This window comes from Mycobacterium sp. MUNTM1 (genome assembly GCF_054660795.1).
In genome coordinates, this window is the sequence record NZ_BAAGDE010000054.1 from 1 (window position 1) to 43,779 (window position 43,779).

Genomic DNA, 43,779 nt, shown 5'->3' on the forward strand with positions numbered 1-43,779 from the left:
TCGGGGTGTGTGTGGTAACCACACCGATACCGGAGGTCCTCACCTACTTCCGCTCACCACGCCGTTCACAACCTGTCGAAGAGTTACATCTAGTCCCGCCGTCGCCGCGAGGGCTCAGACCGGGCCGGCCTGCAACTCCATGGCCACGGCGCCCAGCGCCAGCGCCACCTGGGCGACGCAACCGATGAGCGGGACGAAGAACGCCCGCCGCTGCCGCACCAGGAAATACACGGCGACGACGATGTCGACGACCAGGAGGGCGGCGCCGCCCCAGGTGCCCAGGTTCATGGCCCGGTCGATCCAGGCGGGATCGCCGCATTTTCGCGACCCGCACGGATCGGTGGTCATCACCAGCAGGCCCAGTAGCGCAAAGCTCGCCGCGTAGAGGCCGCCGTGGATGACCAGCAGGATGGACGTCGCCACGATGTCGGCGGCGCTGCCGCGCGGGCTTGCGGTGGTCTTGGTGGTCGCGACGCCGGGCGCCGCGGATTCATCGATCGGCACTACACGAGTATGTCCCGGTCAGGCCGGGGCAAAACCGTAAACCTGGCCGTCGCTGGTGGCGGCCACCACCCGGCGATCGGTGCCGACCGACACCCCGACCGGATAGCCGGTGGCCGCCGGCATCGGGTAGCTGCCCAGCGTGCGGCCGCTGCCCGGATCGAAGATCAGCAGCGACATGCCGGGGGCGCCGTTCGCCGGCGGCCCGCTGGCCACCGTGTAGCCGACCCCGGCGCCGGCCAGGCTCGACGTCGACAGGGGCAGCACGTCGTCGCGACGCCACACCTGATCGGCGTGATCGCCGGCGTCCTTGAACGCCGCCAGCTTCGTGTCGGGCCCGCCGCCGGCCACGATCAGCCCCTGCGGGGTGACCGCGGGCGGTGTCTGCGCCAAGAAACCCAGCGGCGCCGACCATTTCACCTTCGCGTCGGCGGTGCGCAGCGCCCACAGCCGTTGGTCGCGGCCGTTGACGTAGACGGTCGACCCGTCGGCCGACAGGACCGGGCTGGCGATCACGCCGGCGCCCACCGCGTCGCTGGTCCACTCGCGGGTCAGCAGTGGCGTCTGCCCGGGGTGGTACTTGAGCCCCACCAGGCCCGCGGCCGGAGCGCCGGGCTGCCAGACGCCGAGCACCACCATCCCGTTGGCCGCCGAGAAGGCGGGCGCGGCCGCGACGGGACAGCCCTGCCGGGCCGGCGCGCAGTCGGCGAGCCCCCGCACGGCGTCGGTGGGGTCGACGCCGTCGACCAGGTCGACCGGGCTCCCCGACACCTGGCCACGATGGGAGTCGAAGACCAGCACCTGTCCCAGATGCGTGGCCACCAGCAGCGCGCCCTGCCCGACGAATCGCGGCGTGGTGGGCATGCCGATCACCGGCTGGCGCCACCGCGTCCACTGGGTCACCGGGAAAGACAGAAGCGCGCCGGGCTGGCCGACGTAGACGTTGTCGAATCCGTCGAGCAGCGGGCCGCCGAAGCCGCCGCCCTGAACCAGACGCACACACCAACGCTGCCGCCCGTTGTTGTTGTTCTCCCATTCCATCAGCGAGCATCCCGCCGAGGTTTGGGCGTTGAGGGCCAGATAACCGCGCGCGCTGAGCGCCGGTCCGGCCGCCAGGCTGCCCTTGACCGACCGGGTCCACTGCAGCGAGAGCTTGGCGGCCCCGTCGGTGCCGGTGTAGCTGCTGTTGGCGGCGTCGGCGTACTGCGCCGGCCAGCCCTGCGCCGCCGAGGCGTCGACCCACGAGTCGGTGGTGCCGCAGGCGCCGGCCCCGATGGTGATCACCGCCGCCAACACGACGGATGACGAACGCCGGAGCCCACTGACGAGTTGTCGGGCAAGCACCTTCGGTTTTCCCAATCCTTTTCGCGTGGCGGGCCGCGCGCGGGCGGACCCGGCCGTAGGCGGCAATCGAGTACAGGTGAGGGTAACCCGTGGCGGTTCGCGGGCTTACGATTGATCGAGTTAGGCTGTCCGGCCATGACGAGCATGTGGGGCGCACCGGTCCATCGCCGTTGGCGTGGATCGAACCTGCGGGACCCGCGCCAGGCCAAGTTCCTCACGCTGGCCTCGCTGAAATGGGTGCTGCGCAACCGCGCGTACACCCCGTGGTATCTGGTGCGCTATTGGCGCCTGCTGAAGTTCAAGCTGGCCAACCCGCACATCATCACCCGAGGCATGGTGTTCCTGGGCAAGGGCGTGGAGATCCACGCGACGCCCGAGCTGGCGCAGCTCGAGATCGGCCGGTGGGTACACATCGGCGACAAGAACACCATCCGCGCCCATGAAGGCTCGCTGCGGTTCGGCGACAAGGTGGTGTTGGGTCGCGACAACGTCATCAACGCCTACCTCGACATCGAGCTCGGCGATTCGGTGTTGATGGCCGACTGGTGTTACGTCTGCGATTTCGACCACCGCATGGACAACATCGACATGCCGATCAAGGACCAGGGCATCGTCAAGTCCCCGGTGCGGATCGGGCCGGACACCTGGGTGGGCGTGAAGGTGTCGGTGCTGCGCGGCACGTCCGTCGGACGCGGTTGCGTGCTGGGATCTCACGCGGTGGTCCGCGGGGTGATCCCGGACTACTCGATCGCGGTCGGCGCACCGGCCAAGGTGGTCAAGAACCGCCAGCTCGCCTGGGAGAGCTCGGCGGCGCAGCGCGCCGAACTAGCGGCCGCGCTGGCCGACATCGAACGCAAGAAGGCCGCGCGCTAGCCGCCCGCGCCGCGGTGGCGAATCGCTATCCGATGCTCTGATAGCGCCGCAGCGCCTCGGTGCGCTCGGCGGCGTGGTCGACGATCGGCGCCGGGTAGCCGTCCGGCCGCTCACCCTTGCGCAGGTGCACGTCGTCGGCCGAGCGCAGCTCGGGTACCCAGCGCCGGATGTAATCGCCGGACGGGTCGAACTTCTCGCCCTGGGTGATCGGGTTGAACACCCGGAAGTAGGGCGCGGCATCGGTGCCGCTGCCCGCACACCACTGCCAGCCGTGCTGGTTGTTCGCCATGTCGCCGTCCACCAGCTGGTCCAGGAACCACTCGGCGCCCCACTGCCACGGCAGGTGCAGGTCCTTGACCAGAAACGACGCCACGATCATCCGCACCCGGTTGTGCATGAAGCCGGTGTCGCGCAGCTGACGCATGCCGGCGTCGACGAAGGGAAAGCCGGTCTCGCCGGCTTTCCACGCCTTGAAGCGGCGTTTGGCCTCGGCGCCGGTGTCGGTCTGGATGCCGTCGAAATCGCTGTTCCAGTTGCGCCAGGCGCTGGCCGGCCAGTGGTGCAGCACGTCGGCGTAGAAGTCACGAAAGGCCAACTCCCGCATAAAGGCTTGCGCCCCGCCGCTGTGCAGGCCGAGGTCGGCGACCAGGGTGCGGGGATGGATGGCGCCGAACTTCAGGTGCGCCGACATGCGGCTGGTCGCCGTCAGGTCCGGCCTGTTGCGGTCCTCGGCGTAGCCCTGTAATCCGTTGTCCACGAACGACTTCCATTGCTTGCGCGCCGCCGCCTCACCGGCTGCCACCTCGAGGGCCTGCCCGGGGTCCGGGATCTCGGATTGCTCGATCCGCAGCTGCGCAGGATCCAGCCAGCGTGCGGACTGCGCGCTCGACTTCGCCGGTTCGCGCCAGCCGGTCGTGCGCCACTGACGCAGAAACGGGGTGAACACTTTGTAGGGCGAGCCGTCCGGCTTGGTGACCCGACCGGGCGAGACCAGATATGGCGAGCCCGTCGCCACCAGCGGCACCGAATCCAGTGCTGCGCGCACCCGCTCGTCACGCCGCTTGCCGAACGGCGCGAAGTCCTCGGAGACGTGCACCGACGACGCATCGATTTCCCTGGCGATGCGCGGGATCTGCGCGTGGGGCTGCCCGCGGGTGACGAGCAGTCGGCCGTCGAGATCGTCGCGAAGCCGCCGCAGCGAGTCGCCCAGGTACTGCAGCCGGCGTTGTCCCGACGACTTTTCCAGGCGTGGATCGAGCACGAAGCAGGCGAGCACCTCGTCGTTTTCGGCCGCGGCGATCAGCGCCGGATGGTCGCGCAACCGCAGATCGCGGCGAAACCACAACAGTGCCGGCATGATCTAGCGGTTCAGTCGCCAGATGTGGGTGGACAGGATGGTCGCGAAGCCGCACCACAGCGGGTAGGGCAGCAACGCCAGCCCGCCGCGCGGCGTGGCTTGGGCGGTGCGCCGGACCAGATCGGCGCTGCTGGCCGTCAGCGCCGCGGCACCGACCGCGCTCGCACCCAGTTTGTGGAACCCGAAGAACAGCCAGCTCCATCCGGCATTGAGCAGCAGGTTGGCCGCCACCGCCACGGCATAATTGAGCGCCTTGTCGTGTTGCCCGGTGGCGCGAAACCGGTCGATCGCCACCGCCGACGTGCCCGCGATGTCGGCGTAGAGCGCCGTCCAGACGGTGGGAAAGGCGGCGCGGGGCGGCTGGTAGGACGGCTTGCGTAGCCGCGAGTACCACCGGGGAATGGCGTTGCCGCTGGCGATGCTTCCGGCGCCGGCGGCTGCGCCGACGGCCAGGCTCGTCGCGGCCAGTATCGACCTGTTCACGGTGTGCTCCGTTCTGGTTGTTTCCGGTCCGCTTGTTGCTCAACGGCTTTGGCGTGGGCGGGGCTGCTGGGCCACCAGATCCGGTCGCCGATGAGAGCGAACAGGGCCGGGATGACCAGCATGCGCACCACGAAGGTGTCGAGCAGAATGCCCAGGCCGACGATGATGCCCAGCTGGGTCAGGACGATCAACGGCAGCACCCCGAGCACACAGAACACGGCGGCCAAAACGATTCCCGCGCTGGTGATCACGCCCCCGGTGGCCGACACCGCCCGCACCATCCCGCCGCGGGCGCCGTGCCGCGCCGCTTCCTCGCGGGCCCGGGTGACCAAGAAGATCGTGTAGTCCACGCCGAGGGCCGCCAGGAACAGAAAGGCGAACAGCGGGGTGGTGTTGTCCAGGGCCGGGAAGCCGAAGACGTGCAGGCTCGCCCAGCCGCCCATGCCCAGCGCGGCCAGGGCGCCCAGGATCGTCGCGGCCAGCAGCGTCGGCGGAGCGAGGGCCGACCGCAGCAGCGCGTAGAGGACGATCAGGATGACGGCCAGGATCGCCGGAATCAGCAGCACCCGGTCGCGCGTGGCCGCGTCGCGAGTGTCCAGGGCCTGTGCGTCGGCGCCGCCCACCAGCGTGTGCGGGTCGGCGGCCCGCGTCGAATCCCGCAGCGCAGCAACGATGCCGAATGCCCGCTGTGACGACGGCGGTGCGTCGATCACCACCGACCACTTCGTCAGCCCCGAGCCCGACCGGCCGGACTCGGTCGCCGAGACGACGCCGGGGGTGGACGTGATCGCCCGCTGCACGGGTGCCGCGCGATCGGTGGGGCCGACGACCAGGGTCGGATTGGCCAGCCCGGCCGGAAAGTGTTCGGCCACAACGGTGTAACCGGTGACCGAGTCCGCGCGGACCCGGAACTGCTCGGTCTGCGTCAAACCGATTCGCGTTCCGAACAGGCCGGCGCCAAGTGCCGCCAGTACGGCGATGGCGACCGCGGCGACCAGCGCGGGGCGTCCGCCCACCCATTCGGCCACGCGATGCCAACCGCCGGAGTCCAGGGTTTCGTCGTCCCCGCTGTGCGGGATGAACGGCCAGAACAATCTGCGGCCGCAGACGGCGAGCAGCGGGGGCAGGATCACCAGCACCGAAATCGCGGCAACCACAAGGCCGCACGCCGCCAGGGCACCCAGGCTGCGGGTGCTCGGAGTGGACGCGAACAGCAGGGTGAGCAGCGCCAGCACCACGGTGGCGTTGCTGGCGACGATGGCCGGCCCCGCCTTGCGCACGGCATGGCGCAGCGCGCCGCGGTGCGCGGACCGGCGCCGCAGCTCCTGGCGATAGCGGGAGATCAGCAACAGCGCGTAGTTGGTGCCGGCGCCGAAGACCAGCACGCTGGTGATCCCGGAGGTGGCACCGTCGAAGCTCAGCCCGGTCAGCGAGGCCACCGCCGTGCCGACCGCGGCGGCCAGCCGATCGGCGAATCCGACCACCAGCAGCGGGACCAGCCACAGCACCGGGGAGCGGTAGGTGGCGATCAGCAACATCGCCACCACCGCCGTCGTCACCGCGAGCAGGGTGATGTTGGCGTTTGTGAAGGCGCTGGCGATGTCGGCACCGAATGCCGGGCCGCCCGTCACGTGCGCCTGCAGGTCCGAGGGCAGGCCGCTGGCCGCGGCCGTGCGCAGCGAGCCGACGGCGTCGCCCAGGGCGAGCCCGGACAGGTCGGCGCTGATCGGCACGACACCGAGGGCCGCCCTGGAATCCTGCGAGGACATTCGCGGTGCCGCCGGATTCGCGCCGGGCTGCGCCGCCGCCTGCACCCGATCGAGTGCGGCCTGGGCGGCGGCGAGATCGGACGGGCTCAGGACCCCACCATCGGCGCGGTTGACCACCACGATCAGCGGGGCTTTGTCGCCGCCGGGAAATTGCTTTGCCAGCGCGTCGACCTGCGCGGATGGGGCGGCTACCGGAACCGACCGTGGGGACTGGCCCGCGGCGGCGTTCCCGCCGACCACCACCATGACCGCGACCCCTAGCAGGGTCGTGACCAGCGCGAGCAGCCATGAACGCCGGCCCGTCACGGCGGCGGCCAAGCCATCCCACACCATGGATTCAACCCTTTCAGTTTGTTAAACATTAATCAACTGAAATGACGGACTGCCACGCCGCAGCGCCGGCGGTACGCAAGAGGGGGCACTATGGACATTATGAACGCGGGTTGTGGGCAGTGTCGGACGCGAGGGGGCGCCCGCGATGACCGCTGATCGGGGAGAGATGACCACCCGCAAGCGGCGCCATATCGACGTCTGCCTGAACGAGCCGGTCGGCTACCACGGCGTCAGCACCGGGCTGGACCGTTACGCATTGCCGTACAACGCGCTGACCCAGACGAACCTGGGCGACATCGACTTGTCCACCGGCTTTTTCGGCGCCACCCTGCGGTCGCCGATCCTGATCGGCGCGATGACCGGGGGCGCCGAGCTGTCCGGCACGATCAACCGCAATCTGGCGGCGGCCGCCCAACAGCTGGGCCTGGGCATGATGCTGGGCTCGCAGCGGATCATGCTGGACAGTGCCCTGGGGGAGCGCGCCGCGGACAGCTTCACGGTGCGCGACGTCGCCCCGGATGTGTTGCTGTTCGGCAACATCGGCCTGGCCCAACTGACGAAGACCGCGGTGCCGGACCTGGCTAAGGCTCTCGACCGGGTGGGCGCCGATGCGCTTGCCGTGCATACGAATCCGCTGCAGGAAGCCATGCAGCACAACGGCGACACCGACTTCTCCGGCTCGCTGAGCAGGCTGCGCGAGGCGGCCGACAGCCTCGACTACCCGGTGCTGCTCAAGGAGGTCGGTCACGGGATCGGTCGGGCGGCGGCCGCGGAACTTGTTGGGGGAGAAGGAGAAGTGCCGGTCTCCGGAATCGACGTCGCGGGCGCCGGTGGCACGTCGTGGTCGCGGGTCGAGCAGTTCGTGCGGTACGGCGAACTGCGCTATCCGCACCTGGCCGATTGGGGCGTGCCCACCGCCCGCGCGATCGTGGAGGTGCGCGAGGTGCTGCCGACGATCCCGTTGGTGGCATCCGGCGGCATCCGTACCGGCATGGACGCGGCCAAGGCGATCGCGCTGGGCGCCGACGTGGTGGCGGTGGCGCGGCCGCTGCTGCCCGCCGCGATCGAATCGGCTGCGGCCGTGGTCGATTGGTTGCAGCCGGTCATCGACGAGCTCAGGGTCTGCCTGCACGGCTGTGGCGCCGCGAAGCTGGCGGATCTGCGCGATGTCGACCTCATCGGCGTGGCCTAGGCCCGCGCGACGTGGCCGTCATCTTGGCGTACGGTTCGCCGGCCCTGGGGCATCTGCTGCCGACGGGTGCACTGCTGGCCGAGCTGGTGCAGCGCGGCCATGACGTCCATCTGCGCACCATGTCGGCCGGCGTCGCGGCGATGCGATCGGCCGGCGTGCAGGCCGAGCCGGTCGCCCCGGATATCGAGGCGATCTCCGGCAACGACTGGCAGGCGCGAAACGCTCTGGGAGTGCTGAGGTTATCGATCGACGTGCTGTGCCGGCGGGCGGCGCTGGAGGTCGGCGACTTTCGGCGGGCGGTGGATGCGATCCGACCCGATGCGGTCATCGTGGATGCGAACTGCTGGGGCGCCTTGTCGGCCGCCGACGCCGGCGACATCCCGTGGCTGCTCTTCTCGCCGTTCACCCCGTACCTGCGCTCCCGTGGCGTGCCGCCGTTCGGTCCCGGACTGCGTCCGCTGCCGGGCGTCGCCGGTGACATCCGGGACGCCGGGGTGCGGGCCATCGTCAGGCGCGTGTTCGACCGGCCAATGTTGCCGCGCATCAACGCGATTCGTGCCGAGCTGGGCGTGCCTGCGGCGGCGTCGGTCGACGGCTTCATGCGGCGCGCGCCCCTGGTGCTGGCCGTGGGTGGTGAGCCGTTCGAGTATCCGCATCCCGGATGGGCCGGCCTGGTGCACCATATCGGCGCGTGCGTGTTCGAGCCCACAGCGACGGCGACGCCGGCGTGGATCGACGCCATCGATCGTCCGGTGGTGCTGGTCAACACCTCCTCGTTGCGGCAGGCGGACGAGGCCCTGGGGCGGATCGCCTTGCGCGCGCTGGCCGACGATGACGTTCATGTGGTGGCGACCTTCCCGGCCGGTATACCCGCCGATCTGCCGCGGCCGGCGAACGCGACCGTCTGCCGGTTCGTGCCGCACGCGGCCATCCTCGACAAGGCCGGCTGCGCCATCACGCACGGCGGGATGGGCACGACGCTGAAGGCCCTCGATCGCGGCGTGCCGGTCTGCGTCGTGCCGTTCGCCCGCGACCAGGCCGAGGTCGCGCGGCGGGTCGAGGTTGCCCGTTGCGGCACCCGCCTGGCCGCGAGGAAACTCACCGCGGCGCGGCTGCGGGCCAAGGTGTGCGAGGCGATGACGATGGCCGGCGGTGCGCAGCGGGTGGCGGCGGGACTAGCGGCTACGGGGGGCGCGGCCCGCGGTGCCGACCTGATCGAACAGCGGCTGCTGGGTTGTGCGGCCGAAAGGCCGGTCCACTAGACGCCGCGTTTCACCGGGCTGCGACGGCCTTTGGCCGCCGAGCGCTTCGGTTCGGTCGCGGACGCCTTGGGACTCGGTGCTAGGAGTCGGGATTCGAAGTTGGCCATCGCCTCGATCATCGACGTGAACACCCGATGTGCCGCCGCCAGGTCGCGATCGGGTAGGTCGGCCAGCGCGGTATGTAGTTCGGCGCCAAGGGGAGTGAAAAACGACCGGGCCAGGGCCATCCCCGGTTTCTCGTAGCGGAGCAGGGTCTTGCGCCGGTCCTGGGGATCGGGTTCGCGCCGGACGTGGCCGGCGTCGATCATGCGATCGACGAGATAGGTGATCGCGGCCGGTGACACGTCCATGCGCCGCCGCAGCTGTGCCGCGGTCAACGGTTCTCCGGCGGTTTCGGCGACCATGATGTGCAGCAAGGCGTGGAAGTCGGTGCCGCTGACGTCGTTCTGGCGGGCGAAGTGCCGGCCGATGCGGTCTGACTGCGCGGTGATCGCGCGCATGTCGGCCGACATCAATTTCTCGAGTTCGGCCCGGTCCAATCGCCGGTCAGCGGCGGCACGCTTGGTCACTTACCCGCATCCTTCTTGCAAGATACGCCGGCCGGCGTATCGGCGACCGCTGATCGCGGCCGGCGAGACACTCGGGCGTTTCTCCTTTGTAGCCCATTGCGGGCCGACAGCGAGAGCAAACACGCCCCGCAGCGTTCCCGATGCGATCGGTGGCCATCAGCCTACGGCACCCGCGGCGGCGGGCCGGGCGGCGGGCGCTATCGGGACTTCGCGGGGTCGTGGCCCCAGTTCATCAACGAGTATCGCCAAGGGCTCTCGTCGATGTTGCCGTCCGGACGTTGCGCCAGGTGACGTTTGGCGTAGCCGACGACTTTTCGCATGTGCGCGTAGTCGGCGTCGGTGAGGTCGGCACGTTTGGCCTTGAGGATCTCGACGATGTGCCGGCCGCTGGCGTGGCCGGTGGATTCGTCACCATCCTGCTTTTGGCCGACGCTCTTGGATTCCTCGGTGTCGAGCCACTTTTCCAGCTCGCGTGCGGTCATGTTGACGGTGTCCTGGAAGCGATCCCAGGTGGCTTGTTGGTCGTCGGTCATGGTCGGTCCTCGTGGATCGGCGTTCGCGCGCATCACTTGGCGCGACGCAGCGCGCCCGGCTTGTGCACCGCGTCGGCGCCCGTCTTGTCGCTGCGCACCTTGTACTGCGGCTCGTCCTCGGACGCCCGCACCGTGCGTCCGGCGGCTTCGGTATCGGAGGTGATTTTGCCTTCGACCGTGCCCCGGACCGTGGCGCCGTGGCTTTGCCACTCCACCTTGTCGCCCTTGCTGAATTCGTTGTCGCTCACCGGGATTCACCTTTCGCCGAATCATCACTGGGGGACGCGGAGTGGGCCGGGTGTCCGGCGGTGCGGCGGCGCTGTTTCAACGCCATCTCGTGGAGGTGGCGGTGACCGTCGGTGAGTCGGGTCCGCACCAGCTGTTCGGTCTCTTTGAAACAGCGGTAGTAGCCGTCGTCGTACTCCTCGACGACCTGAAAGCTCCACCGGCCCGGCAGCACATTGCGTCCGATCAGCTCGCTGCTGATATGCCGCGCCAGATCGGCCTGGCCGATGTCGTTCAGCCGCGCCACGGCCTCGTCGAGTTGCAGGTCGGCGCGACCGGTGAGCTGATGGAAGGAATACAAATGCCCGCGAGCGCGCTCAATGGTTTCCAGCGCCTCGGTTACTCGCCCGACCGCCTGCGCAACGTCGTCGGCATCGGTGCTCGCCCCGTCGCTCATCGCATTCCTCCCCCGCGTTGGTCTATGGCATTCCCGCCGCGTGGGTGGCCGAACCGTCGTATTCAACCTTTTATGAAATGAAAGGCTTTGGCGCGAATGGTGTGCCGCGCCGCGAGGCGGTTTGAACGAGTGCGCCCCGGGTATCTGGTGTGACGATGACTGTGATCGAGACTTCCCGGCGCCTCGGGCGCGCGGAGCGCAAAGTGCTACGCCTGCAACGACGTTTGTGGTTAGCGCAGTTGGCCGTGTGGCCCACCGTGATCGCCCTGGCGGTGCTGCTGGTGGGTGGTGTGCTGTGGGTGGTGCGGCAGAGGTCAACCGGTGGTCGGCATGCGGCGGATCCCGCGGCCACTGCCCCGGCGCGCGAACACACCCCATGAGATGGCGGCGGCGGTGAACCCGAGCGCCTGTGCAGCGCCGACGCGGCCGGGCGGCACGAAATATCCCGTCACGTAACGGTCGATGAAGCCGGACGTGGGTAGCGGATCCATACCTGCACGCCGGCGCGCCCACGATTCCACCGATGTCAGCGGGCAGCGCAGCCTGAGCGCCACGACCGCGACGCCCCAGGCCACCGCCGGCACGTGCAGCAGGATGGTCCGCGGCCAGCGCAACGCGAGGAAGCCTCCGCTCGGCACGTAGAGCAGGTACGCCAGGTGAGCGCCGACGGTCACTGCGACGGCAGCGACGTAAGGCTTGCGCACGGGTCAATCCTTCCACGCGCGGCGCCCGACGTCGGGTTACTAGCCGAGTCCGGCGCGCACCTGGTAGCGGCGTTCGGCGTAGGCGAGGTCGTCGCGCCATAGTTTGGTGGCCGCATAGCGCATGAGGGGTGCGATCAGCGGCGCGGCCCGGGAGGCGCGCGCGAAGCCGGGCCGGTCCGAATGCGCGACGGTGGCTTCCAGGACCGCGGTGCGCGGTCGGCCGTCGGGACCCGAACCCATTGGCGTCGCGTGGGTTTCGACGACGCTGCCGGTCCCCTCGCCGTCCACGATGCGCATGACGATGGTGCGTGCCTCGGGGCAACTGAATTCCGCGACGACGGGCACCCCCAGGCGTCCCATCCGGAATGTCACCGCCACCAGGAATCGGTCGGCCTGTTCGGTGGGCGTCGTGAGCACGTCGAGCCGGGTGAACGAGTAGGGGTGAAACCATGCGCCGTGCCAGGGATCGAGCCGGTTGGCGATGATGTCACACGGCTCGCACACGCCTTCCATGCGGGCGACCGCGCTCAGGGTGCTACCGGTCGGCCGTTGCGCAAGCACCGGCCGGTCCAGCGGCTCCTCCTTGCCCACCGCGTCGAGCCGCACCCACGTCAGCACGCCGTCGTCGTGACTGGGCAGCGGGCTCCAGCCGAACTCGCGGGCGTGTCCGTCCAGCGTCAGCCCGTGCCAGCGGCAGATCAGCGTGCCCCGGTGCACCGTGCCGGTCGCGAGGTCGGCGCCCAAATGGGGACAACTGCGCGGCCCCACGCACAGCCGGCCCTGTTCGTCACGCCAGGCGACGATGTCGACACCGGCGACGCGCGTGCCGACGGGTCGCCCGGCGGGAACCCGGTCGCTGGCCGCGAACGCGTACCAGTTGCCGGTGGGTTTGCGCTGCGAGCGTTGCAGCGCGCCCTCGATGATGGCGGGCTGTGCGTCGCGATACGTCGGACGCTGATCGGCCCATGACGCGCGCGGGATCACCTGCAGTGGCCAGTCTTTGGCCCGGGCGGCCGACAGGCGTTGCTGAAGCTGTGCGCGAATCCTCATGATCGGGTGGCTCTTTCGCAGGCGGCAAGCCATCGCAGCAGTGGTGACCGGCCTTGGGTGGGTACCGTGGCCAACGGGTGTCCGGCTAGTCCCCATCGTTGCAGGAGTTGGTTGGCGGCGCACCAGCCGGTGGTGGCGGCCCGCTCCATCAGTGCCACCGGCAGGTCGATGCGGATGGCGTCGCCGGCCAGCAGCAATCCCGGCGTGGGCGTGACGATCGGGGGACGGAGGGGATAGGAGCCGGGTGAAAACAGCGGGCAGTCGCTGCGATGCAGCAGCCTCTCGTGGACGATCTGCGCCGCGGCGGTTTCGGGATACACCCTGTGCAGTTGCCGCAGCATGGCGGCCCGCGACGGCGCAGAATCCAATGCGTACGAGTGCAATTCGACGACAGAGCCGCGGTGCGCGGCGGCCCAGTCCCGCGCCTGGCGTTCGTAGCGCTCCAGCACGCTGATGTTATCGAGCGGTTCGTGTCCGGCGGTGCCCAGGAACGCCGGCCGGTGCGCCGCCACCGGGCGGTCGAGCCACAGCCGGTGCACGGCGAACGGCGGCGCGGTGCGCAGCCGGGCTATCCGGGCGCGCCACTCGTCGGTGCCCAGGTCGCGCGACGCCGCAACGATGCGCTGCAAACCCGCGATGTCGGTGGCCAATACGACGGCGTCGACGTCGCAGTGGTCATCGGAATCGGTATGCAGCCTGAAGGTGTCGGCCGGCTCCGTGTCGATGCGCAGGACGTTGGTGGCGAGCCGGAACCGTACGCCCCGCCCCTCGAGGTAGCCGCGTAACGGCTGCCACAGCGCGCTGTCGTAGTTCGCGCACGGCACGTCGAAGATCAGCCCTTCCGACGACCCCAGGAAGTAGATGTGAAACATGGTCGCCAACTCGGCCGCGGAAAGGTTGGCGGGGTCGGCGAAGAAGCTGCGGGAGAACACCTCGAACGCCAGATGCCTTGCCGCCTCCGGGAATCGGATGTCCTCGAGAAACGTCGCGGCGTCGGTGCCGTCCAGGCGCTGGTAGGTGCCGGGCACCGAAACGGCCGCCAGCGGTGCGGCCGCGCGGGCGTCGATGCGGGTGAAGTCACGAAGCCGGAACGTGGGACTGCGTGCCGCGAAGACCACGGCGTTCCATGGCGGGGTGCGCGGTAGTCCGCGGAAGCTGTCGCGCCGGCCGTCCCCGTCGATCAGCGGGTAATCCTCGACGGGGGTGAGCATGCGCAATTGCGGGTCGATCCGGCGCAGCAGCGCGCGCAGGTTGTAGTACTGCCGGAAGAACGCGTGGAAGCCACGGTTCATCGCGAGCTCGACGCCGCCGTCGCGCTCGGTCCAGCCCCCCACCCGGCCGCCGAGATAATCGTCGCGTTCGATTACCTCGACGGCGACGCCGCGTTCGGCGAGCCCGGTGGCGGCGCTCAGCCCGGCGATCCCGCCGCCGACGACGGCCACCCGCGGGCGCGACTCCAGCGCGTCCGCATCCGGCAAACCTGTTGGTGCGGCGAATGTTCGGCGATGCCGGTCGAGGCTCATCGCGGCGCATCCGCCAGAAAGGTGTGCACGATGTTGGCTTCCCAGCCGGGCATCGTCTCGCTGTGCACCGCGGTGAAGCCGGCGTCGGCGAGCCGAGTCCGAAATCGCGCGGCGCCGTCGAACGCCAGCACGCTGCGCCACAGGTAGCGGTACAGCCCGGTGTCGCGGGTGCGCCACCACCCGGCGGGGATGATGACGCCCCAGCACACGGCGTGCCAGATGCGGGTGGCCGCGGGGGAGTCACGCACCGAATATTCATGCACCGCAAGGGTTCCACCCGGCCGCAACAGCTCGCGGAACCTGCGCAGCTGTGCGTCGCGGTCGGCGACGTTGCGGATCAGGTAGGCGGCCAGGATGCCGTCGAACGGTCCGGTGATCCCGTGCTCGGCCAGCTGCTCGACCGGGGTGTGGACGAAGCGCACCGAGGCGGGCCAGTCCTTGGCGCGCGCCGCATCCAGCATGCCCCGCGACGCGTCGACGGCGACGATGTCGGCGTCGGGCGCGACGGCGAGCAGCGCGGCCGTCGAGGCGCCCGTGCCGCATCCGGCGTCGAGTAACCGTAACCCCCTGCCGCGGTTCGGAATCCGCATCCGCTGGGCCGACAGGGACAGCTGCGCGTGGTAGCCGGGGCTGGCCCCGACCAGTCGGTCGTAGGCCGGCGCACCCGCGTCGAACGCGGCCGTCAACTCGCCGGGAACCGCATCACCGACGCGCACGTTGCCGCTCCCACAGCAGCAGCACCGCGGTGACCAACGCGAAGCCGAACAGGAAATCCTCGACCGGGATGTCGAACGGGAAACGCACGCCGCTCAGTTGTCGGTCGTCATAGATGACGATGGGGGAGCTGAGCTTGGTCAGCCACCCGTCCACCGGGATCTGGAACCCCAACACGATCAGCATCGACAGCCAGTACGCCGGCCGCCGGAAGAGCCCGGTCCGCAGCACCGCCAATTCCAGTGCGCAGACCAGCAATACCGCCAGCGCGGCCGGCAGGGTGTAGCCGAGGCCGGTCATCGACGATGCACCTTCTCCAGGATGGTGGTCACGGCGTTGTAGGTCAGCAACGCGCACACCGGGATGACGAGGAAGAACAGCACCTCTTCGATCGGCACCCGAAACGGGATGCTCAGGCCGCACAGGTAGTTGCGGTCGTAGGTCCACACGTGCGCGGCCACCGCGATCGCATCCCAGACCAAGAACACCGCGGCCACCGGCACGACCGCCTTGAGGGCCCGCCGCCACTGCCGGTAGACGCCGGGGCCGAAGATTTCCAGCGGCGCGGTGATCACCAGGCATGCGGCGAGCACCGCCAGGTATTGCCACCGATCGCTCATGCGGCCCCCGATTGACGAACGCCCCGCGCGCCGTTCCGCGCCCGCCACGACCGTATCAGCCCCGCGCCGGCGACCCGAAGCCGTCGCGCCGTGCCGACGGTGGCCCGGTGATCGAATACCGCGAAGTCGCTTCGTTCGATGCAATCCAAGATCGCCGAATACAGGGCCGCCGCGGTCGCCACGCACGGTCGCGAGCGGTGGGCGAGCGTAGCGATTCCGCCTGCGGCGAATCGGTAGGTCTGCCGGGCGATTTCGTGCTGGGCGAGCAGGGCCCGGCGCACCCGCGGATCGGTGCGGCGCTGCGCGTGACACCACATCAGCAGCTCTCGGTCGACGCCCTCGGCGGCCAGCTCGTCGGCCGGCAGGTAAACCCGGCCGCGCTGCAGATCCTCGTCGACGTCGCGCAGGAAGTTGGTCAGCTGAAACGCCCGCCCCAGCGCCGCAGCGTACGGGGCGGCCTCCTGCACCGGCGTCACGGTGCCCAATATCGGAAGCACTTGCAGCCCAATGGCTTCCGCGGAGCCCCGCATGTAGCGGTTGAGGGCGTTGCGGTCGGGATAATCGGCGACCGTGAGGTCCATCCGCATCGAAGCCAGGAAGTCCTCGAACAGATCCGCGCTGATCCGGTAGCGCCGCACGGTGTCGGTGACCGCGGCGACCAGCGGATCCTCCAGGTGCGCTCCGTCGCCGAAGAAGCGCTCCGACAGCTGCTGCAGCCGCAGGCCGCGGGCGTCGGCGTCGACCTGCGGGTCGAGGTCGTCGAGGATGTCGTCGGCGTAACGGGCGAAGCCGTACAGCGCGTGCACGGGCGGCCGCTGGTCGGGTGCGAGCAGCCGGGTGGCCAGGAAGAAGGTGCGGCCGTGCGCGGCATTGAGTTCGCGGCACCGCCGGTATCCGTCGCGCAGCCGCGGATCGTCGATTCCGGCCGCGGTCAACTCGCCGCGCATCACGGTAGCCCCGCCTTCATGTCGATGTGCGCGGCCGATCGCGCGCCGACGCCGGTGATGCGGTCGGCGGCGAGCCGCCCCGAGATCAGCGTGGTCGGCACGCCGACGCCGGGCACGGTGGAGGACCCGGCGAGCACCGCGTTGTCGATGCCGCGCACCAGGTTGCCCGGTCGGAACGGCCCCGTCTGACCGAACGTGTGGGCGAGCGCGAACGGGCTGCCGGCCGCCATGCCCTGCCGCGCCCAGTCGGCCGGCGTGACGACGTCCAAAACCGTTGCGTCGTGCGGCAAACCGGGCAGCAGCCGGTCGGCGACGTGCGCGATCATGTCCTCGACGTAGCCGCCGCCGGTGGCGGCCCAATCGATGGCGCCGCGCTGCAGGTTCGGCGCCGGCGCGAGTACGTAGAGCAGGTCGCGGCCCTCGGGGGCCAGGGACGGGTCGCTGGCTGTCGGGCGGGTGACCAACAGGGATGGGTCGCGCATCAGCTGTCCGTCGTCGACGATGTCGGTGAAGGTTTGATCCCATGCCTCGCCGAACAGGATGGTGTGGTGGGCCGTCGTGGATGCGATTGCGGGACAACCCAAGTGCGCGACGACGGCCGAGGGTGAGGGCCGCAGCCGCAGCGCGCGGCGCGGTGTGCGGCCCAGCAACGCGTAGGTCTGCGGCAGCTCGGTGGTCAGCACCACCGCATCGCAGGCGATGCGCCCGGCCCGCTCGGTCACCACCGCGCTGACCCGGCCGCCGGTGTGCTCGAGCGCGGTAACGGTTGCGCCGTAACGGAATCGGACACCGGCGCCGGCGGCGGCCGCGGCCAGTGCGTCGGGCAGCGCCCGCACGCCCCCGCGCGGGAATACCACACCCGAGATGGTGTCCATGTAGGCGATCACCGCGTACACCGCCAGCGCGTCGCGCGGCGCCACGCCGGCATACAGCGACTGGAAGGTGAAGATCCGTCGCAGCCGCGGGTCGCTGATGTACCGCCTGACCATCCGGTCCCACTTGCGGAAGCCGCCGATCGCGGTCAGCTGCGCCAACTGCGGGGTGAGCAGCGACAGCGGGGAATCGAAGTTCGCGGCGATGAAGCCGTCGAATTCGGTGCGGTACAAACGCGTCAACCACTTCCGCAGCCGCCGGTAGCCCGCTGCCTGCCCGAAGCCAGCGAACTCCGCGACGGCGTCGGCCATCCGATCCTCGTCACTGTGCACGTCCAGCGCGCTGCCGTCGGCGAACACGGCGCGGTAAGCCGGGTCGACCGTCAACAGCTCCATGCGGTCGTTCACTCGCTCGCCCACGGCCGCGAACGTCTCGTCGATGATGTCCGGCATGGTGAGCACCGTCGGCCCGGTGTCGATCCGGTAGCCGTCGATGTCGAGACGACCGGCCCGCCCGCCGGGCCACGGCTCGCGCTCCACCACCGTGACCGCGCGCCCGCGGCCGGCCAGGTGCAGCGCCGCGGAAAGGCCGGCCAGGCCCGCGCCGATCACCACCACGTGATCCCCGCGCCCCTCGATGGTTCGCATGATCACCAGGCTTCCCGGTCGGTGCTATTCATTGGGCGCGATCCGTGCAGACGTCCGCCATTTCGGCCAGCGCGGTGCGAACGGGCTCGTCGATCGGCAGGTCGCTGAGGTGGTCGCGCGCGGCAGCGACGCGGTCGCCGATCATCTCCTCGATCAGCCGCACCGCTCCCGTCTCGACGATCAGCGCTTTCCACCGGTCGATCGCGTCGTCGTCGAGGGTTTCACGATCAGCGAGCTCGATGAGTTCACGCCGGGACGGCGGATCGGCCAGTTGGTGGGCGGCCACCACGACGCTGGTCGCCTTGCGCTCCCGCAGATCGCCGGCGCCGGGCTTGCCCGTCACCGCCGGCGCGCCGAAAACGCCGAGCACGTCGTCGCGAAGCTGGAATGCCTCGCCGACGGCGGTGCCGTAGCGGCCCAGTTGCGACAGCGTCCGATCGTCGCACTCGCCCATGGCCGCGCCGATTTCCAGCGGTCGGCGCACCGTGTAGTTCCCGGACTTGCGCCGCGCCACGTCGAGCACGGCTTTTAGGCCCGGCAACTGGCGCGCGTCGTTGATCAGGTCGGCGAATTGCCCGACGGCGAGTTCGGTGCGCATGGCGTCGTAGCGTGGCCACGCGCGTCGCAGGCGCCGGGGTTCGACGCCGCTGTCGCGCAGCATCTGCTCGGCCCAGATGAGGCACAGGTCGCCGAGCAGAATGGCGGCGGATTCGCCGAATCGCCGCGACGAGCCGCACAATCCGCGCTCGCGATGCCATTGGCTGAATTGCCGATGCGCCGACGGGCGGCCGCGCCGTTCGTCGGAACCGTCCATGACGTCGTCCTGCAGCAGCGCAAAGGCGTGCAGCAACTCGAAACTGGCCGCGGCCCGCAGGGCCGCGTCGTCGGGCGACGCGCCGCACAGCCAGCCCAGGTACACGAACGTCGACCGCAGGCACTTACCGCCGGAGACGAACTGCACCAGGATGTCGCCGGCGGCATCGATGCGCGCATCGTCCAGTTCGCCGGCATGTCGCGCGACGATGAAATCGGCGACCTCCCCCAACACCATGCGCCGCACGTTGGACCGCCACGCGTCGAAATCGTCGGCGCTCAGCCAGCCGATCGCGACCGGCGGCGAGGCCGTGGCCGGTGAAAACGACAAAGCTCCCATAGTGCCCAAGCGCTCCCTCCCGGACGGCTTGGCATGCCAGCCCTGTCCGGCCCAAACACCCGCGTCATACCCGCCGATGAGGCGGGCAAAACCACAGCGCTGACCGTCGGACGCGCCCTTGCGCCGACAGCTACCACATACCGCCTTGTTCAATAACTTAAACATTAATTTAATGAACTTCAGCCTCCGGCGCCAGCAGGCGTCTGCACGCTGAAACATTCAGTAACTGAAATGTCACCCCAATCGGCGATATGCTCGCAGCGTTATGGACGCCGATGCGCAGCGCTGCGGCCGCGATGAGCTGGAGTCGCTGATCTCGGCCGATCTGCGGGAGCTGTCAACCGAGTCCGATCAGATCGGCCGTTCGTTCGCGCTGATACATAGCCTGCGGCCCAACGATTTTCGTGCCCTGCTTTACATCATGGTGGCTGAGACCGGCGGGCGGCCGATGACGTCGAGCGACCTCAGCCAGCGGATGGGGCTGTCCGGTTCGGCGATCACCTATCTGGTGGACCGGTTGATCGACGCCGGACAGATCCGCCGCGACAATCACCCGGTCGACCGCCGAAAGGTCGTGTTGCGCAACGATGAACCCGGCCTGGCCACCGCCCGGTCGTTCTTCAGTCCGCTCAACGCGCACACCCGCGTCGCGCTCGCGGACTTACCCAATGCGGACCTGACCGCCGCGCACCGGGTGTTCGTCGCGCTGATCGACGCGCTACGGCACTTTCAGGACGAATTGGGCGCTGCGCCGAAATCCTGACCAGCGCAGGGGGTTAGCCGACTATCACGACGCGGCGCTGTGTGTGGTACGGGCCCGAGCCGGTCGCGGCCGGGCCAGATCGGAGAGGAACTGTCGTCGCGCTCGCAGAATGTCTTCCAGGTTCTGGAACGCCTCGGGCACCGAGCCGGCGATCGACAGCCCGTTGTGATGCACGATCCGCAACAGGGGGCGAACCGCCGCGCCACCCACCACTGCGCAGTACACGCGCGCCTTGCGGAACTCGTCGTTGAGGAACAGCAGCGCCCGAAATCCCTCCACGCTGACGAAGCGAAGATGACTGAGGTCAAGGACAAGAGGAGTCTTGAGGCGGGCGAAGTTCCGGATCGCGTGGGTGAGGTCCTTCGCGTTCGACGCGTCGATCTCGCCGTCGACGCGCAGGACCGTGCCGAGATTGCGCGCATAGACGAACAGGTGTGCCCCGTCGAAGTGGGCCATGTACCGGCACCGGTCGGGGTCATGTGGGTCCGCTGAATTTGCGGAGCGAATAGCGGCCATGAGAGCGCCTATCGGATGGTGGTGAGAGGGGAGTGAACGGTGTTCTGCGCACCGCTCCCGTCAGAGACGCAGCTGTGAACTCAACCTGTCGGCAGCCTACCGCCGAGGTGAGCGCCCAGATACCGATATGCCGAACCCCCCGGAACGCGCCGCGAACACGGTGCGAGCGCGACCAGCGTTTTCCGACGCGGTTCACCGGTGTAGACGCGTGAGGAGTTCGTTCCCCGGCCTTTTGGCAACCATTCCGTGTTCGCTTGGTGGCCGGTCCCGGGGTGGTTTGCCCCCATTGGGGGCGGGTATACGCGTGCATAACAACGAATGCGGTAGACCCCCTGATGGACGTGAGGGGTGATGCGCCCCAATGGAAGAGCTCGGACGCCGGTGGTGCAGGCTGGCGATCGCGTCCGCGGCCGCGACGATGTTCTTTTCCGCACCGGGCCAGGCCGTCGCCGACCCGGGCGCCACCGTGTTTCCCGGTATGGAAATCCGCCAAGGCAATACCGTCTGCATGGTGGGCCTGGTCGAGACGGGGCTGCGGGTCGCGCTGACCAGCGGCCAATGCGATGGCGGCCAGCCGGTGGTGACCGACCGTGACCGCAAACCGATCGGCAACGTGGTCCTCGGTCGCCGCCAGGTCGACGTGGATTCCACCGCGGACACGTCGATGCTGCCAGTGGAATACGAAGTCATCGCGATCGCGCCGGGGGTGACGCCCAGCGATGTGCTGCCGACGGGGCGTCATCTGGGCTCCGCGCCCGGTATGCGCGCCCAGACCGGGATGCCCGTGTGCCAGCTGCGCAGCGCGACCGGCCAGCGATGCGGCTCGGTCAGCTCGGTAGGCAACGGCCGCTTCGCCATCACCGACATGGCCTCCGACAGCCGGGACTTCGGCGGCCCCGTGTACACGTTGACCGACGACAACAATGCCGTGATCGTCGGACTGGTCGAGGGCACGTGGCGATCCTCGCCCCAGATCGAGTCGTGGCAGGCCGTCATGGCACAGGTCTACATCGACAGCCACACCTACAGCCCGCAGCAGCCCCCGCCCACTCTGCGAATGACTGGCTGGCGCACAAGCGGTTTTGCGTCACCGTAATTGCCACGTCCCGCGGCAGCCGCGGCGGTGTCGCACGCCCTGGTTTCCCCCGGCGCAGAATGGGAATCCGCCGCCGGTGAACGTTTTCGAAATTGTGGCGTTGCCCTTTCAGTGGGGTTCAGCGATCCGGGGCAAGCGGTTCTTCCATCCGACCGGGGTGCTGGCGGAGGGTTACATCGAACGCATTGCCCCTGCGGCACAGGGCTTGCCGATCGTATCCTCGGAAATTGTTGCGCGCGTGTCGAAGGCCACCGGCACGCCGGGCGCGCTGCCCGACTTCATCGGGCTCGCCTTCCGGCTGGCCAGCCCCCAGCCCGCGGACAAGCCCTGGGACATCCTGCTGGTCTCGTCCGGGTCGGGGGTACTGTCCCGCGCGCTGGCGCTACGGCCGGCCACCTCGTGGAACGGCCAGACCCTGACCACGCTGATGCCGCTGCACTATCAGGGCAACAATTGGTGGCTGCGGGCCCGGACCTCGAGCGAGATCGGCGGCCCGGGTCTGTCCCTGGACAGGGTCCGGTCGAAGCTCGAGCGCAGCAACATCGAGGTGACGCTCGACCAAGCTTGCGGCAGCGGCGATTTCACTCGCCTGGCCTGCGTCACGCTGACCACCGCGCTGGATCCCGACCGCGACCACGACGTGTCGTTCGACCCGGTGCTCAACACGGCGCCCGGCCTGAGCCTGCACCCCCGGTGGCTGGCCGATCTGCGCGCCCGGGCGTATCAGCACAGCCGCGACGGCAGAGATGCCGAGGCGATCACCCGGGATGTCACGGTGGGCCCGCTCACCGTTCGGCGGGTGCCGTGAAACTCGTGCGCCCCAACAGGTGACGCAGCGCCCCGTCGAGGCCCGGCCGGCGGAACCGGTGTCCGGCGGCGGCGAGCGCGGCGGGGGCCACGCGCTGGCTCGCGCACGCCAGTTCGCGGGCCCCCTGATCGCCCAACAGTAGCCGCGGGCCCAGCGACGGCACCGGCAGCACGGCCGGCCGGTGCAACACCCGCGCCAGGGTGGCCGTGTACTCGCTGTTGCGAACCGGTTGCGGCGCAACGGCGTTCACCGGGCCGGAGAGCGTGGCGTCCCAGAGCGCACGGTGGTAGACGTCCACCAGATCGTCGATCCCGATCCAGGACAGCCATTGCCGCCCGTCGCCGAGCCGGCCGCCGAGGCCCGCGCTGAACAGCGGGCGCATCAGCTTCAGCGTGCCGCCGGCCGGCGATTGCACGATGCCGGTGCGCACCTGCACCACCCGCACCCCGTCTTGCCGCGCGGGCGCGGTCGCCTGCTCCCAGTCGGCCACCACGTCGGCCAGGAATCCGTCGCCGCGATCGCTGTCCTCGGTCAGCGTGTCATCGCCGCGGTCGTATCCGTAGTAGCCGATCGCCGACGCCGAGATCAGCACCGCCGGCCGGGGACCGGTGCGACCCAGCAGTTCGGCCAGCCGCCGAGTGGGCCCAATCCTGCTCTCCCGGATGGCCTGCCGGTGTTCATCGGTGAACCGGCCGGCGATCGAGGCTCCTGCCAGATGGATCACCGCGTCGACCCCGTCGAACAGTCGCGGGTCGGGATCGTCGGTGTTCCAACGTCGCTCGTCGTCGCCGCGGGGCGCGTGCCGGACCAGCCGGATCACCCGATGGCCACCGGTGCGGAGGAAGGCGGTCAACGCCGAACCGACCAGACCCGAGGATCCGGTGACGGCGATCGTCGAGGGCCGCAGGCCGTTCTCGGCGGCCAGCCGGTGTGCGGCGAGATCGTCGGCCAGCTGTCGGTGCCGGTAGTCGAACATCGGCCGCAACAGCGCCCCGGGCACCGGGGTCTCGACCCGGTCGATCACCCTGGTCCGGTTGCCCCCGACATCCTCGAACTCGTGGGTATGCCTCCACCGCATGGCAATTCGCGCGGGCAGCGTGGCCAGCCCGTCGCCGCCGATGGCGTCCACGAAACGCCGCGGCGGGTCATAACCGTCGGGCTGATGGACGGCGACCCAGCGCAGGCCCCCGGGCAGCGCCAGCGTGGCCCGCCCGTCCCTCAGTGAGGCCGCCTCGGCGACCAGCCGCATCGGCTGCCACGGCGGCGAGAGCCGGGCGAACGCGCCAGGCCTGGCATGCCATTCGTAAACGTCGGTGATGGGAGCGTCCACGACGCTCGAATACTCCAGCCCCATCCCTGAAACGGTAGGGAGAGTGCTACCGGTCCGGCAAGGCGTGTTCGATGATGGGCAGCCGGGCCTGCGGCTGGCGCACGCCACGCTTGGCCGACAGGTACACCTGCGCGGTCTTGTCGGCCACCGTGTGCCAATCGAAATCCGAGGTGAGTCGCTCGCGGGCGGCGTGGGCGCGCTGCTGCGCGGCCTGCGGGTCGTCGAGCACGGTGCGCACCGCCGCGGCCAGCCGGGCCACGTCGCGCGGCGGGCACGACACCCCGGTCTGGCCGTTGATCACCGCCTCGCCCAGGCCGCCGATGTCCGAGGTCACCAGGGGAGTGCCGGCCGCGGCCGCCTCCAGCGCAACGATTCCGAACGGCTCGTAGTGGCTGGGCAGCACAGCGGCGTCGGCGCGGTGCAGCACGGCAAGCAGCTCGGCGTGTTCGAGGTGCCCGACGAACCGGATTGCCTTGAGCACCCGGTGTTTACGGGCCTGCTCGATCAGCCAGCCCTGCTGGGTGCCCTCACCGGCGATGGTCAGCGTGGTGCCGGGGTGGCTGCGCCTGATCCGCGGCAGCGCGGCGATGACGTCGTGCACACCCTTCTCGTATTCCAGCCGGCCCAGGTAGAGCAGTTCGGCGGGCCCGGTGCGGGGCCGACGCGCCGCGAACGGCCACCGCGCCGTCTCGATCCCGTTGCAGATCACCGTGATCTCGGCCAGGCCGGGACCGAACAGTTCGGTGATCTCGTCGGCCATCGACGCCGAACATGTGATCAGCGAGTCGGATTCACGCACTAGCCAGGATTCGACCGCGTGCACCTGGCGGCTGATCGCGCCGCTGACCCAGCCGGAATGCCGACCGGCTTCGGTGGCGTGGATCGTGGAAACGATTGGCGCATCGTAGAATTGGGCGAGGGCGATCGCCGGGTGGGCCACCAGCCAGTCGTGGGCGTGCACGACGTCGGGCCGCCACGCGCGGTTGGTCCCCGGCTTCGTCAGGGGCAGACCGGCGCGAATCATGGAGTGGCCCATTGCGAGTGTCCACGCCATCATGTCGGTGCCGAAGGTGAATTCGTGCGGATCCTGCGCCGCCGCGATCACCCGGACACCCTCACTGATGTGGTCGGTCGACGGATGGCTGCGGGGATCGGTTCCGGTGGGGCGGCGCGACAGCACGACGACGTCGTGACCCACGGCGGCCAGCGCGGTCGACAGGTGATGCACGTGCCGGCCGAGCCCGCCGATCACCACCGGCGGGTATTCCCACGACACCATCAGGATTTTCACGCCGCGGCCCGCCTCATCGGGGCAACCTGCGGGCATCGAGGGCGCCGAACAGTCCGTCGGCGCGGTTCCATCCCTCCGCCAGCCGCTGCGCGGCCTCGCGCCGGCCCGACGCCAGCGCGTCGGCGATTTCGCGGGTGGCGTGCGCATGAAGATGGGCGCGGTAGCGGGCGTAGTCGGTCGCCGAATCCTTGCTCACCATGAACGGCCAGTCGCTGGACACGGTGAGCAGCGTTTCGCGCAGGATCTGATCGGCGACGTGGTCGCGGGGGATGGGCCCGTCCAGCGAGGCGGTCTGGGACAGCGCCTTGTCGACGGTGCTCAGGGCCATGTCGACCACTTCGCTGTTCAGCGCGACCAGGTCGGCGACCTGGTCGCCCGCCCACACCTGCCAGTCCTTGCCCGAGCCCCACGAGCTGGGCGGCAGGGCCACCGGGTTGCCGACGAAGCCGTCGGCGATGGCGTCGTTCAGCGTGCCCACCCGCACGCCGGCCTCGGGCAGGGCGCGCAGCACCCGCTCCAGCCACGTCGGCCCCTCGTACCACCAGTGACCGAACAGCTCGGTGTCGAAGGCGGCGACCACGTGGGCGGGTCGCCCGATGCGTTCGGATTCCGCCAGCAGGCGGTTGCGGACCACGTCGACGAAGTCGGCGACGTGCATGTCGACCGCGTGATCGGCGCGCTCGGGGTCATACGGCGCCTTGTCCTGCGAGGACACGTTGCGCCCGGTGACCCGGGCCGGCTTGAGTCCGGTGAGGTGGTCATAGGTGTGGAAGTCGCGATACGCGGCGTGCCCGGGGTAGCCGGATTTCGGCGACCATACCCGGTAGCTGACCTGCAGATCGCGCCCGAAGGCCACCACGTCGGTGTCGCCGACGGGCCGGCCCAGCGCGGTGTCGCCGTGCAGCGACGGGCCGTCGACCATGAAATGGGTGACGCCGGCGGCCGCATAGTCGTGTTCCATGCCCGGCGCGTAGGCGCATTCGGGCGCCCAGATCCCGCCCGGGCCTCGCCCATTTCGCGCCCCTAGGCGGTGCGCGGCGTCGGCCAGGCCCTCGCGCAGCGCGAACTCGCGCAGCCGCGGCGCCAGCAGCGGTTGGAACGGGTGGGCCAGCGGGCCGCCGAGCAGCTCCACCGTGCCGGCGTCGAGCAGGCTGCGCAGCAGCGGGCTGCCTCCGTGTCGCCACAGGGTGGCGAAGTCGTCCAGCGCCCGCTGCGCCTCGGTGGACTCACGAATCCCCAAGGCGCGCAAGGCTTCCGGCGTGCATGATTGGTAGCCGGCCGACTTCGAGCGGGGCGCGGACCGCACGCTGGTGGCCTCCAGGCCGCGCAGCCGCCAGTTGGCCAGCCAGTGGTGCATGCCGTCCAGGCAGTACGGGTCGTCGAGTTGGGCGTTGACCACGGGCGTGACGCCCAGCGTGATCACGCCGCGGCGGTCCTCGCCGGCCAGCGTGCTCAGCACGCGCATCAGCGGCAGGTAGGCCGCCGCCCAGGATTGATACAGCCATTCCTCGCCGACCGGCCAGCGGCCGTGGTGGGCGAGCCAGGGCAGGTGGGTGTGCAAAACCAGGGTGAAGAGGCCCGGAATCCGGTTCTGCGCCGCGCTCACGGCGCTACCGCGATTGCGACCAGGTCGAGGCTGTCGTCGATGTGCTGTCCGGTGCCGGCACCCACGCTCGCCTCGACCAGGTCGAAGTCCCCGGTGGTGACCGCGGCGACGTCGGCCGCCAGTTCGGGCGGCCAGGGGGCCCCTTGGTCAGCGGCCAGTGCCCGCTCGATCTGCGCGTCGATGATCGAGCCGCCGTGCCGGGCATCCATTTCGCGAAGCCGCGGGCCGTGGAACAGGCCGCTGACCGAAATATCGGTAAATCCGCCGTCGAGGAGCAGCTGGGTCAGCTCGGCGGCGTTGAGCTCCCGGGTGTGGAAGGGGTTGATCGGGGTGTCGCGGCCCGGCGAGAAGGTGATCCGGTTAGGTGTCGACATCAGTAAAAGGCCTGACGGGCGCAGCACCCGGGCGCACTCGAGGACGAACTGTGTTTGGTCCCACAGGTGTTCGATCACCTGGAAGTTGACCACAATGTCCACCGACGCATCGGGCAGCGGCAGCTGTGCGAGGTTGGCCCGCATGACGTCCACCCGGGGGTAGCGGCTGCGGACGTGGGCCACCGCGACCTCGTCGTAATCCACCGCGACCACGCGGCGGGCGACACTGGCGATCAGGTCCGCGCCGTAGCCCTCGCCGCAGCCGGCCTCGAGCACGTCGGCGCCCACGCACCGCTCGGCAAGTCGCTGGTAGACGACCTCGTGGCGGCGGAACCAGTAGTTCTCGATGTCCAGACCCGGGATGGTGCGCTCGCCCGTCAGCATCATCGCCGCGTCACCCGCCGACGCGGTGTCGCCGGGGGCGTGCTGCGGGACGTCAGGGACCAGTGCGCTCATTGCATAGGCAGGCTAACGCGAAGTGTCGGATTCGCGAACCGGGGAGGCGGGGCCCCGCTTCTCACGCGGCGGACGGGCTGCGGGAACGTGCACTACGACCAGCTATGGTGTGAAGGCATACCGCACAAAGTTACCGGGTAGTAACACGGCTGTGCGTTGCGAAAAACGCGTACCGAGGTCTCGCAGTCGATCGCTGCGGACCCCTTCGAGGAGGACGAACCACACTCATGACGAACATCGTGGTCCTGATAAAGCAGGTCCCAGACACCTGGTCGGAGCGCAAGCTGTCTGACGGCGACTGGACGCTCGACCGCGAGGCTGCCGACGCGGTGCTGGACGAGATCAACGAGCGCGCCGTCGAAGAGGCCTTGCAGATCCGCGAGCGGGAGGGCGGCGAAGGCTCGGTGACGGTCTTGACCGCGGGCCCCGAGCGCGCTACCGAGGCCATCCGCAAGGCCCTGTCGATGGGCGCAGACAAGGCCGTCCACCTCAAGGACGACGGCCTGCACGGTTCCGACGTGGTCCAGACCGGCTGGGCGCTGGCGCGCGCGCTGGGCACCATCGAGGGCACCGAGCTGGTCATCGCCGGCAACGAGGCCACCGACGGAACCGGCGGCGCGGTGCCGGCCATCATCGCCGAGTACCTGGGCCTGCCGCAGCTGACCCACCTGCGCAAGCTCTCCATCGAGGGCGGCAAGGTCACCGGCGAGCGTGAGACCGACGACGGCGTCTTCAACCTGGAGGCGAGCCTGCCCGCGGTGGTCAGCGTCACCGAGAAGATCAACGAGCCGCGCTTCCCGTCCTTCAAGGGCATCATGGCCGCCAAGAAGAAAGAGGTCACGGTGCTGACCCTGGCGGAGATCGGCGTCGAGAGCGACGAGGTCGGCCTGGCCAACGCCGGTTCGTCCGTGCTGTCGTCGACGCCGAAGCCGCCGAAGACCGCGGGTGAGAAGGTCACCGACGAGGGCGAGGGCGGTAACGACGTCGCCAAGTACCTGGTTGCCCAGAAGATCATCTGACCCGATTCCCAAGACGAGAAGAGCGAGATAACCCATGGCTGAAGTTTTGGTGCTCGTCGAGCACGCCGAAGGAGCGGTGAAGAAGGTCACCGCCGAATTGATCACCGCCGCCCGCGCTTTGGGCGAGCCGTCCGCGGTCGTCGTCGGCGCCCCGGGCACGGCCGCCCCGCTGATCGACGGGCTGAAGGAGGCCGGCGCCGCCAAGGTCTACGTCGCCGAGTCCGACGATGTCGACAAGTACCTGATCACCCCGGTGGTCGACGTGCTGGCCGCGCTGGCCGAGTCGAACGCCCCGGCGGCCGTTTTGCTGGCCGCCAACGCCGACGGCAAGGAAATCGCCGGCCGGCTCGCGGCCCGGATCGGATCCGGCCTGCTGGTCGACGTGGTCGAGATCAAGGAAGGCCCCAAGGCCATCCACTCCATCTTCGGTGGTGCGTTCACCGTGGAGGCACAGGCCAACGGCGACACCCCGGTGATCACGCTGCGCGCCGGAGCCGTCGACGTCGAGCCGCAGGCCGGCGCCGGCGAAGAGGTCAAGGTCGAGGTCCCGGCGCCCGCCGAGAACGCCACCAAGATCACCGCCCGCGAGCCCGCGGTCGCCGGTGACCGTCCGGAACTGACCGAGGCCACCATCGTCGTCTCCGGCGGCCGCGGCGTCGGCAGCGCGGAGAACTTCAGCGTCGTCGAGGAGCTGGCGGACTCGCTGGGTGCGGCCGTCGGTGCGTCGCGCGCCGCCGTCGACTCCGGCTACTACCCGGGCCAGTTCCAGGTGGGCCAGACCGGCAAGACGGTCTCGCCGCAGCTGTACATCGCGCTGGGCATCTCCGGTGCCATCCAGCACCGCGCGGGCATGCAGACGTCCAAGACGATCATCGCGGTCAACAAGGACGAAGAGGCGCCCATCTTCGAGATCGCCGACTACGGCGTGGTGGGCGACCTGTTCAAGGTCGCTCCGCAGCTGACCGAGGCGATCAAGGCGCGCAAGGGCTGAGTCTCTCGGCCTAAAGCCCCCGGCACCGCGGTGCCGGGGGCTTTTGCGTGCGGGCGTGCCGACGGTTCGGGCCGCCCACTTTTTCGCGACAGTTCGTCATCTCACGTGCACCGACACGTCACAGCGTCGATGCCGACTAGCTCATCGACTACGCCACGTTGGGGGTCATGAGCATCGCTTCAGTCCTCATACCCAGCGACAAGCCGACCGGTACGGCCACCAGCTCGTCGGCCGCACCCCGCTACTCCCTGTTGCTGTCCACCGACCCGGCCATGATCGAGGCGGCGCAGCGACTCCGGTACGACGTGTTCACCAGCACGCCCGGCTTCGCACTGCCGGCGGCCGACCAGGACGGGCGGGACGTCGACAGGTTCGACGAGTTCTGCGACCACCTGCTGGTGCGCGATGACGACACCGGCGAACTGGTCGGCTGCTACCGCATGCTCGCGCCGGCGGGGGCCATCGCGGCCGGCGGGCTCTACACCGCCACCGAGTTCGACATCCACGCTCTCGACCCGCTGCGATCCTCCCTGGTGGAGATGGGACGCGCCGTGGTGCGCGACGGGCATCGCAACGGCGGCGTCGTCCTGTTGATGTGGGCGGGCATCCTGGCCTACCTGGACCGCTACGGCTACGACTATGTGACCGGGTGCGTGTCGGTGCCCATCGGCGGCGAATCCGAGGTTCCGGGCAGCCAGCTGCGCGGTGTCCGCGACTTCATCCTGAGCCGGCACGGGGCCCCGCCGGAATACCGTGTCTACCCGCACCGGCCAGTGGTGGTGGACGGGACGGCGATCGACGACATCGCGCCGCCCGCCCGGCCCTCGGTTCCGGCGCTGCTGCGCGGCTACCTGCGGCTGGGCGCCCAGGTGTGCGGCGAGCCCGCGCACGACCCGGACTTCGGCGTCGGCGATTTCTGCGTCCTGCTGGACAAGGCCCGCGCCGACACCCGATATCTCAAGCGACTCCGATCGGTCTCCGCGGCGTCGGAAATGGCGGGCGGCCAGCGATGAATGCCCCGGCGGGCACCGCGCACTCCTGGCTACCGCGCGCCTCGTGCGACGCCGAGTGCGTGGGTGCGGGCGACGTGGTGGCGTCGCGACCGCTGCTGACGAAGCTGCGGGTGACGCTTCGACTCATGCTGGCGCTGCTGCTGGCGCCGGGGCTGCCACTGCTGGCGGTGCCGGTGCCCGGGCGCACCCGCGTGCAGCGCATCTACTGCCGCTTGGTGCTGCGCTGCCTCGGTGTCCGAATCACCGTGACGGGCAACCCGATTCGCAACCTGAGCGGGGTGCTGGTGGTGAGCCCGCACATGTCCTGGCTCGACGTCTTCGCCATCGGTGCGGTGCTGCCCGGGTCGTTCGTCGCGCGGGCCGACATGTTCACCGGCCCGGCGACCGGGATCGTGGCCCGCATCCTGAAGATCATCCCGATCGAGCGGTCCAGCCTGCGGCGCCTGCCCGGCGTGGTGGACGCCGTCGCCCGTCGGCTGCGCGCCGGTCAGACGGTCGTCGCTTTCCCGGAGGGCACCACCTGGTGCGGTCTGGACGGTGACGATGCCGCCCGAGGAGCGGGCGGCGGAGGAGCCGGACCATCCCACCGAGGTCGCGGCGTCTTCTACCCGGCGATGTTCCAGGCCGCGATCGACGCCGCCCGCCCGGTGCAGCCGCTGCGGCTGACCTACCACCACGTGGACGGCAGCCCCTCGACGGTCCCGGCCTTCGTCGGCGACGAGACCCTGCTGAGCTCGATCCGCCGGCTGCTCGTCGTGCCGCGCACGCTGGCCCGGGTGCACGTGGAGTCTCTGCAGCTCCCCGGGACCGACCGGCGCGCCCTGGCCGGCCGGTGCCAGTCCGCGGTGGGTGCCGGAACCGCCCGGCGCGCTGGTCACGGGCACGTGCTGGTGGCCTGAGCAAACGGGCGGGCCGGTATCGTGGTTCGCGTCATGGTCTACCTGGATCACGCCGCCACCACCCCGATGCACCCCGCCGCCGTCGAGGCGATGACGGCTGTGCTGGGCACAGTCGGCAATGCGTCCTCGCTGCACACCAGCGGCCGCACCGCGCGGCGCCGCATCGAGGAATCCCGCGAGCTGATCGCCGAGAAGCTGGGCGCGCGCCCGTCGGAGGTCATCTTCACCGCCGGGGGCACCGAGAGCGACAACCTGGCCGTCAAGGGCATCTACTGGGCCCGCCGCGACGCCGAGCCGCGGCACCGGCGCATCGTCACCAGCGAGGTGGAACACCACGCGGTGCTGGACTCGGTGAACTGGCTCGTCGAACACGAGGGCGCCGAGGTCACCTGGCTTCCGACCGCCCCCGACGGGTCGGTGTCGGCGGCCGCGCTGCGCGAGGTGCTCACCCGCCACAGCGACGCCGATGACGTCGCTCTCGTGTCGGTGATGTGGGCCAACAACGAGGTCGGCACCGTGCAGCCGGCCGCCGAACTCGCCGCCGTCGCGGCCGAATTCGGCGTCCCGATGCACAGCGACGCCGTTCAGGCGGTGGGGCAGCTGCCGGTCGACTTCGCGGCCAGCGGTTTGTCGGCGATGAGCGTGACCGCGCACAAGTTCGGCGGCCCGCCCGCGGTGGGCGCGCTGCTGCTGCGCCGCGACGTCGCCTGCGTGCCGCTGGCGCACGGCGGCGGGCAGGAGCGCGACATCCGTTCGGGTACCGCCGATGTCGCCGGTGCGGTGGGAATGGCGGCGGCGGCCCGGATCTCGGTCGACGGGCTCGAGGTCAACAGCGCCCGGTTGCGGGCGTTGCGCGACCGGCTGGTCGACGGGGTGTTGGGCGGCATCGAGGACGTCACCCTTAACGGCGCCCGCGATCCGCTGCGCCTGCCGGGCAACGCGCACTTCACCTTCCGCGGCTGCGAGGGCGACGCTCTGCTGATGCTGTTGGACGCCAACGGAATCGAGTGCTCGACCGGATCGGCTTGCACCGCCGGTGTCGCGCAGCCCTCGCATGTGCTGATGGCGATGGGCGCCGACGCGACCAGCGCCCGCGGGTCTTTGCGACTCTCGCTGGGGCACACCAGCGTCGACGCAGACGTCGACGCGGTGCTGCGGGTTTTGCCCGGCGCGGTGGACCGCGCCCGTCGCGCCGCACTGGCCGCCGCGGGGGCGTCCTAAGTGAAAGTGCTTGCTGCCATGAGCGGTGGCGTCGACTCGTCGGTCGCCGCCGCCCGGATGGTCGACGCCGGCCACGACGTCGTCGGCGTGCACCTGGCGCTGTCCAGCGCACCGGGGACCCTGCGCACCGGCTCGCGGGGGTGCTGCTCGAAGGAAGACGCCTCCGACGCGCGCCGTGTCGCCGATGTGCTCGGAATCCCGTTTTACGTCTGGGATTTCGCGGACAGGTTCAAGGCGGACGTCATCGACGAATTCGTGTCGTCGTATGCGCGCGGCGAAACCCCCAACCCGTGCGTGGTGTGCAATCAGAAGATCAAGTTCTCGGCGCTGTCCGCCAAAGCCATTGCGCTCGGGTTCGACACGGTGGCCACCGGCCACTACGCCCGGCTCTCGAATGGCCGGCTGCGCCGCGCCGTCGATCACGACAAGGACCAGTCCTACGTGCTGGCCGTCCTGAGCGCCGGGCAGTTGCGCCACGCGGCGTTCCCGATCGGGGACACCCCCAAGCCGCAGATCCGGGCCGAGGCCGCCCGGCGCGGCCTGACCGTCGCGGAAAAGCCGGACAGCCATGACATCTGCTTCATCCCATCGGGCAACACCCGCGCCTTCCTGGGCGAGCGGATCGGGGTGCGCCGCGGTGCCGTGGTCAACGCCGACGGCACCGTGCTCGCCGAGCACGACGGCGTGCACGGTTTCACTGTCGGCCAGCGCAAGGGTCTCGGCATCGCCGGGCCGGGACCCGACGGCCGGCCGCGTTACGTGACCGCGATCGACGCGGAGACGTCGACCGTGCACGTGGGCGAGGCCGCCGACCTCGAGATACGCGAAATAGTCGGGCGGACACCGATTTTCACCTCGGGTGTCACGCCGACCGGCCCGGTGGAGTGCGCGGTGCAGGTGCGCGCGCACGGCGAAACGGCCGACGCGATAGCCGAACTGGTCGACGGCGAGCTCGTGGTGCGGCTGCGCGCGCCGATGCGCGGCGTGGCCCGCGGCCAGACGCTGGTGCTGTACCGGCCCGATCCCGAAGGCGACGAGGTGCTTGGCAGTGCCACCATCGCCGGCACCGCCCGCTGAACCGCGCTACCGCGGCATGTTCGCGGAGATGTTCGTCATCACGATGTCGGACACCGACTGCGCGAAGCCGCAGAAGGTGACCTCCAGCATGGCCACCGACAGGATCCGGTAGTCGCGGCCGCACCCGCCGGGCCGCAGGTGCAGCGAGGTGGCGTCGGCGTTCCAGTCGCCGACGTAGAGCTGGCCGCTCGAGCCGCTCGCGCAGTCGCCGACCGTGCCCACCAGGGCGCCGAAGGCGCGCCGGGCGGCGTCGGCGTCGCGGTAGGCTGCGGCGCCTTCGGAGATCAGTGCGCCGTCGGGTGGGTCCTGAAACGTCGTCTTGTGGAACGCCTCGAGGTCGCGCCCGAAGGTGGCGGTCTCGGCGTAGATGAACCGGCACTCGCGCGGCGCGGTATCGGCCAGCGCGTCGATGTCCACCGGGCTGGTGCCGTCCATCGACGGGATGATGCTCAGATGCTCACCGGCGCCGGTGATCGCGCGCATCCGCGACTGGTCCAGCAGGATCGTGTCGACGTCGACGCCCTGCACCACCCGGCGGTTGGCGCCGGACCCCGCCACGGCCGCGCCGTCCACCATCCGGGTGCAGGCCGCGACCAGCGCCACCACCGTGCACAACACCGGTAGCCACGCCGATCTCGCCGTCTGCGACACGTTTTCGCACCCCTCTGGCCGTTGAACCTACCCGCGCCGCGCCGCGGCTCACAGACCCCTGCCGACCGGCGGGTGGTGCGACGTCGAATACGGTTGCCCGGTGAGTGTTTTCGCCCATCCCTTCGCCAACGCCAGCGGTGTCGGATCGTGGCCCGGCATCGCCGCGCGCCGGGCCGCCGAAGTCGTGGTGGGTGAACTCGCGGGCGCGCTGGCGCACATCGTCGAGCTGCCGGCGCGCGGGGTGGGTGCTGACATGCTCGGCCGGGCCGGCGCGCTGCTGATCGACGTGGCCATCGACACGGTGCCGCGCGGCTACCGGCTCACCGCCCGGCCCGGTGCGGTCACCCGCCGCGCCGTCAGCCTGCTCGACGAGGACATGGACGCGCTGGAAGAGGCCTGGGAGGCCGCCGGCCTGCGCAACGACGGCCGGGTGGTGAAGGTGCAGGCGCCGGGCCCGATCACGCTGGCCGCCGAGATCGAGCTGTCCAACGGCCATCGGGCGATCACCGACCCCGGGGCGCTGCGCGACCTGGCGGCCTCGCTGGCCGAGGGCGTGTCCGCGCACCGCGCGGGGCTGGCGCGCCGGCTCGAGGCGGAGGTGGTGGTGCAGTTCGATGAGCCGTCGCTGCCCAAGGCGCTGGGCGGCGGGTTGAGCGGGGTGACCGCGCTGAGCCCGGTGGCCCCGCTCGACGCGGAGGTGGCCGCGGGCCTGCTCGACGCCTGCGCCACGACGGTGGGCGGCGAGGTGCTGCTGCACTGCTGCGCCCCCGACCTGCCATGGGACCTGTTGCAGCGCAGCGCCTTTCGAGGCGTCTCGGTGGATGCCGGCGCGCTGGGCGCCGCGGATCTGGACGGGGTTGCCGAGTTCGTGGAGTCCGGCCGCACCGTCGCGCTCGGGGTGGTCGCCCGCGACGCCCCGCCGCGCCGGCTGTCGGCGGAGGAGGTGGCCGCCGCGGTGGCCGCGGTGACCGACCGGCTCGGCTTCGCCCGTTCGGCGCTGCGCGACCGCATCGGCGTCACGCCCGCGTGTGGTCTGGCCGGTGCGACGCCGGAATGGGCGCGGACCGCGATCGGGCTGGCCCGCAAGGCGGCCGAGATGTTCGCTTCCGATCCCGACGCCATCGGATAGGCAACCGAAAGGTTGCGCTTTTGGCCGCACCGTGCTGAAGTGATAGGCAACCAGGAGGTTGCATATGAAGATCGAGAAGCACGTGGTGCTGCGCGCGCCGCTGGAGCGGGTGTGGCGGGCCATCAGCGACGCCGAGGAGTTCGGCCGCTGGTTCGGGGTGCGCTTCGACGGGCCGTTCGTCGCCGGGACGTCGGTGACCGCGGCGATCAGCCCGACCGTCGTCGACGGTGAGGTCGCCAAGCGCCAGGAGCCGCACGCCGGGGTGCGCAGCACCTGGCAGATCGTCGCCCTCGAGCCGCGGCGCCGGTTCGCCTACCGCTGGCATCCGTTCGCCGTCGACGCGGGGGTCGACTACGACCACGAGCCGACCACCCTGGTCGAGTTCACCCTGTCCGAGCGGCCCGACGGCGTGCTGCTGACCATTACCGAATCGGGTTTCGAGGCGATTCCCGAGGCGCGCCGCGGGGAAGCGTTCGAGGCCAACGGCGAGGGCTGGGCGATCCAGACCACGCTGGTGCGCAGGTACATCGAAGGCGTGCGGGTATGAACGTCGCCGTCGACGCGCCGCTCTTCGACGCGCTGGGCGATCCCAACCGGCTGCGCATCATCGTGCGGCTCTGCGATCAGGGCCCCAGTTCGACGTCGCAGGTCACCGGCGCCATCCCGGTCACCCGGCAAGCGGCCAGCAAGCACCTGCAGCTGCTGGAGTCCGTAGGACTGGTGAGCAGCAGCCGGCGGGGCCGCGAGCGGGTCTGGACGGTGCAGACCCAGCCGCTGGCGTCGGCCAGCGACTACCTGAGTCAGCTGTCCCGGCGGTGGGACGCCGCGGTGCATCGGTTGCGGGCCTTCGTGGAGGACGAGGACTGAGCGCGCCCGGTTTCGCGTCGGTGTCCTCGGATAGCCTGCCAAGGTGAGCGCAGCAGAACCTGATTCGGTATCGCCCGAGGTTCGCCGGCAGTGGCAGGACCTCGCCGAAGAGGTCCGTGAGCACCAGTTCCGCTACTACATCAAGGACGCCCCGATCATCTCGGACGCGGACTTCGACGCGATGTTCAACGAGCTTCTCGCGCTGGAGGAGCGCCACCCCGAGCTGCGGGTGGCCGATTCCCCGACCCAGCTGGTCGGCGGGGCGGGTTTTGCCACCGAGTTCGGCGAGGCCCAGCACCTGGAACGGATGCTGAGCCTGGACGATGTCTTCGACCGCGACGAGCTGGTGGCCTGGAGCAACCGCGTCGAGACCGAGGTCGGCAAGGAGCCGTACTACCTGTGCGAACTCAAGATCGACGGGGTCGCCCTGGCGCTGGTGTACCGCGACGGCCGGCTGGAACGCGCCGCGACCCGCGGCGACGGCCGGGTCGGGGAGGACGTGACGCTCAACGCGCGCACCATCGACGACGTCCCCGAGCGGCTGTCCGCCAGCAAGGACTTCCCGGTTCCCGCGCTGCTCGAGGTGCGTGGCGAGGCGTTCTTCCTGCTCTCCGATTTCGAAGCGCTCAACGCCAGCCTGGTCGAAGACGGCAAGGCGCCGTTCGCCAACCCGCGCAACAGCGCCGCGGGCTCGCTGCGCCAGAAGAATCCCGCCGTCACCGCCCGGCGCAAGCTGCGGATGATCTGCCACGGCATCGGCCGCACCGAGGGATTCGCACCGAAAACCCAGCACGAGGCCTACACCGCGCTGAACGCCTGGGGGCTGCCGGTGGCCGAACAGACCGCGCGGGTGCGCGGCCTCGCCGCGGTGGAGGAACGGATCGGCTACTGGGGTGAGCACCGCTACGACCTCGAGCACGAAATCGACGGCGTGGTGGTCAAAGTCGACGACGTCGCGTTGCAGCGCCGCCTCGGGACCACCTCCCGCGCGCCGCGCTGGGCCGTCGCCTACAAGTACCCGCCGCAGGAGGCGCAGACCAAGCTGCTCGACATCCGCGTCAACGTCGGGCGCACCGGACGCGTCACCCCGTTCGCCTTCATGACCCCGGTGAAGGTGGCCGGGTCGACCGTGGGGCTGGCCACGCTGCACAACGCCGCCGAGGTGAAACGCAAGGGCGTGCTGATCGGCGACACCGTGATGATCCGCAAAGCCGGCGACGTGATCCCGGAGGTGCTCGGCCCCGTCGTCGACCTGCGCGACGGTTCCGAACGCGAATTCGTCATGCCCACCGCGTGTCCCGAGTGCGGCACCACGTTGGCGCCGGCCAAGGAGGGCGACGCCGACATCCGCTGCCCGAATGCCGGGTCGTGTCCGGCGCAGTTGCGGGAGCGCGTGTTTCACGTCGCCGGTCGCGGCGCGTTCGACATCGAGGGACTCGGTTACGAAGCGGCCATCGCGCTGCTCAAGGCCGGGGTGATCGCCGACGAGGGCGACCTTTTCACGCTCACCGAGGACGACCTGTTGCGCACCGAGTTGTTCCGGACGAAGGCCGGCGCCCTGTCCGCCAACGGCAAGCGGCTGTTGGACAACCTGGACAAGGCCAAGAAGGTGGCGCTGTGGCGTGTCCTGGTGGCGCTGTCGATCCGGCACGTCGGGCCGACGGCCGCACGCGCTCTGGCGACCGAGTTCGGCGACCTGGACTCGATCATGTCGGCGTCGACCGAGCGGCTGGCCGCGGTGGAAGGCGTCGGTCCGACGATCGCGGCGGCGCTCACCGAATGGTTCACCGTCGACTGGCATCGCGCGATCGTCGACAAGTGGCGCGCGGCCGGCGTGCGGATGGCCGACGAGCGCGACACCAGCGTGCCGCGCACGCTGGAGGGGCTGACGGTGGTGGTCACCGGGTCGCTCAGCGGCTTTTCCCGCGACGACGCCAAGGAGGCGATCCTGACGCGCGGGGGCAAGGCCGCCGGCTCGGTGTCGAAGAAGACCGACTACGTCGTGGCCGGGGATTCGCCGGGGTCCAAGTACGACAAGGCGATCGAGCTGGGGGTGCCCGTTCTCGACGAGGACGGCTTCCGCAAGCTGCTCGCCGAGGGCCCGTCCGAAGCCCCGGCGGACTGAGCGATGAGCAATCGGTACGGTGATTCCACACGCAGCCTGAAAGCCGTTGATTCTCAAGCCATTCCGGGTCAACCGGTGGCGCCGCAAGCGGTGCTCGCCGCCACCTATCACCTGGACGCCGATGAAACCAGTTCCTTGGACAACTACGGGCGCAGCTCGAATCCGACCTGGCGGCAACTGGAGTCGGCGCTCGCCGAGCTGGAGGAAGCCACCGACGCGCGGGTGTTCGGTTCGGGCATGGCGGCCATCGCCGCCGTGTTGCGGGCGCTGGCGACGCCCGGATCGACGGTGGTGGTGCCGGCCGACGGCTACTACCAGGTGCGCCGCTACGCCCGCGAAGACCTGGTGCTCGCCGGTGTGACGGTCGTCGAGGCGTCGAGCGCCCAGATCTACGACGCCGCCGCGCACGCCGACGTGGTGCTCGCCGAGACGCCGACCAACCCGGCGTTGGACGTGATCGATGTGCACCGGCTGGCCGGCATCTGCCGGGACCGCAACGCGCGCTTGGTCGTCGACAACACCGCCGCCACACCCCTGGGCCAGCAGCCGCTGTCGTTGGGCGCCGACGCGGTGGTGGCCAGCGCGACCAAGGCCCTGTCCGGTCACGGCGACCTGCTGGCCGGCTACGTCGCCACCAGCCGGCCCGAGCTGCTGGCCGCGGTGGAGCGACACCGGCTGCTCACCGGCGCGATCCTGGGCGGGTTCGAGGCGTGGCTTCTGTTGCGCAGCATGGCAACTGCCGGACTGCGCTTCGAACGGCAATGCCAGAACGCGCGGGCGTTGGCGATCATGCTGGCCGGCCACCCGGCGGTGCGGTCGGTGCGCTACCCGGGATTGGTCGACGACCCGGCGCATCCGGTGGCCATGGCCCAGATGCGCCGATTCGGGGCGCTGGTCTCCGTCGAACTGGCCGATGCGGGCGCGGTACACGCGCTGGTGGACCGCAGCGAACTGCTGATCGCCTCCACCAGTTTCGGGGGCCTGCACACTTCCGTGGACCGCCGGGCCCGCTGGGGAGATCCGGTCGCCGACGGATTCGCGCGCATCTCGCTGGGCATCGAAGACACCGACGACCTGCTCGCCGACATCGAACGCGCGCTGATGTTCGCCCGCTGACGGGTTGACATTCGTGGGGCCGACTGCGCCGAAAGTGGTCCGCATTGCCCGAGCGGCTCTATCGTGGGCTCTATGACCCAGACGGCCGACCGGTGCGAGCACGCGTCGCCGTGGTCGCCGCGCGAGGCCGAGATACTGGCCGTGACCCTGGCGCTGCTGCAGGAACACGGCTACGACCAGCTGACGGTGGACGCGGTGGCCAACGCCGCGCGCGCCAGCAAGGCCACGGTCTACCGGCGCTGGCCCTCCAAAGCCGAACTGGTGCTGGCCGCCTTCATCGAAGGCGTCCGCCAGGTGGCGGTCCCGCCCGATACCGGCACGTTGCGCGGCGACCTGCTCAGCCTGGGGGAGACGATTTGCCGCGAGGCCGGGCAGCACGCCAGCACCATCCGGGCGGTGATGTTTGAGGTCTCGCGCCACCCCGCGCTCAACGACGCCATGCAGCACCAATTCCTCGAGCAGCGCAAAGCCCTCATCCAGCACGTGCTGCATCAGGCCGTCGATCGGGGCGAGATCACCGAAGGCGTCATCACCGACGAACTCTGGGACCTGCTGCCCGGCTACCTCATCTTTCGGTCGATCTTGCCCGGTCGCCCCCCCACTCGACGCACCGTGGAAGCGTTCGTCGATGGGTTCCTCATCCCCGGCCTGACCAGGTCGGCGGAGTAAGACGCCGCATGCCAGCGCCGGCGCCCGCCGGAAAATATGTACGCGCGCGTCTCTTGTACAGTACGGTCCCGTACCGTACTGTCATAGCTGTCGATCACACTCACGGTGTTGGCGGCCGTGTTTGGCTTGCGTGGAATCGTGTCGCCCGAACTTCGAAAGGCTAACGGGTGAAAGGCTTTTCGATCGCGCCCCTGGTGAAGCGGGGGTGGATGGTGCTCGTCGCCGTGGTGGTCGTCGTCCTCGCCGGATTCGGAATCTATCGCCTGCACGGAATCTTGTGGTCGCACAGCAGCACGTCGGCCAACAGCGGCCTGTCCAACGAGATCGTCCCCTTCAACCCGAAGCAGGTCGTGCTCGAGGTTTTCGGTGCACCGGGCGCGACCGCGACCATCAACTACCTCGACGTCAACGCCCAGCCGCAGCAGGTCAAGGACGCGCCCCTGCCGTGGTCGTTCACCATCACCACGACCGAGCCCGCGGTGATCGGCAACGTCGTCGCGCAGGGCAACGGGGACACCCTGGGCTGCCGCATCACTGTCAACGGAGAAGTGAAAGACCAACGCACCGTCAACAAAGTCGACGCCTACACCTTCTGTCTGGATAAATCTGGATGAGCAACGATCAACAGCCGCGACCGTTCGTGCCGCGCACCATCCGCCGGCTCGCGTTGCCGATCCTGCTGTTCTGGGTCGCGCTCGCCGCCTTCACCAACATCGCGGTGCCGCAACTGGAAGACGTGGGCAAGACCCACAACGTGGCGCTGAACTCGCCAGATGCGCCGTCGCTCAAGGCGGTCAAGCGCATCGGCGAGAAGTTCGGAGAATTCGACACCGACAGCTCGGCGATGATCGTTCTGGAAGGCGACAAGCCGCTGGGCGCCGACGCCCACCGCTTCTACGACGAGATGGTCCGCAGGATCGAGCAGGACCACAAACACGTCCAGCATGTCCAGGATTACTGGGGTGACACCCTGACCGCGGCGGGATCGCAGAGCAGCGACGGCAAGGCCGCCTACGTGCAGGTGAACCTCGCCGGCAATCAAGGCTCGGCGTTGGCCAACGAGGGCGTCGGGGCGTTGCGCGACATCATCGAGCGCATGAAGCCGCCGCCCGGCGTCAAGACCTATGTCACCGGTGCGGCGCCGCTGATCTCCGATCAGTTCGACGTCGGCAGCAAGGGCACCGCGAAGGTCACCGGGATCACCATCGGGGTGATCGCCCTGATGCTGTTCTTCGTGTACCGCTCGGTGCTCACCACGCTGCTGGTGCTCGCCACGGTGCTCATCGAAATGTCGGCCGCCCGAGGCCTTGTCGCGCTCCTGGGTAATGCCGGCGTGATCGGCTTGTCGACCTACGCGACGAATCTGCTGACGCTGTTGGTGATCGCGGCCGGAACGGACTACGCGATATTCTTCGTCGGCCGCTACCAGGAGGCGCGCGGCACCGGTGAGGATCGCGAAAAGGCCTTCTACACGATGTATCACGGCACGACGCACATCGTGTTGGGCTCCGGGCTCACCGTGGCCGGCGCGGTGGCCTGCCTGAGTTTCACCCGATTGCCGTACTTCCAAAGTCTGGGCATACCAGCCGCATTGGGCATCCTGGTCGCGCTGTTCGCCGCGCTCACCCTGGGGCCGGCGATCCTCACCCTGGGTGCCATGGTGGGGATCTTCGACCCCAAGCGGGCGATACGAACCCGCGGTTGGCGGCGCATCGGCACCGCCATCGTCCGCTGGCCCGGCGCCGTGCTCGCGGCGGCGTGCGCGCTGGCCCTGGTCGGCCTGATCGCCCTGCCCGGCTACAAGACGAGTTACGACACCCGCCCCTACATGCCGGCCAGCGCGCCGGCCAACGTCGGCTACACCGCCGCCGAGAAGCACTTCTCGCGGGCCCGGCTGGAGCCCGAGCTGCTGATGGTCGAAACCGATCACGACATGCGTAACCCGGAGAGCATGCTCGTATTGGACAAAGTGGCCAAGGCGGTGTTCCACGTTCCCGGGGTCGCGCAGGTGCAGACCATCACCCGGCCCTTGGGCACCCCGCTCGTGCACAGTTCGCTCGCGTTCGTCGTCAGCAATTCCAGTGCGGCGCAGCAGCAGAACCTGACCTACCAACAGGATCGGGCCAACGACGCCCTCAAGCAGGCCAACGAACTGACCAAGACCATCAACATCCTCAAGCAGCAGTACACGCTGCAGCAGCAGCTCGCCGGCACCACCCACGACGAGACGGTGAACTTTCACGACACGCTCGCCACGATCCAGGATCTGCGTGACAAGATCGCGAACTTCGACGACTTCTTCCGGCCGGTGCGCAGCTACTTCTATTGGGAGAAGCACTGTTACGACATTCCCGTGTGCTTCGCGTTCCGATCGCTGTTCGACGCCCTCGACGGCATCGACCAGCTCACCGAGAAGTTCGAGAACCTCACGGCCTCGCTCGACAAGCTCGACGCGCTGCAGCCCAAGCTGACGGCGTTGATCCCGCCGCAGATCCAGAGCCAGCAGACCAATCGCGATCTGACGCTGGCGAATTACGCCACGCTGTCCGGAATCTACGCGCAGACCGCGGCTGCGATCGACAACGCGACGGCGTTGGGGCGCGCCTTCGACGCGGCCAAGAACGACGACACCTTCTACCTGCCACCCGAGGTATTCAACAACCCCGACTTCAAGCGCGGGCTGAAACTGTTCCTTTCGCCGGACGGCAAGGCCGCCAGGATGATCGTCACGCATGAAGGCGATCCCGCGACGCCCGAGGGCATTTCGCACATCGATCCGATCACGAAGGCCGCGCACGAGGCCCTGAAGGGCACCCCCATGGCCGGTGCGGGCATCTACGTGGGCGGGACCGCGGCGACGTACAAGGACATCCAGGATGGCGCCAAGTACGACCTGATGATCGTGGCGTTCGCCGCGCTGAGCCTGATCCTGCTGATCATGATGATCATCACGCGCAGCCTGATCGCGGCGCTGGTGATCGTCGGCACGGTGGCCCTGTCGCTGGGGGCCTCGTTCGGGCTGTCAGTCCTGGTGTGGCAGTACATGTTCGGCATCCAGCTGTACTGGGTCGTGCTCGCGCTGGCGGTGATCCTGTTGCTGGCGGTCGGATCCGACTACAACCTGCTGTTGATCTCCCGTTTCAAGGAGGAGATCCATGCCGGGCTGAACACCGGCATCATCCGGGCGATGGCCGGCTCCGGTTCCGTCGTCACCTCGGCCGGCATCGTTTTCGCCGTCACCATGTGTGCGTTCGTGTTCAGTGGTTTTCAGGTGCTCGGCCAGATCGGGACGACGATCGGACTCGGCCTGTTGTTCGACACGCTCATCGTTCGCTCGTTCATGACGCCTTCTGTCGCAAGGCTTCTCGGGCGCTGGTTCTGGTGGCCGCAGCGGGTGCGCCCGCGCCCGGCCAGCACGATGCTGCGGCCCTACGGTCCGCGCCCCGCGGTTCGTCAACTGCTGCTGTGGGAGGACGACGACCCGGTGGCGATGTCGGGGTCGGGGTCCGCATCGATGGCCGGATCGACCGCGCAGACGCCCTAGCTGTAACTCTTTGACAGGTTGTGAACGGCGTGGTGAGCGGAAGTAGGTGAGGACCTCCGGTATCGGTGTGGTTACCACACACACCCCGA

Annotated in this window: 44 protein-coding genes; 20 read left to right on the plus strand and 24 right to left on the minus strand. The window is 69.6% G+C overall.

Annotated elements, in window-relative coordinates:
• Nucleotides 1-114: 114 nt before the first annotated feature.
• Both ACYQ8K_RS24090 and ACYQ8K_RS24095 read right to left on the minus strand, forming a co-directional pair.
• Nucleotides 115-504, minus strand: a complete 390-nt coding sequence (locus tag ACYQ8K_RS24090; RefSeq protein ID WP_459972959.1) for a hypothetical protein — start codon at nt 502-504, stop codon at nt 115-117.
• Nucleotides 505-522: 18 nt separating this feature from the next.
• Nucleotides 523-1,845: an outer membrane protein assembly factor BamB family protein gene (locus ACYQ8K_RS24095; RefSeq protein WP_459973031.1), complete on the minus strand. Its 1,323-nt coding sequence runs from the start codon at nt 1,843-1,845 to the stop codon at nt 523-525.
• A 135-nt stretch (nt 1,846-1,980) separates the two neighbouring features.
• Between ACYQ8K_RS24095 and ACYQ8K_RS24100 the strand changes: the two genes are divergently transcribed.
• Nucleotides 1,981-2,718 carry an acyltransferase gene (locus ACYQ8K_RS24100; protein ID WP_459972961.1) on the plus strand — a complete coding sequence of 246 codons (738 nt, stop codon included), beginning with the start codon at nt 1,981-1,983 and terminating at the stop codon, nt 2,716-2,718.
• Nucleotides 2,719-2,743: 25 nt separating this feature from the next.
• On the opposite strand, the gene ACYQ8K_RS24105 is transcribed toward ACYQ8K_RS24100, so the two are convergent.
• The 3 genes from ACYQ8K_RS24105 to ACYQ8K_RS24115 are packed head-to-tail and all read right to left on the minus strand — an operon-like array spanning nt 2,744 to nt 6,660.
• The gene (locus ACYQ8K_RS24105; RefSeq protein ID WP_459972963.1) at nt 2,744-4,075 is read right to left on the minus strand and encodes a cryptochrome/photolyase family protein; all 1,332 of its coding nucleotides are present in this window, start codon (nt 4,073-4,075) and stop codon (nt 2,744-2,746) included.
• Between the two features lie 3 nt (nt 4,076-4,078).
• Entirely contained in the window at nt 4,079-4,558 is a 480-nt protein-coding gene (locus ACYQ8K_RS24110; RefSeq protein WP_459972965.1) for a TspO/MBR family protein, read from the minus strand.
• Nucleotides 4,555-6,660 (minus strand): MMPL family transporter, encoded by a 2,106-nt coding sequence (locus ACYQ8K_RS24115; RefSeq protein WP_459972967.1) that lies wholly within the window; start codon nt 6,658-6,660, stop codon nt 4,555-4,557. The genes ACYQ8K_RS24110 and ACYQ8K_RS24115 overlap by 4 nt, the downstream gene beginning before the upstream one ends.
• Before the next feature lie 145 nt (nt 6,661-6,805).
• Here ACYQ8K_RS24115 and fni point away from each other — a divergent pair, with 145 nt between their 5' ends.
• Together fni and ACYQ8K_RS24125 are read left to right on the plus strand one after the other, a co-directional pair.
• Nucleotides 6,806-7,852: a type 2 isopentenyl-diphosphate Delta-isomerase gene (gene fni, locus ACYQ8K_RS24120; RefSeq protein WP_459972969.1), complete on the plus strand. Its 1,047-nt coding sequence runs from the start codon at nt 6,806-6,808 to the stop codon at nt 7,850-7,852.
• A gap of 11 nt (nt 7,853-7,863) precedes the next feature.
• Nucleotides 7,864-9,114 (plus strand): glycosyltransferase, encoded by a 1,251-nt coding sequence (locus ACYQ8K_RS24125; RefSeq protein ID WP_459972971.1) that lies wholly within the window; start codon nt 7,864-7,866, stop codon nt 9,112-9,114.
• Here the strand turns inward: ACYQ8K_RS24125 and ACYQ8K_RS24130 are convergent.
• From ACYQ8K_RS24130 to ACYQ8K_RS24190, 13 genes are all read right to left on the minus strand, one after another.
• Nucleotides 9,111-9,683, minus strand: a complete 573-nt coding sequence (locus tag ACYQ8K_RS24130; protein WP_459972973.1) for a MarR family winged helix-turn-helix transcriptional regulator — start codon at nt 9,681-9,683, stop codon at nt 9,111-9,113. The genes ACYQ8K_RS24125 and ACYQ8K_RS24130 overlap by 4 nt on opposite strands.
• A gap of 197 nt (nt 9,684-9,880) precedes the next feature.
• On the minus strand, nt 9,881-10,216 hold the full coding sequence (locus tag ACYQ8K_RS24135; RefSeq protein WP_459972975.1) for a DUF3140 domain-containing protein: 336 nt from the start codon (nt 10,214-10,216) through the stop codon (nt 9,881-9,883).
• A gap of 32 nt (nt 10,217-10,248) precedes the next feature.
• Nucleotides 10,249-10,464: a hypervirulence associated TUDOR domain-containing protein gene (locus ACYQ8K_RS24140; RefSeq protein ID WP_459972976.1), complete on the minus strand. Its 216-nt coding sequence runs from the start codon at nt 10,462-10,464 to the stop codon at nt 10,249-10,251.
• Complete coding sequence (locus tag ACYQ8K_RS24145; RefSeq protein ID WP_459972978.1) at nt 10,461-10,898, minus strand: hypothetical protein; 438 nt, start codon at nt 10,896-10,898, stop codon at nt 10,461-10,463. The genes ACYQ8K_RS24140 and ACYQ8K_RS24145 overlap by 4 nt, the downstream gene beginning before the upstream one ends.
• 314 nt (nt 10,899-11,212) lie before the next feature.
• Nucleotides 11,213-11,602, minus strand: coding sequence for a DUF2784 domain-containing protein (locus ACYQ8K_RS24150; protein ID WP_459972980.1), 390 nt, complete (start codon nt 11,600-11,602; stop codon nt 11,213-11,215).
• Between the two features lie 39 nt (nt 11,603-11,641).
• Nucleotides 11,642-12,652 carry a DUF5914 domain-containing protein gene (locus ACYQ8K_RS24155; RefSeq protein ID WP_459972981.1) on the minus strand — a complete coding sequence of 337 codons (1,011 nt, stop codon included), beginning with the start codon at nt 12,650-12,652 and terminating at the stop codon, nt 11,642-11,644.
• Nucleotides 12,649-14,175, minus strand: a complete 1,527-nt coding sequence (locus ACYQ8K_RS24160; RefSeq protein ID WP_459972983.1) for a hydroxysqualene dehydroxylase — start codon at nt 14,173-14,175, stop codon at nt 12,649-12,651. The genes ACYQ8K_RS24155 and ACYQ8K_RS24160 overlap by 4 nt, the downstream gene beginning before the upstream one ends.
• Entirely contained in the window at nt 14,172-14,891 is a 720-nt protein-coding gene (locus ACYQ8K_RS24165; protein ID WP_459972985.1) for a class I SAM-dependent methyltransferase, read from the minus strand. The genes ACYQ8K_RS24160 and ACYQ8K_RS24165 overlap by 4 nt, the downstream gene beginning before the upstream one ends.
• Complete coding sequence (locus ACYQ8K_RS24170) at nt 14,878-15,189, minus strand: lycopene cyclase domain-containing protein (RefSeq protein ID WP_459972986.1); 312 nt, start codon at nt 15,187-15,189, stop codon at nt 14,878-14,880. The genes ACYQ8K_RS24165 and ACYQ8K_RS24170 overlap by 14 nt, the downstream gene beginning before the upstream one ends.
• Nucleotides 15,186-15,509 (minus strand): lycopene cyclase domain-containing protein, encoded by a 324-nt coding sequence (locus ACYQ8K_RS24175; RefSeq protein WP_459972987.1) that lies wholly within the window; start codon nt 15,507-15,509, stop codon nt 15,186-15,188. Before ACYQ8K_RS24175 ends, ACYQ8K_RS24170 begins: the two co-directional genes overlap by 4 nt.
• Nucleotides 15,506-16,459 carry a phytoene/squalene synthase family protein gene (locus ACYQ8K_RS24180; protein ID WP_459972989.1) on the minus strand — a complete coding sequence of 318 codons (954 nt, stop codon included), beginning with the start codon at nt 16,457-16,459 and terminating at the stop codon, nt 15,506-15,508. The genes ACYQ8K_RS24175 and ACYQ8K_RS24180 overlap by 4 nt, the downstream gene beginning before the upstream one ends.
• Complete coding sequence (crtI, locus tag ACYQ8K_RS24185) at nt 16,456-17,976, minus strand: phytoene desaturase family protein (protein ID WP_459972991.1); 1,521 nt, start codon at nt 17,974-17,976, stop codon at nt 16,456-16,458. The genes ACYQ8K_RS24180 and crtI overlap by 4 nt, the downstream gene beginning before the upstream one ends.
• A 28-nt stretch (nt 17,977-18,004) precedes the next feature.
• On the minus strand, nt 18,005-19,129 hold the full coding sequence (locus ACYQ8K_RS24190; protein WP_459972992.1) for a polyprenyl synthetase family protein: 1,125 nt from the start codon (nt 19,127-19,129) through the stop codon (nt 18,005-18,007).
• Nucleotides 19,130-19,394: 265 nt separating this feature from the next.
• Between ACYQ8K_RS24190 and ACYQ8K_RS24195 the strand changes: the two genes are divergently transcribed.
• Entirely contained in the window at nt 19,395-19,892 is a 498-nt protein-coding gene (locus ACYQ8K_RS24195) for a MarR family winged helix-turn-helix transcriptional regulator (protein WP_459972994.1), read from the plus strand.
• Nucleotides 19,893-19,916: 24 nt separating this feature from the next.
• On the opposite strand, the gene ACYQ8K_RS24200 is transcribed toward ACYQ8K_RS24195, so the two are convergent.
• Complete coding sequence (locus tag ACYQ8K_RS24200; protein ID WP_459972996.1) at nt 19,917-20,348, minus strand: STAS domain-containing protein; 432 nt, start codon at nt 20,346-20,348, stop codon at nt 19,917-19,919.
• 421 nt (nt 20,349-20,769) lie between these two features.
• On the opposite strand from ACYQ8K_RS24200, the gene ACYQ8K_RS24205 reads away from it, so the two are divergent.
• Both ACYQ8K_RS24205 and ACYQ8K_RS24210 read left to right on the plus strand, forming a co-directional pair.
• Nucleotides 20,770-21,504: an Rv1815 family serine proteinase gene (locus ACYQ8K_RS24205; protein ID WP_459972998.1), complete on the plus strand. Its 735-nt coding sequence runs from the start codon at nt 20,770-20,772 to the stop codon at nt 21,502-21,504.
• Nucleotides 21,505-21,580: 76 nt separating this feature from the next.
• Entirely contained in the window at nt 21,581-22,312 is a 732-nt protein-coding gene (locus ACYQ8K_RS24210) for a phosphodiesterase (protein WP_459973000.1), read from the plus strand.
• Here the strand turns inward: ACYQ8K_RS24210 and ACYQ8K_RS24215 are convergent.
• Genes ACYQ8K_RS24215 through ACYQ8K_RS24230 form a run of 4 tightly spaced genes read right to left on the minus strand, consistent with a single transcriptional unit; the run spans nt 22,290 to nt 27,369 of the window.
• A complete protein-coding gene (locus tag ACYQ8K_RS24215; RefSeq protein ID WP_459973002.1) occupies nt 22,290-23,666 on the minus strand; it encodes a TIGR01777 family oxidoreductase in 1,377 nt (458 codons plus the stop codon). The two genes, ACYQ8K_RS24210 and ACYQ8K_RS24215, sit on opposite strands and share 23 nt — an antisense overlap.
• Before the next feature lie 22 nt (nt 23,667-23,688).
• Entirely contained in the window at nt 23,689-24,933 is a 1,245-nt protein-coding gene (locus ACYQ8K_RS24220) for a glycosyltransferase family 4 protein (protein ID WP_459973033.1), read from the minus strand.
• 13 nt (nt 24,934-24,946) lie between these two features.
• Nucleotides 24,947-26,539 (minus strand): 1,4-alpha-glucan branching protein domain-containing protein, encoded by a 1,593-nt coding sequence (locus tag ACYQ8K_RS24225; RefSeq protein WP_459973003.1) that lies wholly within the window; start codon nt 26,537-26,539, stop codon nt 24,947-24,949.
• Nucleotides 26,536-27,369, minus strand: coding sequence for a class I SAM-dependent methyltransferase (locus ACYQ8K_RS24230; protein ID WP_459973005.1), 834 nt, complete (start codon nt 27,367-27,369; stop codon nt 26,536-26,538). The genes ACYQ8K_RS24225 and ACYQ8K_RS24230 overlap by 4 nt, the downstream gene beginning before the upstream one ends.
• A 227-nt stretch (nt 27,370-27,596) precedes the next feature.
• On the opposite strand from ACYQ8K_RS24230, the gene ACYQ8K_RS24235 reads away from it, so the two are divergent.
• From ACYQ8K_RS24235 to mnmA, 6 genes are all read left to right on the plus strand, one after another.
• Entirely contained in the window at nt 27,597-28,388 is a 792-nt protein-coding gene (locus ACYQ8K_RS24235) for an electron transfer flavoprotein subunit beta/FixA family protein (protein WP_065027298.1), read from the plus strand.
• A gap of 34 nt (nt 28,389-28,422) precedes the next feature.
• Complete coding sequence (locus ACYQ8K_RS24240) at nt 28,423-29,379, plus strand: electron transfer flavoprotein subunit alpha/FixB family protein (protein WP_459973007.1); 957 nt, start codon at nt 28,423-28,425, stop codon at nt 29,377-29,379.
• Nucleotides 29,380-29,546: 167 nt separating this feature from the next.
• Nucleotides 29,547-30,392 (plus strand): GNAT family N-acetyltransferase, encoded by an 846-nt coding sequence (locus ACYQ8K_RS24245; protein WP_459973008.1) that lies wholly within the window; start codon nt 29,547-29,549, stop codon nt 30,390-30,392.
• Nucleotides 30,389-31,291 carry a lysophospholipid acyltransferase family protein gene (locus ACYQ8K_RS24250; RefSeq protein ID WP_459973010.1) on the plus strand — a complete coding sequence of 301 codons (903 nt, stop codon included), beginning with the start codon at nt 30,389-30,391 and terminating at the stop codon, nt 31,289-31,291. Before ACYQ8K_RS24245 ends, ACYQ8K_RS24250 begins: the two co-directional genes overlap by 4 nt.
• A gap of 33 nt (nt 31,292-31,324) precedes the next feature.
• Nucleotides 31,325-32,512 (plus strand): cysteine desulfurase family protein, encoded by a 1,188-nt coding sequence (locus tag ACYQ8K_RS24255; protein WP_459973012.1) that lies wholly within the window; start codon nt 31,325-31,327, stop codon nt 32,510-32,512.
• Entirely contained in the window at nt 32,513-33,589 is a 1,077-nt protein-coding gene (gene mnmA / locus ACYQ8K_RS24260) for a tRNA 2-thiouridine(34) synthase MnmA (protein WP_459973014.1), read from the plus strand.
• A 6-nt stretch (nt 33,590-33,595) separates the two neighbouring features.
• Here mnmA and ACYQ8K_RS24265 read toward each other — a convergent pair whose 3' ends face one another.
• A complete protein-coding gene (locus ACYQ8K_RS24265; protein ID WP_459973015.1) occupies nt 33,596-34,240 on the minus strand; it encodes a sensor domain-containing protein in 645 nt (214 codons plus the stop codon).
• A gap of 100 nt (nt 34,241-34,340) precedes the next feature.
• Between ACYQ8K_RS24265 and ACYQ8K_RS24270 the strand changes: the two genes are divergently transcribed.
• The 8 genes from ACYQ8K_RS24270 (at nt 34,341) to ACYQ8K_RS24305 (ending at nt 43,690) form a co-directional block, all read left to right on the plus strand.
• Nucleotides 34,341-35,369 (plus strand): uroporphyrinogen decarboxylase/cobalamine-independent methonine synthase family protein, encoded by a 1,029-nt coding sequence (locus ACYQ8K_RS24270; protein ID WP_459973017.1) that lies wholly within the window; start codon nt 34,341-34,343, stop codon nt 35,367-35,369.
• Between the two features lie 64 nt (nt 35,370-35,433).
• On the plus strand, nt 35,434-35,916 hold the full coding sequence (locus tag ACYQ8K_RS24275; RefSeq protein WP_459973019.1) for an SRPBCC family protein: 483 nt from the start codon (nt 35,434-35,436) through the stop codon (nt 35,914-35,916).
• A complete protein-coding gene (locus ACYQ8K_RS24280) occupies nt 35,913-36,236 on the plus strand; it encodes an ArsR/SmtB family transcription factor (protein ID WP_459973021.1) in 324 nt (107 codons plus the stop codon). The genes ACYQ8K_RS24275 and ACYQ8K_RS24280 overlap by 4 nt, the downstream gene beginning before the upstream one ends.
• A gap of 43 nt (nt 36,237-36,279) precedes the next feature.
• Nucleotides 36,280-38,361 (plus strand): NAD-dependent DNA ligase LigA, encoded by a 2,082-nt coding sequence (gene ligA / locus ACYQ8K_RS24285; RefSeq protein WP_459973023.1) that lies wholly within the window; start codon nt 36,280-36,282, stop codon nt 38,359-38,361.
• Between the two features lie 3 nt (nt 38,362-38,364).
• Nucleotides 38,365-39,477: a cystathionine gamma-lyase gene (locus tag ACYQ8K_RS24290; RefSeq protein WP_459973025.1), complete on the plus strand. Its 1,113-nt coding sequence runs from the start codon at nt 38,365-38,367 to the stop codon at nt 39,475-39,477.
• Between the two features lie 60 nt (nt 39,478-39,537).
• Nucleotides 39,538-40,146: a TetR/AcrR family transcriptional regulator gene (locus ACYQ8K_RS24295; RefSeq protein WP_459973035.1), complete on the plus strand. Its 609-nt coding sequence runs from the start codon at nt 39,538-39,540 to the stop codon at nt 40,144-40,146.
• A gap of 167 nt (nt 40,147-40,313) precedes the next feature.
• Entirely contained in the window at nt 40,314-40,760 is a 447-nt protein-coding gene (locus ACYQ8K_RS24300; protein WP_459973027.1) for an MmpS family transport accessory protein, read from the plus strand.
• On the plus strand, nt 40,757-43,690 hold the full coding sequence (locus ACYQ8K_RS24305; RefSeq protein WP_459973029.1) for an MMPL/RND family transporter: 2,934 nt from the start codon (nt 40,757-40,759) through the stop codon (nt 43,688-43,690). Before ACYQ8K_RS24300 ends, ACYQ8K_RS24305 begins: the two co-directional genes overlap by 4 nt.
• Nucleotides 43,691-43,779: the final 89 nt, after the last annotated feature.

Bases quoted from the DNA above. Each gene is read 5' to 3' on its own strand.
- ACYQ8K_RS24240 (WP_459973007.1), top strand. From the start codon at position 28,423: ATGGCTGAAGTTTTGGTGCTCGTCGAGCACGCCGAAGGAGCGGTGAAG.
- ACYQ8K_RS24235 (WP_065027298.1), top strand. From the start codon at position 27,597: ATGACGAACATCGTGGTCCTGATAAAGCAGGTCCCAGACACCTGGTCG.
- crtI (WP_459972991.1), bottom strand. From the start codon at position 17,976: ATGCGAACCATCGAGGGGCGCGGGGATCACGTGGTGGTGATCGGCGCG.
- ACYQ8K_RS24245 (WP_459973008.1), top strand. From the start codon at position 29,547: ATGAGCATCGCTTCAGTCCTCATACCCAGCGACAAGCCGACCGGTACG.
- ACYQ8K_RS24105 (WP_459972963.1), bottom strand. From the start codon at position 4,075: ATGCCGGCACTGTTGTGGTTTCGCCGCGATCTGCGGTTGCGCGACCAT.
- ACYQ8K_RS24215 (WP_459973002.1), bottom strand. From the start codon at position 23,666: ATGGGGCTGGAGTATTCGAGCGTCGTGGACGCTCCCATCACCGACGTT.
- ACYQ8K_RS24305 (WP_459973029.1), top strand. From the start codon at position 40,757: ATGAGCAACGATCAACAGCCGCGACCGTTCGTGCCGCGCACCATCCGC.
- ACYQ8K_RS24255 (WP_459973012.1), top strand. From the start codon at position 31,325: ATGGTCTACCTGGATCACGCCGCCACCACCCCGATGCACCCCGCCGCC.
- ACYQ8K_RS24200 (WP_459972996.1), bottom strand. From the start codon at position 20,348: ATGGCCCACTTCGACGGGGCACACCTGTTCGTCTATGCGCGCAATCTC.
- ACYQ8K_RS24100 (WP_459972961.1), top strand. From the start codon at position 1,981: ATGACGAGCATGTGGGGCGCACCGGTCCATCGCCGTTGGCGTGGATCG.
- fni (WP_459972969.1), top strand. From the start codon at position 6,806: ATGACCGCTGATCGGGGAGAGATGACCACCCGCAAGCGGCGCCATATC.
- ACYQ8K_RS24175 (WP_459972987.1), bottom strand. From the start codon at position 15,509: ATGAGCGATCGGTGGCAATACCTGGCGGTGCTCGCCGCATGCCTGGTG.
- ACYQ8K_RS24195 (WP_459972994.1), top strand. From the start codon at position 19,395: ATGGACGCCGATGCGCAGCGCTGCGGCCGCGATGAGCTGGAGTCGCTG.
- ACYQ8K_RS24190 (WP_459972992.1), bottom strand. From the start codon at position 19,129: ATGGGAGCTTTGTCGTTTTCACCGGCCACGGCCTCGCCGCCGGTCGCG.
- ACYQ8K_RS24155 (WP_459972981.1), bottom strand. From the start codon at position 12,652: ATGAGGATTCGCGCACAGCTTCAGCAACGCCTGTCGGCCGCCCGGGCC.
- ACYQ8K_RS24135 (WP_459972975.1), bottom strand. From the start codon at position 10,216: ATGACCGACGACCAACAAGCCACCTGGGATCGCTTCCAGGACACCGTC.
- ACYQ8K_RS24290 (WP_459973025.1), top strand. From the start codon at position 38,365: ATGAGCAATCGGTACGGTGATTCCACACGCAGCCTGAAAGCCGTTGAT.
- ACYQ8K_RS24160 (WP_459972983.1), bottom strand. From the start codon at position 14,175: ATGAGCCTCGACCGGCATCGCCGAACATTCGCCGCACCAACAGGTTTG.
- ACYQ8K_RS24170 (WP_459972986.1), bottom strand. From the start codon at position 15,189: ATGACCGGCCTCGGCTACACCCTGCCGGCCGCGCTGGCGGTATTGCTG.
- ACYQ8K_RS24250 (WP_459973010.1), top strand. From the start codon at position 30,389: ATGAATGCCCCGGCGGGCACCGCGCACTCCTGGCTACCGCGCGCCTCG.
- ACYQ8K_RS24115 (WP_459972967.1), bottom strand. From the start codon at position 6,660: ATGGTGTGGGATGGCTTGGCCGCCGCCGTGACGGGCCGGCGTTCATGG.
- ACYQ8K_RS24275 (WP_459973019.1), top strand. From the start codon at position 35,434: ATGAAGATCGAGAAGCACGTGGTGCTGCGCGCGCCGCTGGAGCGGGTG.
- ACYQ8K_RS24145 (WP_459972978.1), bottom strand. From the start codon at position 10,898: ATGAGCGACGGGGCGAGCACCGATGCCGACGACGTTGCGCAGGCGGTC.
- ACYQ8K_RS24280 (WP_459973021.1), top strand. From the start codon at position 35,913: ATGAACGTCGCCGTCGACGCGCCGCTCTTCGACGCGCTGGGCGATCCC.
- ACYQ8K_RS24205 (WP_459972998.1), top strand. From the start codon at position 20,770: ATGGAAGAGCTCGGACGCCGGTGGTGCAGGCTGGCGATCGCGTCCGCG.
- ACYQ8K_RS24230 (WP_459973005.1), bottom strand. From the start codon at position 27,369: ATGAGCGCACTGGTCCCTGACGTCCCGCAGCACGCCCCCGGCGACACC.